The 57,671-nt window shown below is 39.7% G+C and carries 54 protein-coding genes and 2 pseudogenes (2 of these 56 cut by a window edge); 2 read left to right on the top strand and 54 right to left on the bottom strand.

Annotation, left to right across the window (positions count from 1 at the left end):
* On the top strand, positions 1-2,852 hold the 3' portion of the coding sequence (locus tag PG766_RS04660; protein ID WP_270590522.1) for a hypothetical protein. 484 nt of this gene lie to the left of the window's left edge; the window shows 2,852 of its 3,336 coding nt (coding positions 485-3,336); the start codon falls outside the window, past its left edge; the stop codon is at positions 2,850-2,852.
* A 245-nt stretch (positions 2,853-3,097) separates the two neighbouring features.
* Here the strand turns inward: PG766_RS04660 and PG766_RS04655 are convergent, their stop codons facing one another.
* The 7 genes from PG766_RS04655 to PG766_RS04625 form a co-directional block, all read right to left on the bottom strand.
* The gene (locus PG766_RS04655; RefSeq protein WP_270590521.1) at positions 3,098-4,729 is read right to left on the bottom strand and encodes a glycoside hydrolase family 13 protein; all 1,632 of its coding nucleotides are present in this window, start codon (positions 4,727-4,729) and stop codon (positions 3,098-3,100) included.
* Positions 4,730-4,801: 72 nt separating this feature from the next.
* Complete coding sequence (locus PG766_RS04650) at positions 4,802-6,556, bottom strand: glycoside hydrolase family 13 protein (RefSeq protein ID WP_270590519.1); 1,755 nt, start codon at positions 6,554-6,556, stop codon at positions 4,802-4,804.
* 1 nt (position 6,557) lies between these two features.
* Entirely contained in the window at positions 6,558-8,513 is a 1,956-nt protein-coding gene (locus PG766_RS04645) for an amylo-alpha-1,6-glucosidase (RefSeq protein WP_270590517.1), read from the bottom strand.
* A gap of 20 nt (positions 8,514-8,533) precedes the next feature.
* Entirely contained in the window at positions 8,534-10,468 is a 1,935-nt protein-coding gene (pulA, locus tag PG766_RS04640; protein WP_270590553.1) for a type I pullulanase, read from the bottom strand.
* A gap of 8 nt (positions 10,469-10,476) precedes the next feature.
* A complete protein-coding gene (locus tag PG766_RS04635; RefSeq protein ID WP_117557902.1) occupies positions 10,477-11,349 on the bottom strand; it encodes a sugar ABC transporter permease in 873 nt (290 codons plus the stop codon).
* A gap of 2 nt (positions 11,350-11,351) precedes the next feature.
* Entirely contained in the window at positions 11,352-12,731 is a 1,380-nt protein-coding gene (locus tag PG766_RS04630) for a carbohydrate ABC transporter permease (RefSeq protein ID WP_117824206.1), read from the bottom strand.
* Positions 12,732-12,743: 12 nt separating this feature from the next.
* Positions 12,744-13,985 (bottom strand): extracellular solute-binding protein, encoded by a 1,242-nt coding sequence (locus PG766_RS04625; RefSeq protein WP_117824207.1) that lies wholly within the window; start codon positions 13,983-13,985, stop codon positions 12,744-12,746.
* Between the two features lie 272 nt (positions 13,986-14,257).
* Here PG766_RS04625 and PG766_RS04620 point away from each other — a divergent pair, with 272 nt between their 5' ends.
* Positions 14,258-15,262 carry a LacI family DNA-binding transcriptional regulator gene (locus tag PG766_RS04620; RefSeq protein ID WP_117835188.1) on the top strand — a complete coding sequence of 335 codons (1,005 nt, stop codon included), beginning with the start codon at positions 14,258-14,260 and terminating at the stop codon, positions 15,260-15,262.
* A gap of 117 nt (positions 15,263-15,379) precedes the next feature.
* Here PG766_RS04620 and PG766_RS04615 read toward each other — a convergent pair whose 3' ends face one another.
* The 47 genes and pseudogenes from PG766_RS04615 to PG766_RS04385 form a co-directional block, all read right to left on the bottom strand.
* Complete coding sequence (locus tag PG766_RS04615; RefSeq protein ID WP_270590515.1) at positions 15,380-16,231, bottom strand: AraC family transcriptional regulator; 852 nt, start codon at positions 16,229-16,231, stop codon at positions 15,380-15,382.
* Positions 16,232-16,239: 8 nt separating this feature from the next.
* Positions 16,240-17,562: an MATE family efflux transporter gene (locus PG766_RS04610; protein WP_117557912.1), complete on the bottom strand. Its 1,323-nt coding sequence runs from the start codon at positions 17,560-17,562 to the stop codon at positions 16,240-16,242.
* A gap of 189 nt (positions 17,563-17,751) precedes the next feature.
* Positions 17,752-17,865: pseudogene (locus tag PG766_RS17075) on the bottom strand (helix-turn-helix transcriptional regulator); the annotation flags it as partial.
* Positions 17,866-17,984: 119 nt separating this feature from the next.
* Positions 17,985-18,104 (bottom strand): annotated as a pseudogene (locus tag PG766_RS17070) (recombinase family protein); the annotation flags it as partial.
* Positions 18,105-18,121: 17 nt separating this feature from the next.
* Positions 18,122-18,967, bottom strand: coding sequence for a DNA damage-inducible protein D (gene dinD / locus PG766_RS04595; RefSeq protein WP_055247963.1), 846 nt, complete (start codon positions 18,965-18,967; stop codon positions 18,122-18,124).
* A gap of 53 nt (positions 18,968-19,020) precedes the next feature.
* Complete coding sequence (locus PG766_RS04590) at positions 19,021-19,299, bottom strand: helix-turn-helix domain-containing protein (protein WP_008368854.1); 279 nt, start codon at positions 19,297-19,299, stop codon at positions 19,021-19,023.
* Positions 19,300-19,720: 421 nt separating this feature from the next.
* The gene (locus PG766_RS04585; protein ID WP_044998564.1) at positions 19,721-19,957 is read right to left on the bottom strand and encodes a hypothetical protein; all 237 of its coding nucleotides are present in this window, start codon (positions 19,955-19,957) and stop codon (positions 19,721-19,723) included.
* A gap of 237 nt (positions 19,958-20,194) precedes the next feature.
* A complete protein-coding gene (locus tag PG766_RS04580; protein ID WP_270590513.1) occupies positions 20,195-22,624 on the bottom strand; it encodes an ABC transporter permease in 2,430 nt (809 codons plus the stop codon).
* A complete protein-coding gene (locus PG766_RS04575) occupies positions 22,621-23,295 on the bottom strand; it encodes an ABC transporter ATP-binding protein (RefSeq protein ID WP_117557928.1) in 675 nt (224 codons plus the stop codon). Before PG766_RS04575 ends, PG766_RS04580 begins: the two co-directional genes overlap by 4 nt.
* Before the next feature lie 177 nt (positions 23,296-23,472).
* Positions 23,473-24,738, bottom strand: a complete 1,266-nt coding sequence (locus tag PG766_RS04570) for a sensor histidine kinase (protein WP_270590510.1) — start codon at positions 24,736-24,738, stop codon at positions 23,473-23,475.
* Positions 24,714-25,403, bottom strand: a complete 690-nt coding sequence (locus tag PG766_RS04565) for a response regulator transcription factor (RefSeq protein WP_270590508.1) — start codon at positions 25,401-25,403, stop codon at positions 24,714-24,716. The genes PG766_RS04570 and PG766_RS04565 overlap by 25 nt, the downstream gene beginning before the upstream one ends.
* Positions 25,404-25,738: 335 nt before the next feature.
* A complete protein-coding gene (locus tag PG766_RS04560; RefSeq protein ID WP_270590507.1) occupies positions 25,739-27,160 on the bottom strand; it encodes a glucosaminidase domain-containing protein in 1,422 nt (473 codons plus the stop codon).
* Positions 27,161-27,173: 13 nt separating this feature from the next.
* Complete coding sequence (locus tag PG766_RS04555; RefSeq protein WP_118427144.1) at positions 27,174-27,434, bottom strand: phage holin; 261 nt, start codon at positions 27,432-27,434, stop codon at positions 27,174-27,176.
* Positions 27,435-27,437: 3 nt separating this feature from the next.
* Positions 27,438-27,752, bottom strand: a complete 315-nt coding sequence (locus PG766_RS04550) for a hypothetical protein (protein ID WP_270590506.1) — start codon at positions 27,750-27,752, stop codon at positions 27,438-27,440.
* A 93-nt stretch (positions 27,753-27,845) separates the two neighbouring features.
* The gene (locus PG766_RS04545) at positions 27,846-28,004 is read right to left on the bottom strand and encodes a hypothetical protein (RefSeq protein WP_173689508.1); all 159 of its coding nucleotides are present in this window, start codon (positions 28,002-28,004) and stop codon (positions 27,846-27,848) included.
* 20 nt (positions 28,005-28,024) lie between these two features.
* Complete coding sequence (locus PG766_RS04540) at positions 28,025-28,288, bottom strand: hypothetical protein (RefSeq protein WP_270590503.1); 264 nt, start codon at positions 28,286-28,288, stop codon at positions 28,025-28,027.
* A complete protein-coding gene (locus PG766_RS04535; protein ID WP_270590501.1) occupies positions 28,285-29,415 on the bottom strand; it encodes an RNA-directed DNA polymerase in 1,131 nt (376 codons plus the stop codon). Before PG766_RS04535 ends, PG766_RS04540 begins: the two co-directional genes overlap by 4 nt.
* Positions 29,416-29,820: 405 nt before the next feature.
* Positions 29,821-31,962 carry a hypothetical protein gene (locus PG766_RS04530; protein WP_270590500.1) on the bottom strand — a complete coding sequence of 714 codons (2,142 nt, stop codon included), beginning with the start codon at positions 31,960-31,962 and terminating at the stop codon, positions 29,821-29,823.
* Entirely contained in the window at positions 31,962-32,201 is a 240-nt protein-coding gene (locus PG766_RS04525; RefSeq protein WP_118177832.1) for a hypothetical protein, read from the bottom strand. The genes PG766_RS04530 and PG766_RS04525 overlap by 1 nt, the downstream gene beginning before the upstream one ends.
* A gap of 5 nt (positions 32,202-32,206) precedes the next feature.
* Entirely contained in the window at positions 32,207-34,867 is a 2,661-nt protein-coding gene (locus PG766_RS04520) for a tail fiber domain-containing protein (RefSeq protein ID WP_270590499.1), read from the bottom strand.
* Entirely contained in the window at positions 34,867-35,562 is a 696-nt protein-coding gene (locus PG766_RS04515; RefSeq protein ID WP_270590498.1) for a mtfA protein, read from the bottom strand. The genes PG766_RS04520 and PG766_RS04515 overlap by 1 nt, the downstream gene beginning before the upstream one ends.
* 3 nt (positions 35,563-35,565) lie before the next feature.
* The gene (locus tag PG766_RS04510; protein ID WP_270590497.1) at positions 35,566-38,433 is read right to left on the bottom strand and encodes a phage tail protein; all 2,868 of its coding nucleotides are present in this window, start codon (positions 38,431-38,433) and stop codon (positions 35,566-35,568) included.
* A gap of 290 nt (positions 38,434-38,723) precedes the next feature.
* On the bottom strand, positions 38,724-39,170 hold the full coding sequence (locus tag PG766_RS04505; protein WP_158431862.1) for a hypothetical protein: 447 nt from the start codon (positions 39,168-39,170) through the stop codon (positions 38,724-38,726).
* A 2-nt stretch (positions 39,171-39,172) separates the two neighbouring features.
* Positions 39,173-39,490 carry a hypothetical protein gene (locus PG766_RS04500; protein WP_270590496.1) on the bottom strand — a complete coding sequence of 106 codons (318 nt, stop codon included), beginning with the start codon at positions 39,488-39,490 and terminating at the stop codon, positions 39,173-39,175.
* 14 nt (positions 39,491-39,504) lie between these two features.
* Positions 39,505-40,089, bottom strand: a complete 585-nt coding sequence (locus PG766_RS04495) for a hypothetical protein (RefSeq protein WP_270590495.1) — start codon at positions 40,087-40,089, stop codon at positions 39,505-39,507.
* A gap of 4 nt (positions 40,090-40,093) precedes the next feature.
* Positions 40,094-40,459 (bottom strand): hypothetical protein, encoded by a 366-nt coding sequence (locus PG766_RS04490; protein ID WP_270590493.1) that lies wholly within the window; start codon positions 40,457-40,459, stop codon positions 40,094-40,096.
* A gap of 2 nt (positions 40,460-40,461) precedes the next feature.
* Positions 40,462-40,884, bottom strand: coding sequence for an HK97 gp10 family phage protein (locus PG766_RS04485; RefSeq protein ID WP_118177840.1), 423 nt, complete (start codon positions 40,882-40,884; stop codon positions 40,462-40,464).
* A gap of 1 nt (position 40,885) precedes the next feature.
* Positions 40,886-41,275, bottom strand: coding sequence for a hypothetical protein (locus tag PG766_RS04480; protein ID WP_270590491.1), 390 nt, complete (start codon positions 41,273-41,275; stop codon positions 40,886-40,888).
* Positions 41,276-41,306: 31 nt separating this feature from the next.
* A complete protein-coding gene (locus PG766_RS04475; protein WP_270590489.1) occupies positions 41,307-41,831 on the bottom strand; it encodes a hypothetical protein in 525 nt (174 codons plus the stop codon).
* A 14-nt stretch (positions 41,832-41,845) separates the two neighbouring features.
* The gene (locus tag PG766_RS04470; RefSeq protein WP_158431868.1) at positions 41,846-42,868 is read right to left on the bottom strand and encodes a hypothetical protein; all 1,023 of its coding nucleotides are present in this window, start codon (positions 42,866-42,868) and stop codon (positions 41,846-41,848) included.
* A 23-nt stretch (positions 42,869-42,891) separates the two neighbouring features.
* On the bottom strand, positions 42,892-43,563 hold the full coding sequence (locus PG766_RS04465) for a phage scaffolding protein (RefSeq protein ID WP_195366596.1): 672 nt from the start codon (positions 43,561-43,563) through the stop codon (positions 42,892-42,894).
* Between the two features lie 324 nt (positions 43,564-43,887).
* A complete protein-coding gene (locus PG766_RS04460) occupies positions 43,888-44,103 on the bottom strand; it encodes a DUF7675 family protein (RefSeq protein WP_270590486.1) in 216 nt (71 codons plus the stop codon).
* Complete coding sequence (locus PG766_RS04455; RefSeq protein ID WP_270590484.1) at positions 44,087-45,724, bottom strand: phage minor head protein; 1,638 nt, start codon at positions 45,722-45,724, stop codon at positions 44,087-44,089. The genes PG766_RS04460 and PG766_RS04455 overlap by 17 nt, the downstream gene beginning before the upstream one ends.
* Positions 45,684-47,186: a phage portal protein gene (locus PG766_RS04450; protein WP_270590483.1), complete on the bottom strand. Its 1,503-nt coding sequence runs from the start codon at positions 47,184-47,186 to the stop codon at positions 45,684-45,686. Before PG766_RS04450 ends, PG766_RS04455 begins: the two co-directional genes overlap by 41 nt.
* Positions 47,165-47,494, bottom strand: coding sequence for a hypothetical protein (locus tag PG766_RS04445; RefSeq protein WP_270590482.1), 330 nt, complete (start codon positions 47,492-47,494; stop codon positions 47,165-47,167). Before PG766_RS04445 ends, PG766_RS04450 begins: the two co-directional genes overlap by 22 nt.
* A gap of 16 nt (positions 47,495-47,510) precedes the next feature.
* Positions 47,511-48,851: a PBSX family phage terminase large subunit gene (locus tag PG766_RS04440; protein ID WP_330674465.1), complete on the bottom strand. Its 1,341-nt coding sequence runs from the start codon at positions 48,849-48,851 to the stop codon at positions 47,511-47,513.
* A complete protein-coding gene (locus PG766_RS04435; protein WP_270590481.1) occupies positions 48,841-49,347 on the bottom strand; it encodes a terminase small subunit in 507 nt (168 codons plus the stop codon). The genes PG766_RS04440 and PG766_RS04435 overlap by 11 nt, the downstream gene beginning before the upstream one ends.
* Positions 49,348-49,549: 202 nt before the next feature.
* Positions 49,550-49,999 (bottom strand): hypothetical protein, encoded by a 450-nt coding sequence (locus PG766_RS04430; RefSeq protein ID WP_118177848.1) that lies wholly within the window; start codon positions 49,997-49,999, stop codon positions 49,550-49,552.
* A 309-nt stretch (positions 50,000-50,308) separates the two neighbouring features.
* Positions 50,309-50,509 (bottom strand): hypothetical protein, encoded by a 201-nt coding sequence (locus tag PG766_RS04425; RefSeq protein WP_118427108.1) that lies wholly within the window; start codon positions 50,507-50,509, stop codon positions 50,309-50,311.
* Entirely contained in the window at positions 50,496-51,500 is a 1,005-nt protein-coding gene (locus PG766_RS04420; RefSeq protein ID WP_270590480.1) for a DNA cytosine methyltransferase, read from the bottom strand. The genes PG766_RS04425 and PG766_RS04420 overlap by 14 nt, the downstream gene beginning before the upstream one ends.
* The gene (locus PG766_RS04415) at positions 51,478-51,702 is read right to left on the bottom strand and encodes a hypothetical protein (protein WP_270590479.1); all 225 of its coding nucleotides are present in this window, start codon (positions 51,700-51,702) and stop codon (positions 51,478-51,480) included. Before PG766_RS04415 ends, PG766_RS04420 begins: the two co-directional genes overlap by 23 nt.
* A gap of 4 nt (positions 51,703-51,706) precedes the next feature.
* Complete coding sequence (locus PG766_RS04410; RefSeq protein WP_118427102.1) at positions 51,707-53,605, bottom strand: phage/plasmid primase, P4 family; 1,899 nt, start codon at positions 53,603-53,605, stop codon at positions 51,707-51,709.
* A 6-nt stretch (positions 53,606-53,611) separates the two neighbouring features.
* Positions 53,612-54,070 (bottom strand): hypothetical protein, encoded by a 459-nt coding sequence (locus PG766_RS04405; RefSeq protein WP_270590478.1) that lies wholly within the window; start codon positions 54,068-54,070, stop codon positions 53,612-53,614.
* An 18-nt stretch (positions 54,071-54,088) separates the two neighbouring features.
* On the bottom strand, positions 54,089-55,996 hold the full coding sequence (locus PG766_RS04400) for a hypothetical protein (protein WP_270590477.1): 1,908 nt from the start codon (positions 55,994-55,996) through the stop codon (positions 54,089-54,091).
* A gap of 107 nt (positions 55,997-56,103) precedes the next feature.
* On the bottom strand, positions 56,104-56,568 hold the full coding sequence (locus PG766_RS04395) for a DUF669 domain-containing protein (RefSeq protein WP_158431879.1): 465 nt from the start codon (positions 56,566-56,568) through the stop codon (positions 56,104-56,106).
* Positions 56,569-56,591: 23 nt separating this feature from the next.
* Positions 56,592-56,738: a hypothetical protein gene (locus tag PG766_RS04390; protein WP_181984595.1), complete on the bottom strand. Its 147-nt coding sequence runs from the start codon at positions 56,736-56,738 to the stop codon at positions 56,592-56,594.
* Positions 56,735-57,671: the 3' portion of a hypothetical protein gene (locus PG766_RS04385; RefSeq protein ID WP_270590476.1), read on the bottom strand. 353 nt of this gene lie beyond the right edge of the window; the window shows 937 of its 1,290 coding nt (coding positions 354-1,290); its start codon lies beyond the right edge, outside the window; its stop codon occupies positions 56,735-56,737. The genes PG766_RS04390 and PG766_RS04385 overlap by 4 nt, the downstream gene beginning before the upstream one ends.

The raw sequence follows: 57,671 nt of genomic DNA, 5'->3' as shown, positions 1-57,671 counted from the left end.
TGAACGGCTATACTTTGACATGCGGTGATACGGAGTGCGATGATATATTCAGCGTGAATGAACACGGAAATCTGACGGTAAAGGACAGCGGTACCGGCGGTAAAATTGACGGTCAAAATAACAACTGCGGCTTCAGTATCAACGGCGGTATCCTGACCTTAAAAAGCGGCACCATCATAAACTGCATGACTGACGGTGACGGCGGTGCTGTGGATATCTCAGACGGCGGCAAATTTGAGATGAGCGGCGGCGCTATTACGAATTGCAAAGCCAGTGATGACAGTGGTGCGGTGGATATCGGTGATGGCTGCACTTTTATTATGAACAGTGGCACCATCAGCGGCTGCAGAGCGGATGACGATGCCGGTGCGATCTTTATCAAGGGAAATGCTTCCTTTTTAATGAACGGCGGAACGATTGAAAATTGTTCTGCCGGCAACTACGGCGGTGCGGTGAAGATACGCAACACCAGCAGATTCACCATGAATGGCGGCACCATCTCCAGCTGCACTGCCCAGCAAGGCGGCGGTGTATATGTAGACGGTAGCAGCACCTTCACCATGAATGACGGCAGCATCGCGAGCTGCACGGCGGTGAATGGCGGCAACAGTGTGTTTGTCGTCAAACCCAATGCCAGTTTTACCATGACCGGCGGCACGGTGGATGGCAGCATTGCGCTGCCCTACAAGGTCGGCAATAACACCGTTTACATGGACGGCCTTGGCACCGCAGCTTATCCCTATCAAATCAGCACCGCCGACCAGCTGAAGCTGTTCCGGGATATTGTCAACGGTGCGGGCGGCCAGACGCAGAACCGTGGCGCGTATGCTGTGCTGACTGCGGACATTGATTTGAATAACGAACCGTGGACGCCCATCGGTCCGGACAGAGACAGTGCCTATACCGGTACCTTTGACGGGCAGGGACACACCGTCAAGAATCTGAGTGTAACCGTCAATGTCCAGCCCGGTCGCGCCGGTCTGTTCGGTTGCGTAAAAGACGGCACCATCCGGAAACTGACGGTGGCAGGCTCGGTGTCATGTACTGCTAACCAGGGGTGGTGTGGCGGCATTGCGGGCTACGCTATGGACGAAACCATCGAAAACTGCGCCAGCCTCTGCACGGTCTCCTGCACAGGCTTAGATGCCAGAGTCGGTGGAATTGTCGGATTGGTCGACTATAATAGTCGTACGCTAATAATCCGCGATTGCTATAACATCGGAAAAATCACCGGCAGAAGCGACAACGGCAGTGGCGACGCCGGAGGTATCTGCGGATTTTATATGAACGGAAAGATTTCCAACTGCTATAATGTCGGCGAAATCACTGGTAGCGGATATGTTAGTAAAATCGCAGTCTCCGCCTATAATGATAGCAGACCCACCAACTGCTACTATCTGAGCGACACGGACACAGATCTCAATGGAACCGCCAAAACCGCCGCGGAATTTGCCAACGGTGACGTGCTGGATGAGCTTAAGGCTGGCCGCAACGATTCTCCATGGGACAGCTGCCAGTATGTGGCTGCGGCAAAAATAACCCTGCCCGTGTTCAAGGGACAGGGCGATGCTCATGAGCACAACGGTAACTGGACATCGAACGGCGACGGCACCCACAGCCGCCACTGCACCTGCAATGTCGTGGAAACACAAAACTGCTCCGGCGGCACGGCCACCTGCACCGAAAAAGCAAAATGCGCAGTTTGCGGTGCGAAATATGGCGATGTTCTGGGACATGATTTTACTACCAGTTGGACACATGATGATAACGAGCACTGGAAGCAGTGTTCCCGTTGCGATGAAAAGGATGACGTAGGCCCTCATACTTGGAACAGCGGTACGGTAACAACAGCGCCTACCTGCACAAAAGCGGGTGAAAAGACATATAGCTGCAACAAGTGCGACGCAACAAAAATAGAGCCGATTCCAGCCACGGGCCATAGCTGGAAGTCCGATTGGACGTCCGATGCAACGCATCACTGGCATGAATGCACCAATAAAAACTGCGATGTGACGGATAACGCGGGAAAGAAAGGCTACGCGGAGCACTCCGGCGGCAAAGCGACCTGCACCCAAAATGCCGTCTGTGAGTTTTGCAAGGCTGAGTATGGCGAAAAGCTGCCCCACGACTTCACGGCGGAGACCGTGGATGCAAAGTACCTGAAATCCGCCGACACCTGCACGGAAAAGGCAGTCTACTACAAGTCCTGCGCAGTCTGCGGTCTGAGCTCCGAGGGCACGGCGGATGAGGCGACCTTCTTCTCCGGCAATGCGCTGGACCACAACTGGGGCGCTTGGACGCAGAACAGCGATGAAAAGACCCACACCCGAATCTGTAAGCGTGACACCAGCCATACGGAAACCGAGAATTGCATCGATGCAAACAAAGACCACAAATGTGATATCTGCGATTATATAATCAGCGAGTGTGCAGACGATAACAAAGACCACAAGTGTGATTATTGCGGCAAGAAGCTGACTGAGCACACCGGCGGGAAAGCGACCTGCAAGGACAAGGCAAAGTGCGAAGTCTGCGGTGCGGAATACGGTGAGCTTGATGCGAAGAACCACACCGACTTAAAGCACTTCCCGGCAACTGCGGCGGCCAAGACCACCGAGGGCAATATCGAGTACTGGTACTGCGAAGGCTGCGGTAAATATTACAGCGACAAGGACGGTACAAAGGAAATCAAAAAAGCCGACACCGTAACGGCGAAGCTGAAGGATGATTCCAAATCTCCGCAGACCGGCGATACAAGCAACCTTGCTTTGTGGATTGCCTTGCTGTTTGTCAGCGGCGGTGCAGCTATTGGTACAACGGTTGTCAGCAGAAAGAAAAAGTACAACAGATAATTGAATAGCGTTCCATTGCTCATATCGAAAGAAAACGCCCAAAATCGCCCCGAAACCATACAACGGGAAACGGTTTTGGGTGTTTCTGCGTTTCGGGAGCAAATCGGCAATTAGGCAGCACAAAGGAGGTGTCCTCTATGCCCCGTATGCCGAAATACCTCAAGGAAGAATGGGCGTTCTGTCTTGAGGAGCGTGGCAGGAAGAAATATAGTAAGTGAATTTTGATGCCAAAAAAGAAACTCAATCTATTTGCCAGTAAATGCAATTATCACCGCCTCATAAGGGCGCAATATATTTCCTTCTCTGTCGTCCTCATAATTCCGGATCCAGACTTCCCCGGCTTTCCACTCATCAAGCAATGGGCAGCTAACTTCCTCATCCGTAAAGTTTGTACATACCAGCATCTTTGTATGCTCATCTGTTCTCGTATAGGCGAAAATTCTCTCATCTTCCGGCAGAAGAAGTTCAAATTTTCCATTCACGAATACTGGATTTTCTTTTCTTAACTGAATCAGCTTCTGATAATAGTAAAATACCGAATTTTCATCTTCCAGTGCCTCTTTCGCATTAATCCTGATATAATTTGGATTCACCGCAAACCATGGTTCTCCTGTTGTGAAGCCTCCGTTCTTCTCACTGCTCCACTGCATCGGAGTACGGGCATTATCACGACTTCTTGCGTAAATAGAATGCAGGATTTCTTCTGGCTGATATCCTTTTTTCAGTCGCTCTTTGTACATGTTCAATGTCTCAATATCTTCATATTCTTCAATGCTGTCAAACTGCACATTCGTCATTCCCAGCTCTTCTCCCTGATAAATGTAAGGAGTTCCCTGCATTCCATGAAGCATTGTCGCCAGCATTTTTGCCGACTCTTTTCTGTATTTTCCATCATTTCCCCAGCGTGACACGATTCTAGGAAGATCATGGTTGTTCATGAACAGACTGTTCCATCCTACCTGATATAAAGTATTCTGCCACTTTGCAAGGCATTTTTTCAGCTTTACCAGATTCAATGGAATCGTATCCCATTTTTCCTTTCCTTCTTCCTGATCAAGCATAATGTGCTCAAACTGGAAAACCATGGAAAATTCACTTCCATCCGGATTACTATATTTCTTTGCAATTTCCGGTGTTGCTCCCCAGGCTTCTCCTACAGTGATCATGTCGCCCTTCTGAAATGTTTCCCTGCTTAATTCACGCAGAAATTCATGCAACTTTGGTCCATTATTTGTGATCTTAAGATCTGGCTCTTTTGCAATCTGATCAATTACATCCAAACGAAATCCGCCTGCCCCTTTTTCCATCCACCAGAGAATCATATCATAGAGCTCTCTTCTCACTTTCGGATTCTCCCAGTTCAGATCCGGCTGTTTCACTGAAAATTGATGAAAATAATACTGTCCCAGTTCTGGAACCCACTCCCATGCCGGTCCACCGAACACAGAATTCATATCGTTTGGATAAACGTCTTCTTCTCCGTCACGCCACACATAATAATCATGATACGGATTGTCTTTACTTTTCTTTGCTTCCAAAAACCATCTGTGTTCATCTGAAGTATGATTCAATACAAGATCCATCATAATTCGGATTCCGCGTTTCTTTGCCTCCACAAATAACTGTTCCATATCTTCCATTGTTCCGAACATTGGCTCAATATCCTGATAATCTGAAATATCATATCCATTGTCATCCTGTGGAGAACGATATACCGGTGAGAGCCAGATTGCATCTATTCCAAGTTTTTTCAAATAATCCAGTCTGCTGATAATTCCTGGAATATCACCTATTCCATCTCCGTCCGAATCTTGAAAGCTTTTCGGATAAATCTGATATACGACTGCATTTTTCCACCATTTATTCTTATTTTCCATACCCAATTTCGATATCTCTCCGGCAGATTATCTGGTTCTACCGGGATATCCTCTCCTTTCTTTACATGCTCTCTAAATTCTACGAATGAGTGTTCCGTTCACACCAAGTATCTCTCCATCAAATTCTCGGGCAAAAAGAATTTTTCCATTTCCTTTTACTTTTATTTCTTCCTCCGATGCATTTAATAGAACCTCAATTTTATTACCTTCTTCATCTAATTTTATGTATTCTACACATCGATCATTTTTGTAAGTATCCGGAAAATGGAAATGCGGGCTTCTGCACATTTTCTCGTTTCTTCTAAGCATGATCAGTTTCCGCATCATTGCAATTTTTTCCTGATTCTCTTGGCTTTCGATCTCACTCCATGGCATACATCTTCTGCAATCCGGGTCATGTGCACCTTCCATCGCAATCTCTGTTCCGTAGTAAATGCAAGGACTTCCCGGAAGTGTAAAGAGAATTGCAAGCTGCTGATAGAATTTATCCAGATTATGAAAACGGTTCATAAGCCTCTCTGTATCGTGGGAATCCAGCAGATTGAAAAGTACATCGTTATTCTGCTGCATATACATAGTATAACAACGATTTACCATATATTCAAATTCCTCTTTTTTCATCGTTTTATCTAGAAAAAAGTCATGGATTCCACTGAGCAGCGGGTAATTCATAACGGAATCATATTCATCTCCTTGCAGCCACTGGCTTGCATCGTGCCAGATTTCTCCCAACAGATAAATGTCCGGTTTTATCGTTTTTAAATGTTCTCGCATCCGCTTTAAGAACCGATGTGATACTTCATTTCCCACATCAAAACGGATTCCGTCTATATCAAATTTTTGAATCCATTCCTCGCAGACCTTACAAAAATACTCAATTACTTCTTCATTATTCGTATTTAATTTTGGCATCGTATCTGCAAATGCAAAAGAGTAAAAGCGCCTGTCTCTTGTGTCTGCTCGTTTTCCGATCTCTTCCCAGTCTTCTATCATAAACCAGTCCGCATAACGGGAATCTTTCCCATGCTCCAGTACATCCATCCACGGCGCGAATTTTCTTCCGCAGTGATTAAATACTGCGTCAACCATAATACGGATTCCTTTTTCGTGCGCTTCCCTGCAAAGTGCTTTCATCATTTCTTCATTGCCGAAAGCCGGATCAATCTTTGTATAATCTGTAGTATCATATTTGTGGTTAGATTCTGCTTCCATGATCGGATTCAGATAAATTCCGGTAATTCCCAGCTCCTGAAGATACTGTAGTCTCTGACGGATTCCCTCCAGATTTCCTCCGAATTTTTCCTGATTTGTCACTGTTCCGTGATTTCTCCACGGTGTGATATCATTTCCATTCTTTTCCGGTGTCCCATTGCAGAACCTGTCCGGGAAAATCTGATACCAGATCGTATCATTCACCCATGCAGGTGTGCGGTTTATATCTGCTGGATTCATCCATGGTACAATAAAACACTGCTGCATACGGCCATCCATCTGAAGCTGTTCTTCTGTCAGGAAACCGTCTTCAAAATAATACCAGACTTCCTCTTCTGTTCTCAGCTCAAAATAATATTTGCATCTTTTATATGCAGGAAGAAGCGTTGTTGTCCACCAGATTTGATAAGGCAGACGTTTTTTATAAATAATTTCCTCTCTTTTTCCTGTCCATTTTTCATTTCCACCCAGAATCCCGGCCTCATAAGGATCTCCGTAATGGATAAACACCTGTTTTACATCATACCCGGTCTTAATATTTACAATCAGTCTGTCCTCATCCAGAGGATAACTCATCTGCTCTGATGTTTTATGATATACACCGGTAAATTCCATCTTATTCTTCCTCCAATTTTTCATAAACACGCAGGATTTCCCCTACACTCCACGCCTGTGCAAAACATCCTTTTGAAGAAACCGGAATCTCTCCATCATAAATTTCAGGGAGCTGGCCAATACATCCTTCACGCATTGCACTTTCCAACACTTCCAACTGCTTTGCCACAATCTCTTTTGCTTCTCTTGAATCTTTATTTACTTTTAGATAGGCGAGATAATATCCACCCATCGGAAAAGTCCAGACAGTTCCCTGATGATAAGCAAGATCTCTTTTTATCATCTCTCCACCATAACTTGCATGAAACTCCTCGTCTTTTGGATCTAATGTCCGAAGTCCATAAGGCGTATACAACCTTTCAAACACTGTATCTACAATCTGTCTTTCTTTCTCTTCGTCCAGCATAGTAAACGGCATAGACACCGCCCATATCTGATTACAGCGAATTTGTGTATCTGCCTTTGTTTCTGAGATTACATCCTTCAGGCAGTGTTTTTCCTCCATCCAGAATTCTCGTGCAAAAGATTCTTTCACTTTCTGTGCGAGTTCTCCATATTTCTGCTCTTCATTTTTCTTCAAAACTTCTGAAAACTTTTGCATGATACAAAGCGCATTATACCAGTAAGCATTGATCTCCACCGGTTTCCCATGTCTTGGTGTCGGAAGGATTTCTCCCACACGTACATCCATCCATGTCACCTGATCCAGCCCCGCTCCGGCACTGATAAGACCATCTTCTTCCATATGGATATTGAAATTTGTTCCTCTCTCATAACCGGAAATAATCCTTTGCATTACCGGATACATTTCCTCTACAAATTTGATGTCCTGAGTTTTTTCATAATATAACCACACGCAGTTGATAAATAATAGTGCCGCATCTACAGTATTATAAAGTGGCTCATTCTCCCCCTCCGGAAACAGATTTGGCATCAATCCATCCTTTTCATAAAATGCAAATGTCCGCAAGATTGATTTTGCACTTTCAACTCTTCCTGTGGAGATGCAGATTCCCGGAAGTGCAATCATTGTATCTCTTCCCCAGTCTTCGAAAAATGGAAAGCCGGCAAGGATGGTCAATCCATCCGTAGACTCTCTTTTTGAAAGGAACTTGTCTGCACTACAAACCAGTGTCTGTGCCAGTTTATTTTTCAAACCTGAAGTCTTTATAAGCTTCTCTTGATGATGGTTCTGTTCTTCTTTCATTTTATCAAATATTTTTTTTGCGTCTATACCTTTCAGACTTTCCATCGAATAAATCACTGTTAAATCTGTCTCTTCCCCTGGATTTACTCGTTTTTTAATCTGATAAACTGCGCCTGCTGTTCCATTTTCCCGTCTTCCATCACATTCATCGTAGCTATAAAAATACGTCTCTTTCTTTTCTGTGAATCCTTCTACTTCTCCATTTGTTTCAAAGAAAAGAGCATACTTTCCATCGGTAATCTTTTGCGCTTGTCTTGAAAAGATCTTATCTTCTTTCAAATCTTCCCCTTTGGGTTCAAATTGAAAAAACGGAGTTACACAGAGAGCGGCCTCTTTCTGACCACGGTTTTTCAGATGATAATTCACTGCAATCTGATTGCTGCCCTGTGCCATCACAATCTCTTTTTCTATCTCTATTCCGTTTATCAGATAACGCCACGAAGGAAGAATTTCAAAAGAAAATTCTGTAAGATAACGGTATCCTTCTTCTTTTGTTCCATCCGCAAATTCCTGAGTTGAAAGAACATACTTTGATTCTCCAATACCCAGTTCTTCTTTTATACGATGAACCATATTTACTCTGTGATTTGGAGCTTTCGTACATGACATGAATACCGAATGGTCATTTCTTGCCACAGCTCCGGTCATCGTAAGCGAAGAAAAACCTCCCAGTCCATTGGTTAAAAGATAGCAATTTTCAAGTCCTCTCTCTAATGTTTTCCAATCCTGTCTGCCATAAATCCACTTCATTTACTACTCCCCCTTAATCATTATTTACGTCCAAGTATCAACACGCTCTGCGGTGCAGCTTCTATCTGTCTGTCTGCACAGATTCCTTTTTTCCAACACCAGCTATCATCTGCATCGCTTAAGATTTCCCAGCCGTCATCCAAATATTTCACTTTATAACTACTTTTTTTTGCATTGTAAATTATCTTCACCTGACTCCATCTTGATGCTTCATCATTGAGCACAGTAAAACCTACTACGTCTTTTTCTTTCCACATATCCGTGATTTGTTTATAACTGTCTTTTGATTTGTCACAAAGTCCGGAGAGCTGTTTTCGAAGTGCAATCAATCCCTGATAATAATGAACCAGTTCCCTATTTTCCCATGCCTTTTCCCAGTTGATACGATTCAGGGAAATCGGTGATTTAAAGGTATTATCCTGTCCATCTTTTGTACGGGCAAATTCTTCTCCTGATAGGAAAAACAGTGTTCCCTGACAAGTCATATAGACTGCTGCCGCCATTTTATTCAGCCTCATACATTCTTCCTCCGGGACTGTCTCTTTTAATTTATCCCACAGGGTATGATTGTCATGTGCTGATACATAGGTAACAATCTGTGAAGGTGCTTTGACATTCTCAAATCCTTCCGCCTGATAAGGATTTACACACCATGCTGCCACACTTGCAAGCATTTCATCTTCTTTTCCTTCTGCACCGTTTATAAACCCGGCTTCCTTTGCACGTAGTGCAGAGCCTTTGATTCCATCTCGAGTACTGTCACAGAACGCTCCGATATTTTCATCCAGAAGCCCAATATTTTCTTTTGCTACCAGTTTTCTGCCGCCTTCTACTGCCGACTGATCTGCTGCCCAAGGTTCTCCGTAAATAATCTTCTTTCCTTTTCCGTATCGCTGATCCAGTTCACTTCGAATCCGGTTCATCAGGTCTACATCCAGAAGTCCCATCAGGTCAAAACGGAATCCGTCAATATGATATTCCTCTGTCCAGTAAAGCACTGATTCCAGAATATATTTCGCACACATCTCTCTTTCGCTTGCAACATCATTTCCACATGCAGAACCATCGGAGATCTTCCCATCCGGAAATACCCGGTAAAAATACCAAGGTACAGTTCTCTGAAACCAGGAATCCAATGAATAAGTATGATTGTAAACCACATCCATAATCACACCAAAACCAGCTTCATGAATTGCCTGAATCATCTCTTTCATTTCTCTGATTCTCACCTCTCCATGTCTGGCATCTGTCGCATAGGAGCCCTCCGGCACATTGTAATTGACTGGATCGTACCCCCAATTGAATTCAGTATCTTCCCCTGCTTCATTTACAGAACCATAGTCATACATCGGCATGATCTGAATGTGTGTCACCCCGAGTTCTTTTAAATAATCCAGACCGGTCGGATGAATCCCATCCTTATTCAAAGTCGTATGTCTGCACGTAAATGCTTTGTATTTCCCACGATATTCTTCCGGAAAACCACCCGCCTTATCCCATGAAAATTCTTTTACGTGAAGTTCATATACGATTCTCTCCGGTCCTTCTTCTGGTGTCTGATCTTTTTCCCATCCTTTTGGATTGGTCTTTTTCAGATTCACTGCCATGCTGCGCAATCCGTTAACTCCGCATGCCTTTGCATATGGGTCTGCTGATCGGACTTCTTCGCCATTGCGTGTAATCAGATAATCATAATAAACACCGTGAAGTTCTTCTTTGCTCTCCCAACTCCACACACCCTTTTCTTCTTTTTTCATCGGAATCTGCTTGTATGCATTTCCTCCATCTCCTGTCTGATACAGGTTTAAACTAATGCATTCCGCCTGTGGTGACCACAGGCGGAATGTCGTTCCTTCTTCTGTACATTCTACGCCAAGATTATTTTCCTCATAAATATAATTTTCAAAAAACTCTTTTGTAGAATAATATTTTTTTAATTCTATTTTATCTTTCATCATCTTTCTTATCCTTTCACTGCACCTGATACTCCATCTACATAGTATCTCTGCATGAACAAGAACAGAATCGCAATCGGAATTGAAATCAGAACTGCCCCAGCTGCAAAACTGGTGTACCAACTGTCAATATATTCTTTTTCCAACATTTTCCAAAGTCCAATTGCAATCGTATACTGGTCTGAGTTTGCTCTGCAGATTACCTTTGCAAAAATGAAATCGAGCCACGGAGCCATGAAAGATGTCAGCACTGTATATACAATGATCGGCTTACTAAGTGGCAGTGTGATCTTGCTGAAAATCTGCCATCTGGTACATCCATCCAAAAGTGCAGCTTCATCAATTGCAACCGGAATTGTATCAAAGAATCCTTTTGCAATCTGGAAACCCAGCCCTGCACCACCGGAATAACATAAGATCAGAGCCAGTTTAATCAGGTTTCCTTCTGTAAGTCCCATCGCCTTTAAGATAAAATACACAGCGATCATGGACATAAATCCCGGGAACAATCCCAAAATCATTGCCATGTTCATATATGGTTTTCTCATTTTAAATTTCAGTCTGGACAAACAGTAGGAAACTGCCAGCACATAAAATGCTGATAAAATGCAGGAACAAATTGCAATAAACAATGTGTTCATAAACATCTGCGGGAAATTCAAAATGGATGTATCAGTAAACAGTTTTATATAGTTGTCAAGCGTAAATGCTTTCGGGAAGAAGGTTGATACGTAAGAGCCTTTTTCCGCACGGAAGCTCGTCAGAATTACCCATGCAATTGGGAAAAGCCAGATAATTGCCAACACCGCAAGAACAATATGTACGATCGTATTGTTGATCATTTTCTTCTTTTTTGCAGATTGTAATTTCTTTCCTGCCATGATTAAAATCCTCCTTCTTCTTTATAGGATTTACTGTTACGGTATGTAAGAAGGCAACCGATTGCCAGAATGATAAAGGTCATAATTCCGATTACCGCACCAATGTTATAGTACTGTTTATCAATTGTCAGTTTGTAAAGCCATGTAACCAGAAGGTCTGTCTTACCTGCAGTTGAAGAAAGGTTTGTTACCGGATCTCCTCCTGAAAGAAGATAAATGACATTGAAGTTATTGACATTTCCCGTAAAGGTTACGATCAGATACGGTGTTGTCACATACAACATATATGGCAGCGTGATCTTTGTAAATGTCTGGAATGCATTTGCTCCATCCACTTTTGCGGCTTCATAAAGTTCTCCCGGGATGTTCTGAAGTACACCTGTCAGCTGAAGCAGTGTATACGGTACTCCTACCCAGACATTGATGATGATAACAGTCACTCTCGCCCATGTCGCATCTGTAAAAAACGGAAGGCTTGCATCACTTGCAATCAATCCAATATTTCTGAGAAGTACGTTGACCGCTCCTTCCGGCTGCAACATGGTACGCATGATCAAAAGAGATACAAACATCGGCACTGCACAGGAAAGAACAAAACAAAATCTCCAGAATCCTTTTGCTTTTGTTCCCTTTCTGTTAATCAGAAGGGAAAGGATCATTCCAAAAATATAATTGCTGAAAGTTGCAAAAAACGCCCAGATGATCGTCCATCCCAAAACAGACCAGAAGGTACTTCCAAGAATACTTTCGGAATCAAACAATGTCTTGAAATTATCAAGTCCCACCCAGTCAAACAGCATCAGATGGTTGCCGATACGGCTGTAATTGGTAAATGCCATACAGATCATGAACACCAACGGAAGTACAGTAAACACAAAGATGAATGCCGTTGGTGGCGTCATAAACAAGCGATACAGATTCTCATGCAGAAAAGATTTCAGATCTTCTGCAAATGTATTTACATGCATTCCCGCTTTCTGAATACATTCTGCTTTATATGCACTTCTTAAGGTTCCTCTCCATACAAGGATCATAAGAATTGTCAACAAGATTGTCGCCACACCATAAAGTAAAATCAGAACGGACTGATCTCCTTTTGTGTAAATATAGATTTGCTTCGCTTCATCCCATACTTCTTGCTGCTGCACAGTTCCAAGTGTCCGTAAACCACCGATAAACCCAATTCCATTTACTGCCATAAAGACGATGTAGGCAATTTCAACTGCCAGATACAAAAGTCCTTTGATAATCTGACCATGTACAATGTTTCCAAATCCCATCAGAATCATGGAAAGCTTAGTCTCTACTCCACCTTTTTTCACTGCATTTTTGCAGGTATATGGCGTTGGAAATTCATTGATTTTTTTCTTAAACATACTCATTCCGCTCACCTCTTAATTAATTCCATTGCTGTTCATTGCTTCATTCATTGCTTCCGTCTGTTCTTCGGCATTTTCGTGTGTCACACTCTTGTTACGAATTCCTTTTCCCATATTCTCGACCGGTGTCCAGCAATTACTCATGGACGCCACGAACGGCTGGAGTATTGATGTATTATTAAAGGTATCATTCTGTGCCTGAACAAGTGGATCGGATGCAATATCCTTTTCTTTCAGAAGTTCTGTATTACATGGAATCACGGTTCTCATCTCGTAGTGTGCTCTCTGTGCATCACTTCCTCCCAGATAAACAGCAAGTGCAACTGCCTGTTCCATACATTCACTATGTGCATTAACTCCGATTGCCTTTGAACCGGCATATGCAAGCATCTGCTTCTCTTGTCCGTTAATTGTATAGGTCGGAAGCGATGAAACTCCCATATTATCTCCAAGTGCTTCTTTTATTGCATTTGCATCCCACGATCCGGTAAACATTGCCTTTACACTGCCATCACGAAGTCCTGCAAGTCCTGATCCATCTGCGTCAATTTTAAAATTTGGATTTGCTGCCAGATCAATTGCATAATTGGTTGCATCCACTGCCTTTTCTCCTGCAAAATCAACTCCTTTTGACTCATCTGTTCCATCTCCAAACAAGGTGCATCCATTTCCCAGATAGAATGCCGGAAGATACCACGAATTAGTGAATGGGAAGGATACTGTTCCTTTTTCCAGCATCGTATCCAGATTTTTCACATCTTCTTCTGAAAATACAGACTTGTCATAAAACATATACCAGGTATTAGTTGTAAACGGAACCCCGTAAAGTTCTCCGTCAACCGTCAACGAATCTAGAAGTTCTTCCGAGTTGGTTGATTCAATCTCTTCTTTATACTTTCCACCAAATTTTGCTACTGCATCCGCATCTGTAAGCGATGTGATCCTATCATTTGCATACAAAAATACATCTGCGCTTGCTTCCGGATCCTGTGCCACCTGATCTGCGGCAGTCGCTTCGTCAGCTACTCCATAGACAAATGTAATATCCCATTCCGGGTGCTCTTTTGCAAAATTGTTACACATTGTCTGAAGCCATTCACCACTGTCTTTTGACTGATCTTCGGATGGAGACCATACCATCAGTCTGACTTTTTCTGACCTTTTATCCGCCGTACTGCTCCCGCATCCGGTTAGTGCTGCTGCCACCAGCGTTACAGTCATGATTCCTGTTAGAAATGTTGCTAGCCCTCTTTTCATCGTCTTTCTTCCTTTCATTTTATGTTTCGTATTGTTTCGTTAAACTTAATATACGTCTTTTTCAATTTTTCGTCAATCTCTTTTCAATCCGCTGCTTTTTTTTGTTATTTTTTCACATTTCCCACCTTGTTTTTTTGTGCATTATTTTTTATTTTCTTGTTTTCGAAACTCGTCTAAACTTTTATTCTTCCTATAGTTCATTGCTTTTTACTATATCATTGTATATAATAAAATAAGATTTATTTTCCTACTTCATGAAAGGATCACATATTATGACTACAATCCAAGATATTGCTGATAAGATGAATGTTTCCAAGAGTACTGTATCCAAAGCACTCAATGATGCACCTGATATCAGCGAAACTTTACGGAAACAGGTTTTAGAAACTGCTGTAGCCCTGGGTTATACTAAACTACGTCGTTATAAGAAACCCGTAAAAAAAATCTGTATTATAACAGAAAAAGAGAATATACAATACGAAGAGCCACATCATTTTGCCTATGACATTCTGCTTGGTTTTCGCCAAATGGCTGAACCAGCCGGTTTTGATATTGAAATCGTACCTGTGGACGTTCAAATGCAACGGAACCAACGTTATGATGTTTTTATGTTGGAGCATGATTACGTAGGAGCTTTTGCAATCGGCTTTTCCCTGAACGACCCTTGGATTCAGGATTTTAAAACCAGCCACACTCCTGCCGTGCTTTTCGATAACTATATTATTGGGAATCCTTCTACTGCTTATGTAGGTATTGATAATGATGAGGGAATGGAACTTGCTGTCTCTTATCTTGCCGGACTTGGTCATCGTAAGATTGCCTATCTCAGCGGTTCTCTTGGCTCTCAGATTCTTCAGATACGACATGCAGCCTTTCTCCGTGCCATGCACCAGCATGGACTGAAGACTTCTTCTGATTCTACCGGCTGCTCTTATTATTTGTCTGAATGTATGGAAAAGCACCTGCCTCGGTTTCTGGAAAAAGGAATGACTGCTATCATCTGTAGTCAGGACACTCTTGCCAATTCAGCCCTTATCCAGTGTCAACAACTAGGATACAAGGTGCCTGAGGATATCAGTATTATTGGATTTGATGATATTCCGATTGCAGCATATACGTCTCCTCCATTGACTACAGTCAGACAAGACCGGCTTGAACTTGGGAAAAGCGGGTTCTTTGCACTATCAAGCCTGCTTAATAGCATTTCAATCAGTACATTTTTGTTACATGCGCAGCTAATTGAACGAAAATCTACGGGAGAAGTTCCTGTGACATAATATTTATCTAATTATTTTTATACAAAAAGGTTAGGAAACTCCCTTTCGGTTGTTTCCTAACCTTTTTTGATGGCATCTTTTATATTTTCCCAGTCCTATCCTAACCATATACCCAGCTTATTTTTTTCTATATTTTAACGGAGAAACTCCATATGTTTTTTTGAAGCTTCTGATAAAATAGCTTACATTCTGATATCCACTCTGCATTGCGATCTCTGTAACAGGAGTATCCGTATCTTGTAACAGCTGTTTTGCATGCTCTAACCGTAAATGTGTTATATATTGCGAAAGTGTAATATGAAAATGTTCCTTAAAATATCGCGATATATATTTTTCCGAAAGATGAAACTGTTCACCGAACTCTTTTAATGATATCTTTTCCATAAAATTCTGCTGTATATATGAAATCATTTCTTTTTCTATCGTATTTCTCCCGCTTTTATCATTTTCGATTACAAAGCCCCTCTCCCACATTTCAAGAATAAATTGTAAAAGAATTATTTTTATCTTTATCTGAGCAGTTATTATGGACTCAGTTTTCTTATTTTTTGCCACATATATTTCAACCAACTGCTCACATAGTTCTTTTGCTGTATCTTTTACTCTTGGACTTATCATCAGATGACCATTTTTTAACGGCTCCAGTAATTTATCATCTAACATGTCATTTATGCAAAAAGATATGTATTTTAATGGAAAAAGGAAAGTAAAATAATCCACTGTACCAGTCTGTGAACCCATGAAATGCAGATTACCCGGCGACACTACAAAAGCATCCCCGGGGGTTCCAATATAATTTTCTCCTGATATACTAACAGTCAAAAAACCACTTTTTACATATATAATTTCCAGTTCATCATGCCAATGAACCGGTATCTGAAATGATCGTCCTTCATTTTTTATATGATATGTACTAAACGGATCATCCTTTGTACCATGTGGTTTATTTTCCTTTAATTCAAAGTACATAATCTCTCCTATACTTCTATAAGACCTTTACTTTTCCATTTTCCACTCTTCCATCTAAGTACCATTCCCACTGCTCTCGCACATTCGTCACCTGCCATAGCAATATATGCTCCTACAGCCAGAAGTCCCATGTGTATTCCGAGAAAATAGGTTCCGCCAACTGCAAACAAATACATAAATATCGCACCTAATATAACCGGAAAAAATGCGTCTCCGCTCGTTTTTAACGCCTGCCCATATACAAGGTTTGTTACCCTTCCAAGTTCAAGAAATATATCTACTATTAACAACTTTACCACAAGATTTATCATCTGTATATCATCCGTAAATATATGCACGATAAAATGTCCGGCAAATGCAAAGGTCACGGAAAAGCATGTCGCTGTGATGATACCATATATCGCAGCTTTTCTCGTCCCCTTGTTACATTCCTCAAACTCTTTTGCTCCAATTCTCCAGCCGGTCATAATTGCATTTGCCTGAGCAAGGGCAGCTCCCACGCAATACGAGAAATTTGCAATCTGTATCGCATATGAACGCGCTGTAACATTCATTCCATCCACATCCATCTGATTCATAAAACGCACTATAAATGTCATTGCGATGTTGTAAAGTGCTGTTTCAAGCGCAGAAGGAAAACCAATCTTAACAATCTGTGCAAATATCTTTCTTGATGTAATTCGCTCAGGACTCTGCTTTGCTTTTATAAGTACAGCCCCCATGCCGGCTACAATAATAAGATTTACAACTCTCGAAATAACCGTGGCAACAGCAACTCCCATCACACCCCAGTTGAATGCAAATAAAAATACTGAATTAAGTATTATATTGAGAACATTTCCAACAACCGTTCCTATCAAAGAATGTTTTGTATATCCAAACACTCTCAAATAACTGGAGAAAATAGGAATCAGTGCATTTAAAAAACATGTGCCGCCAACAATTCTAAGATATATTTCAGCCGGCTCAAGCAAAGCCGGAGCAATACTTACGATTCTAAGTATCCCACCAGAAAAAGTAGCAAGAACGACAGACATTACGATACCTATCAATGCGTTGAATATAAGTCCAAGTTGTCTTGCCTGATACGCTATCCCCGGTCTTCCAGCTCCGATATTTTGTGACATAACGGCTATCATACCCGATGATATTACTCCAAACATAATAATAAAAACACCTATATATGTATTTGCTGTTCCCACTGCTCCTACAGCCTGATCACTTACAGATGATAGCATAAGCGTATCAACCATACCTGAAAGCATATAAAATAAAGTTTCTAAGCATATTGGCACAGATAGCTGTGTTAATGTTTTTCTTTCCGCTGCCATAGTTTTTCTCCTCACATACAATTCAAGAATACCATATCAATAATACGATATATTTCTATGTAATTCTTGTATAATATCATGTGAAAATTGCACTATTTCTACTTTATCTTAAAGAACACTGGGTGCGAGCTATATGGAATAAAAGAAAAAGACTACAGTTTATATTCTGTTCAATACATTTAGTCGGCGTTATAACAATTGATTACTCATGCTTACAAGGATTTGCAAATCAGGATAACTTTTTCCGTTTTCCCAATTTGAAACAGTTTGCCTGGTAACATGAAATAATTTACCAAACTCCTCTTGTGTTAATTGATTGTCTTTATTCTTTTAACACCAGTTCTTTTTCTTATTTTCTATACAGTTTTCCAGTCTTCTACACTAAGGATTGCTTCATGTTCGCGTCCACCTGCATGGTAGTAGATATCCTGAAATTCTGCATATTTTTTTAGTTTGTCCTTCTGTGCATCCAAGCTGTAACCATCAACCTGAATTGCTGTTGATACACGAGTATATATGTAGCATTTTGTTTTCTTTTTCAATAACCTAACCTCCCAGTTTATTCATTTGTCAATTTTCCCGACTGCTCAGCTAACTTCTTTTCTTCTCTCTTTACCCTACGTTCTAATTTTTTAATATCTTCTGATGCGGGCAAATTTTCTGGCTTAATCCCCCTCTGCCCCAGCATATCCCTAACTGACGTATTATTTTCAACATGCTCAACAGTAATAGCCGTCTCACCCTGTAAGTCTTTTTCTTCAACATTATAATTTGTCATTTCAGTTGCAAGGTTCTTTGCAGCAATAGTAAGTGTTGGTAAAAAATCTGCAAGCGGCCTTTTATCTTGCACTCCTAAACGTTCTTTCATTTGTTTTGTAGTGAATCCTCCAAATAAAGCCTGATCCCCCTTAGATCGGATACGTCCAAATCCAGCATCATCAACTCCACGTTCATATATATTTTGAGACAGTCGTTTTTCAGATTCTCGAAGCTTTCCTCTTGCCTCAGTTCTTTCAATATAAGAAATCCTTTCTTCTATCAATTCCTGTTTTCTTGTTTGAACTGCAAAATAGCTTTGTGCAAAAGCGATCTGTTCTTTACGAGGATCTCCGTTCTCTGCAATAAGATAACATGCATAACGTGTAAGCATATAATCTTCTACTTCTCTATTTGCGCCACTTCCCAGAATAACCATTTTACTGGCATCAGCAAAATGATCCTCTACTACAATGCCATTATTTGCACAAGCAACTTTTGCCTTTAATAAAACATTTTCAAAATTTTGCCATTTTGAATAATCTAGCAAATGCATTAATTCACGTGCATACCAAAATTCAACTCCGTTTTCTTCATGCCTAATTTCATCAAATCTTTTCTTATAATTCATTATCATTTTCTTTTCCATATTAGACTTTCTCCTCCCACATTAAACCATTTTACTGACGTCAGTAAAATGGTCTATTCCTCTTTTTCCCTCAGTTTGTCATAATACGCTTTATACCTATAAATCGTCCGCTCACTGACATTGTTCCTCTTCGCAATTTCTACCATTGTCATGCCGCTCTCATACCCAACAACAAAATCATTATAAATTGCCATCCACTTGGCGTTATGTTTCTGACGACCGCTTAACTTACGATTTCTGTAATACTCCAATTCCTCCCGGAGTTCTGCATTCTCTTTTTCCAACTCCTCAATTCTTTTTAATGCCTCTTCAAGTGTTACAGTTTTCTCCATTACTCTGTCCTCCGTTCATGTCATTTTCGTTTTGTCTATATTATAAATATCTATGTCACTTTAGTCAATCCGATTATGTCATGTCGCATCATTTTTTACAATAGCTTTCATACAATCGAAATACCGCTGATATCTTTTACAGGCTAAACTTCTCCAAAAGCAGTCAGCCTGTATGTTTTTTATCCAATCACGTAAAATCCATTTTCTTTTTATTGCCGGTCCATATTTTAAGATCAGTGCTGTCACAACATCCACACATCTCTCAAATCAGTCTTAATACATCAGTATTATTACCTTGTCCCTTGAACACTTCCATATCTGCAAAAAGGACATCCCCTGACCTGTAAAATCTACAGTTCCGGAATGTCCTTTTTTCCATACTTCACTATATTTTTAACACATGATACTGCTTATCCACAATCTATATGATTCCAAAATGTCTAAATGCCTGCATAATCGCATCTTCCTTCTCCGGTGTACACTGTGGCTGTCTCGCATTCTCTGATTTAGCCGGATTGAAGTTCTCACCGACATCTAATCCACACTTCTTCTTAATCTGTGCGATATACAGTGATGAAACCTTCAGTCCTGTCTTTTCAAGTACATATGCCTTTATCTGCTCATAAGTTGCTTTTCCCTTAAATTCAGATAAATCCATATCCTCCAGAAAGAAGTCCACCTTCACTTTTCTACTGTCGACCATTCCCTTGGAAAGTAAAACAACCGTCTCACAGAACATATTTTATCGCAAGGCTTTTAAAAATGGAATAGATTTTACCAAACGACAGTTTTCAAAAAACTTATATCGGTTGCATTTTGTCAAAAGTACAAAACTTTTTGAAGCCAAGTGCTTTTAATTCCTGTTATGATACTGAGGATATCCCAACAATACTTGCTATCCCTGATACCTTATTCTTTCTACCAGCGTTTCCTTTTTCAGATTACTGCTTAAAACACAGGAAAGCACAATTTGTAGAATACCAACCAGAAGAATCATAACAAGAATCGGGATAAGAGGAACGTGATAAACGTTCATTCCAAAAATCCCATTATGCTTCGCATAGGAAAACAGTGCATAGCCAAGGGGCAGACCGGCAGCAAGTGCGACGCAGATGGTGCCAACCGTAAAAATCAAGCCCTGTATTTGTAAGCTCAGATTCAACTGCCTATTGGTCATGCCTACCGCTTGCAGCACACCGTATTCCTGCTTCTTCGTGGTGATATTGATGATCATGGTGTTTGCCAGATTCATAAACCCAATGAGACCGACAATTGCCATAAACAGATAGCAGCCAAGCTTCATCATACGGCTTGCGTATTCTGCAGATTGTAACTGTGCATGATAGGTATCCATTTTTATATGCGAAGTATTAGAAATCAAAGTATTCAGACTCTGTTCCACAGATGCAACATCTTTTTTATCACAGTCCACCCACAGATAGCCATAGGCTGTCCCCCTCGGATTCATGGAACGGTATACACCTTCCGGAATGACAAGATAAGTGTCCGCACTTACAAAAGATCCTGCAATCTTTCCCTGATAGGTATAAGTTCCACTTCCATTCTCAAAGTCAAATGCAATGGATTCACCCGGAGCATATCCATCTTGTTCCATCCACGTTGACCAGCCAAAGAAAATATCACCATTCTTTACCGCCTGATCATAGTCCATAGAGCCAATATCCCCGTCTTGGCGCATAAAATCAAAATCATTTTTACTCACAATATCAGCCGGAAATCTTGTTCCGTTCAGATTTACAGAGACAATCTCTCTCGTCATGACATCTGTTACTCCCGGAATGCTTTTGATTTCTTCAATCATTGAATCATTCAGTGGGTTGTTCTGTAGGATTGTGTCCAGATTATTCTCCGAATAGGCTTCATCATAATTCTGGGAATAATCCAGCTGCAACTCAAATTGTCCATGGTTGATTGCAATCCGCGCCTCGTGCTCCGTGTCAATATTCCCAACATAATTAGAGATAATTACGAACAATACACAGGAAAGCCCCATGGTAAGAATCGTAGCAATGGTTCTTTTCGGATTGCCTGTCACATTTGCCATTGCCATGGAGAAAACGGTGACATCTTTTCTGCCTTTTCGTCTGCCCTGTTTTTGCGTTTTGGAGCCGTCAAGATACCGTGTCGCTTCGATGGGTGAAATCCGGGAAACAATTTTCATGGGTTTGCGCAGAGCCAAAACGACCGTAAGAAACGATACAAAAATGCAGATGAGCATAATTGTCAGTGAAAACAGAGGCACCTGATGGTTCTTGATTCCGGACGATACCAGATTTCCCTGCTCCACCAGCCAGTTGAAGCTGACTTTTGCAATCAGGAAACCAAACAGCAGACCCAGCGGTATCGAAGGAACCGCCAGAAGAATGCCCTCACGAAAGATCAACTGCTTCATCTGCTTTCTGGTTGCACCCAGCGCCTTGATTTTTCCGTACTCCTGAACCTTCTGGGCGATCCCGACCTGGAAGATATTATAAATGACCACAACGGAAAACAGCACGATTCCGAGGATCAGGGTTCCACAAACCACAATCATTTCATAGCTCGGCTGCAATACCCACTGCAGGTAGAGGTCATTGATGATCACGTTTTTCTGGTCAATGCCGCAGGAATCCGCGATTTCTTTTATAACAGGCGCAACATTATTCATAGATACATTTGCAGAATCGCTCAAGGTAAAATAGATATTATATCGCCTGTCACCCTCCGCAACACGCTCATTATAAAAATCCCGCGAACCGAATACAACATAGGAAGCCTCGATGGTATATTCATCCCGGTCATATAAAATCCCGCTGACAACAAATTCTTCCGGCTTATATTCTGACCGCATCCCTGCACGGTAATCCAGTGTAACCGTATCTCCGACCTTTACATCATCATATCCCATTGCACGAAAAAACGCTCTTCCGGCGGCAATTTCCTGCATTTTTTCCGGATACTTTCCTTCCTTTAATTCATATTCTTTATTATAAGGAAGCATTTTTCTTGCAGTCTCATCCATGCAGACAAACCCGCCTTTTTCATTGCCTTTTATGATACCTTCGGTGCACATAGTGCCTGTAGCATCTATTTCCGCACGGCGGTTTACTTCTTTTAACTGCGATTCGTCTGCGGAAACAAACAGACCATAATTGCTTCCATATGAGCCTGTCGCCTGACTTTTCTGTAAACGGATCATTCCATTTCCCACAGTACTGATAATCACAAGCAGCATCGTAGTCAGACATATGGACATCATAATTAGTATACTTCTTGTCTTGTTCTTTTTGTCATTGCTATATGCAATTCTGCTTATTGTCTTCATCTGAAATCCACCACCTGTCCGTCCTCAATCACCAGAATACGGTCAGCGACCTGTGCAATTTCGTCATCATGGGTAATCATTACAATTGTCTGTCCATATTTTTTTGCTGTCATCTTAAGCAGAGCGATTACCTCATCACTGGTCTTAGAATCAAGATTTCCTGTCGGCTCATCTGCAAATATAATTTCCGGACGATTCACCAGTGCTCTTGCAATTGCTACTCTCTGCTGCTGTCCTCCGGATAACTGATTTGGCAGATTATAAATCCGGTTTTCAATCCCCAGAGTTGCAATAATATCATTTACATACGCTTCATCCACTTTTCTTCCATCCAGCCCCAGTGGCAGTACAATATTTTCCCAGACATTAACAGATGAAACCAGATTAAATGCCTGAAAAACAAATCCGATTTTTCTTCTGCGGAAAACAGCAAGGGCATCTTCCTTCATCCTGTATAAATCTTTCCCCGCTAAAGTAACTCTGCCTTTTGTCGGGGTATCAAGCCCTCCAAGCATATGAAGTAATGTACTTTTACCGGAACCTGACTTTCCAACAATTGCGACAAATTCTCCCTGCTCAATCTGAATGTCCACCTGATTTACCGCTTTGACCTGATTCTCACCTGCACCATAAAACTTACAAAGCTGCCTGGTTTCTAATATCACACTCATGTGTTGCCTCCTTTTCAATTCTGTAAAGCGTACCTTTTCAGCACGCTTTCTTTGCCTGTTTATATATTTGGTCATTTTTCAACCTACATCCAAATTGTATCAGGGCAATCTTTCATTTCACTTTCAAAAAACGAGCAGAAGTCTTACAGAATTGTAAGATTTCTGCTCACTTAAAATTTAACCAACATATGGTAATTGAATCACAAACGTGCTTCCTTTTTTCTTTTTGCCGGAGGTTACCGTAATCGTACCTGCGTGTTTTTCGATAATTTCTCTCGATAGAAAAAGTCCGATTCCTGTACCACTCTTTTCCATGACCTCCTTGGAACTTCCTCTGTAAAATCGTTGAAAAATTTTGTGATACTCATTCTGCGGAATACCAATTCCCTGATCCTCAATTTCCATTCTTACAAGATCGTTTCTTTTTTGTAACCGGATAAATATTTTTGAACCACACGGACTGTACTTGATTGCATTATCCAAAACGTTAATCACTGCTTCACCAAACCACCTTTTATCCTGCATAATCGTGCATGTTTCCAGCTCTTTTTCATAGTCAAAAACGAATTCAATTTCTTTCTCATCCGCTTTAGGATAAGTGCGGTTCACAGCAGATATGACAGTATCCATAAGCGGAAGTTTTTTCTTATTAATCTGAATCAGTCCAGTTTCCATCTTGGATATTTCAAGAAGCGACTGCAATAATGTCTCCAGTCCATCCAGAGCACTCCGACAACGGATACGAAACTCCTCCTGTTCTGTGGCACTTAAGTCATTCTGCATCAGCACACTAAAACATGTATCCAAAGCTGCAACCGGTGTCTTTAACTGGTGAGAAATATCAGAAACCATTTCTTTCGTGTTCTCCTTTTCTGCCCGTGCCTCTTCCTTTAGCAACTGAATATGATGTCCGATTGCTTCAAGCTGGTCATTCAATTTTTCCAGTTCTGCATGATTTTCCGTTTTCAGTAAATCATCAAATTTGTTTTCACGGAATCTGATCAGAATTTCTTCCAACTGGTCTAAAATTTTCTGATGACACGCACCTTCTTTTTTCTTCCAATAAAGTAAAAAGGTCAAAAGAAGCACGCATATCAAAGTGCTTACAACACCGGTCACCATAACCTGATGCCGGAATTGTGAATAAAATGTATTCCCATTATTTCCCCAGTATCCATATTGCTCCAATAATTGCCTTCCCTGTTCGTTCGTTTCAATATCCTTATCCTTAAGCAATTCCGAAACAACATCCAGCCCGGAAAATTCTTCCTTTGCAGCAATCTCTGTCATAAGATTCATTTTATATTTATAATCTTCATAAAACACATACGTGGTAAAGCAATTTAATATTGCAAACAATAATATGACAGGTAATACCAAGGAGAGCACTACTGTAATCTTCTTGCGATATCTCTTTGTCACTGCCTTATCTCCTGATTCCATATATACCCAAGACCTCTGATATTCTTTATATAGACCGGTGCAGCCGGATTGTCTTCGATTTTCTCACGGAGTCTTCTGATATTGACAGCGATTGTATTTTCATCCACAAAATCCCCTTCCAGATCAAACACATTTTCCAATATTTGTGTTTTTGAAAGAATCTGTTTCGGATTCTGAAGAAAAAAAGTCAGCATTTTCAACTCCGTTTTTGTCAGACTGATTTCACGACTCTTTATCAGGACTTTCATTTCTCCTGCGATAAATACGATATCTCCCGAAATCATCTTTCCGGCTTCCGTTTTCTCCTGTCTGCGGCGGAAATGTGCTTCTATTTTCAAAAGAAGTACCGAAAGACTAAACGGCTTTGTAATATAATCATCTGCCCCTGCTTCATATCCCATGACCTGATCCATCTCCTGATCTAGTGCTGTAAGACAAATAATGTATGTATTATAATTGCATCTCATCCACCTTACAAATTCCAGTCCATTCCCATCCGGAAGATTCACATCACAAATGGTAACATCCACATTATTATCACTTGCAATTCTTTTCGCTTTTTTCATTGATTCTGCTGAAAAAACCTCATATCCGGATTTTTTCAGTGAGAATGTAATTCCACGATTTAAATTTTCATCATCTTCAACCACGAGTATACCTGGCATAGCATATGCACCTCTCTTTATTAACTATTCATCTTAAAATGCTTCAATGCCTCCACAATTGCACTCTCTTTATCTTCTGGACACTGCGGTTGCCTGCTATCTTCATTTTTAGGTAAATTATTTTTGTTTCAGTTGGGACAAAAGAACAACCGTCTCAACATGCACACTTTGTTAAGTGTTCTGTTTTTAAATCCTTGTACAGCTTTGTACATTCTCGAATAGCCTATAAAATCAAGTATTTTTTTAATAGTTCAGACTTTACCGCCTTGTGCATCCTTGTGTTGTATATCTGCAATGGTGGCAAGTCGGTGGCAATGCCACCACTGAACCATCTGTTATACTAATTCGTTGACCCTTTTCTGTACAGCTGTAGGACTGTAACCTGCTGCTTTCAGGCGGTCAATTCGTTCTTGACCATTACCCCACTTACCAAGAATAACTTCTTTTGCGATAGCGGTCAAGTCTGTTGCAGCATTTCCTTTTAAGATCGCATTAACTGCATTCTGTACTTCCTGATAGTTGTAACCTGCTGCTTCAAGTTTTTTCTGACGATCAGGGTTATTTCCCCACTGACCATTGATAACTTCTTTTGCAACGTCCTGTACAGATTTTGAAGGTGTCGGTGTACTTCCATTTACCAGTTCATTTACAGCGTCCTGAACTTCCTGATAATCATACCCGGCTTTTTCCAGTGCTTCCTTTCTTTCCGGGTTGTTACCCCATTCACCTGCATATACTTCTTTGGCTACTTCCTGAACTGATTTCTTACCGGAAGGCTGCGGTGTAGTAGAACCACCTGCTGCATAATGCGGTGTGATGAATCCTCTGATGTGTTTACCGTTCACAGCAATGTCACGATAACCAACCGTATTACTCTTATTACCTTCAATAACTCTGATCGTAGAACCGTCACAAGATACTACAATACCAACATGATCACTCCAACCTGTACAATCTCCAACACCGTTATCATCCCAGTCATACAGGATGACGTCACCAACGTCAGGTACATAAGCATCATTTTCAACCCAAATGCCTGCACTGATTGCAAGGTTGATCATGTTTTCACAAGAGCATTCAACACAAGGGAAAATGTTGGAAAGACCAACTGCAATGAATGCTGCTGATACAGATGTCGCACACCAAGCATCATTGACTGTCATTTTATATCTTGTACAAAGTCCTGAATCATTGAATACTTTCAGAATTGCTTTGTGCTGTTCACTACCTTCTGCAATACCTTTATACTGTACAAGCCAGTTTCCCGGCTTCTGTCTGTCACCCATATTATCACCCTTTTCATAGTCATACTTTGTAAGTTCGTACTGTTTAACCAAGTTCATGTTATTCTGAACATATGTTGAACTTGTCGCATAACCGTCTGCCTTGATTGTTTCAAGATACGTCTTAGGGTCTGTGATTCCCTTAAGATTCTGATACCGGGACAACTGTATAAATTCAAAGTAACCTTTAACCCCTTCTTCCATTGAATCAAAGACCCTGAAATTATCGGCAATCGTTGTCAATACTCCCGGCTCATATTCTTCCTGTGTGTTCATGTTCACACTCTTACCAGTCCATTTTGTACCGCACTTAAGACCAAAATAGTTGTGATAGGTGGCAGCAAGTTTTGACTTGCCCCACCCACTTTCTAAGATTGCCTGTGCAATGATTGGACTGTGTACGCATATACCAAAAATTGCAGCGTACTTTTTAATGTACACTGCAATCTGATCAATAAATTCCTGATTTGTCATAGTTGATCACCTCTTATTTCTTCGGTTCTGTATAAGTAAGTGCCTGATCACTGTCAGTAATACCCTTGGTTGTTGGGTCTGTCACAACACCAAGAATCACAAGAACCGCAAATACTGCATTGACTACATCAAGCAGTTTGTTACCAAGGTTACCAAGATCAAGGGTATAACCAAACACTGCTGCAACAACCTGAATCAACAGGAGTACAGCCGGAATCAGTGCAACCCAAAACGCTTTGTTTTTAATTCTTACAATCCAGTTAATATTTTTCATGTCTTATACCTCTTTCTTTTTCAAATGTAATTCTTCAATTTCATGCATCATTTTTGTGATCATCCCATTACCACCTAAAGCATGATAGGCATCATACATTTCCATAAAATTTTCATAAGCGTATGATGGAATGTCACCCAACATCATGTACTTATCGTGATATTCGATAAGTTGAACTCTAAGTAAAAGCATTGTACCTTTACTGTTTGCATCCCTGTCTTTCTTCTGATTTTTCAGCAACCAAACCACATACCCCATAATGGTAGTGACAATGATCGGTAACACAATCGTGTATGTTGAATAAATAAACTGTTCCAATGGTCTGTTGTCCTTTCTGTACACAAAAACAACCGCTTCTGACGTTATATAATCGTCATATGACGGTTGTTTTTTGTGTATGTGATAATTTCCTTATTCCTGTGCAAGTGTGACTGTTCCGTCATCATTTACAACATACCCATCAGCAAGAAGAATCAGGTCAATATCTTCTTTAAACTGTGGGAACTTCTGAACTACTGTATTGTAATTCAGTTTGCGGTTTTCTAACCGTAATGCAAAATAAGCTGCCATAATATCACCCCTTTCCACCACTATGAATTAAATAGAATATAATCAAGTGCTTCCTGTGTAACTTCCACTTGATTCTGTAGTGATTCATTCTTTTCTGCCTGAATTTTAATGTATTCGTCTTTGTCATACTCAATCAGGTCAAATTCATACCCGGTAAATCCCGGCTGTCCGTCAGTTTCATCTTCATTCACTTCTGTGATATTGGAACTGACAAATACTTTTGTTTCCGTCAGTTCCAGTTCTTCCGGTCTGACGGTGCTTTTCTGTTTTCCATAATCAATCATGATGCTTTCAATCCTTTCTTTGTGTTTGGTTTTATGTTGCGTATATAATAATCATCCGCATAAGGTAACAGCGGTACAACATACTTTTGACATAGCCGGAAGGTATCAGCATATTTCAACCAACCTTTGTAAGAATTGATTGAACACCACTCTGAATAGTTCATCATGTTCCCGGCTTCCACTTTGTTCCTGATAGCGGTCATTTTCTTTTCCATTTCCAAACAGGTGCTTTTTCTAAGTAATGTATACTTGTAAAATGTTCTGTAACCTAAGAAGTCAATACCTCTTACATACGATGGGAACACCTGCCAGTTTTCTTTTATGTTCAATTTCAGTTCATTCCTGAAATAAATATCAATCTCTTTCTTCAAGGCAAACAGTTCTTCTTTTGTCTTGCCAAAGATAACCATATCATCCATATAACGGAAATAGTATTTAACGTGCTTCTGTTCTTTTATCCAGTGATCAAAACTTGAAAAATAATAGTTACCTGAATACTGTGATAAGTAGTTGCCTATCGGTATACCAGTTTCAGGGTCAATATCTTCTTCCAACAGATAGATTGCTGTTAAGTCCTCAATCTCTGCTGTTTCAATACTGTCAATGATTTCATTTAACAACCACAATAGTTCATTATCATTGAACATTCTTGAATACTTCTCTTTCAGAAGATCGTGGTTGATTGACTGATAATAGTGTCTTGCGTCCAATTTTAAGCAATATCTGCATTCTTTCGGGTCATTCCACATTGCAGATTGTAATTTTGTCAGACCCTTGTGTATACCTCTGTTTGGTATTGCTGAATAGGTGTCAGCAGTTAAGTTATTGATGATACAAGGTTCAATAACCTGTAAGATAGCCCACTGACAAATTCTGTCAGGGAAATAAGGCAGTTTGTAAATTTTCCTTAACTTCTTACCGTCCTGTTTATAAAACACCTCATAGTCAGATGTTTTGTAAGTGTGGTTGATAAGCATTTCCTGAATCTGTTTCAGGTACTTGTCAGGGTCTTTATCAATCTCCTGAACTTCTCTGTACCAACCTTTTCCTTTCTTTGCGTGTTGGTGTGCTTTTCTTAAATTTTCAAGGTCATAAATCTTTTCATATAAGTGATCATAGCGTTTCATTCCTTGGTATTTGCATTATCCGAATTTCAGTCGGCATTACTGCCCGGTAAATACGGTTGACCTTTCCTTATTGTTCGTAAGTAAGACAGTATTCCCTGTGGGGTTGTCTGCACCGTCTATTTTTCTGTTTTGCCTAGTGGCATGGTTGAAAGAACCGCACAGTATTATAGAAATAGCCGGATGTTTCCACCCGGCTATATTTTGCAATTATTAAGTGACCCCTGATATTCCGATTACGATTACCAACACTGTTATTCAGATTCCAATAGAAACTGCCTGCATTACTGCCATTATTCCAATTACTGCCTAATTGAGTGATTGTTTTTTAATGGTTTCCGCTACAGGTAAATAACGAAAATATCAGAAATTCTTTCAACCTAATGAATTAAATTTACAAGTTACGTTTTAAGCAGCCATTTTCTGCTTCCATGCTTCGATTGCAGCGGTATAAGTAGCAGAATCACGTGTTGGAATATATACCAAGCGACCCCCGACATACCGATGACGATTACCAACACCGCTATCCAGATACCAATAGAAACCGCCCGCATTACCGCCATAACTCCAACCACCGCCCAATCGAGCGATACGGTAACCGTTCAAGTTGATAGTGATATATGTGTAATCACCAACAGGTAATGAACTGTTACCAAGGCATTCTGACGCAATAAATAACCAGTCACAAGCTGTTGAATATCCCATTGCTGAAATATAACCATTTGCGTTTGTTACTGTGAATCCGGCAGGCTCATAGTTTCCACTGTTCTTTGATTCTGCAAAACTGAAATCAGAACAAATATAAGGCTGACCACCGCCCATTTTTCTATTGCCCCAAATATTGATACCATAGACAAATTTCCAAATGTTGCCCCAAAAGTTTTCTTTACCTCTCCAACATACAGAAGTCTTACCGTCAACAGTGTACTCTTTAGCAACACCACCCTCATAAGTGGTTGTTTTCTCTGCCCTACCTGTACCATTTCCAAGGCTTGCTGTACTTCCGGTTGCAGCTGCATATGAACTTGTTGTGTCACTTCCTGTAGTCCAAGGTAAGGAAACAATACCCTGTGCAGTAGCGGTCTGTAAGTTCATCATACCCATTTCAATGATCATAAGCATCTGTTCAGCAGATACCTGTTTAATCAGATCACCATGCCAGTTTGTTCCACGATTCTGTGCCATTGCTTCAATATTCGGTCTTGTAAGGTTCTGTGAAGAACCGGATGCAGGTCTTGCACCTGCGATTGATGAAAACTTATCTTCACCAGTGTTCATTACCTGTTCATCATTCAACAGATACGCACTTGCTGATGCATCGTAAATACTACCTTCATAAGCACTTGTCAGGAAGTAATCAATTTCATTTCCTGATGCATCGTAGAATGCCGGGTGAAGTCTGAAACCTGCACGTGGCTTTTCTGACACATAATAGTTTGCCTTTCTTAAGTGGTAACCAATGCCTGTATCAATAGGGTCATACTCTACAGGACACACCAAATAATAGAACTTTGGCTGATATACCATTACCTGACCCATTGAACCATCTTCTTTGTAATCTGCATCACCGTACCATGCTACGATAGAACCATCATCAGCAACATTACAGCGTTTACGACCACCAAACATTGTGAACTTATCAAAATCAGAACCTTTTGTAAGGTTGGCTGCTCCGGCAAGTCTTTTGAATGTTTTATTTTTGTAATCGACCTGAATACCAACAATATCATCAGCAGTGATACCCAAATAGGCACGAATATCTGCCACACCTGAAAGAATTTCTTGACTGTTGAAGTTTTCACTTTTCAGTTCATCAATATTACTTGCAGCACTTGCGTTTTCCGCACTTAGTGACTGTAATACATTATTAGCTGTTGCAACAGATGCATCAAGGTTTGACTTTGCGGTATTGGCTGTACTTATGACATTAGACAATGAAGTTTTAACTGAACTTGCACTGTTAATTACTTCCTGAAGCTGACTTTTTGCTACACTTGCATCAGAAATTGCAGAATCAAGATTTTTCTTTGATGTTACCGCTGTAGCGTTGGAACTATCCAACTGACCCTTGATCTGATTTGCATTATCAATTACACCCTGTAAATTACTCTGTGTGGTTGTTGCACTTGTAATTACTTTTTCAAGATTTGCCTTTGCTGTATTGGCATTGCTGATTGCTGTTTTTGCAGCATTAGTTGCTGCTTCAACATTACTTTTTGCGGTATTCGCTGTACTTGTTGCACTGGTCAGATTTTCCTTTGCTGTATTGGCTGTATTTGTAGCGTCCTGCAAATTGGTTTTCGCTGTATTAGCTGCACTTGTAGCATTTTGCAAATTAGTTAATGCAGTACTTGCAGCATTAAGTTTCTGCTGTACTGCATCAACATCTTTATCAACCGCATCCTTTGCAGCAATTACTTCTTTTTTCAGATCAGCGTAAGAGTTATTATCATCATTTACTTTTTCAAGTGCATTGACAATAGACGATCTTACCTCTTCACCGTATACTGCATTTAAAATCTGATCAATATAAGGCTGTATATTTGCCATTATTCAGCACCTTCTTTCTTTTCTTCCTGTTCACTGTGTTCAGTCTGTTTCATCATATTCATATCAGAAACCAATTCAAGGTTTTTCTGTTTTCGGATTTCAGACAGCAGATCAGCAACTATACCTTCCAACAAATAAGCCGGAAGGTTTGACTGTTCAACGATCTGATTAAATGCATTCGTCATTGCACCTTTTGCGTTCTCCATCATAAGTGATAAAGGCATATTATTTTCATTCATGGTAATTACTCCCTTCTTTTCGGTAAAATAATAGGTTCACGCTCATAAGGTTCAGATTCCAAATATTTTTGACTTGGCATCTTTGCAATGAACGTCTTTTTTTCTAAATAAGTGTAAGGGTCTTTATAAATAGGTTTGCTGTACCGCATTCCCTCTTTTTCACATAATTCCTGTATAGCTTTAATACAGTAGTATACAAGTTTATCTGTGTTAAGTTTCAAGTGTCCGTCAGATGCATCTTCTGAAATAAGTTCAGGTGCAAAACTTTGAATCTGCTGTGCAATGATTCCTATAGCCTGATGTTCACCGGACTGAATCCAGTCAAATTCCTTAAGGTCAATAGCGTTCACCACTTCCAAACCTCTGATTGCTGTGTCCTTGATATTAGTTTTCAATCGAACATCTGAATTATTGGTGTAGCCCCAACCGTGTAAGTTTAGTGGACTGTAGAAATCAATACTTCTGTTGTTGTAAATCTGAAAAGATGTACCTGTGAATGTACAACAAGTTGATGATGAACTACCAATGCTTACATCTTTATCAGACCATAGTTTAATACTTTTATCAGAATAATTATAAAATCCTGCACTTTCATTAAATCTCAAATATCCCCACACATAAGTGTTTGCACCTACGTGTAAGCCTTGTTTTTCTTTTCGGTTATTTGCGTAATATATGAGTTTTACATAATAGTTACTTCCGGGTGAATCCTGATAACCCCACCCCATATAGTCAGCACCGTTCTGTAAGTCGAACATCAGACCTCTAAAAGTTGAATCACCTGACCAACCGTTAGTACCGATTTTACCGATGGTTGCACCTTTATAGTAGTACCATGCACCTGTTGAGGTCATTGACATTAACAGTGTGTTACTGTTTTGTGTCGTACTCTCATAAATACGCATTTCACCATATTCAAATTGAATATATTTACTGATACTATTCCATGCAATTTTAACTGCATAAGAATTTTGCTGAATCTTGGTTGATAACTCTGAACTGTTCAGCTTCTTCTTAACTTCTGATTCAATCGAATCGGTCTTGACTTTAATCTGTGCTGACGTTGAATAATTTTTTAGTTTACCATCAACATACTGTTCAGCTGTTTCTTTGGCAGACAACAGTATAGAATTTTTAGTGTTTTTGATACTTGTTTCAACTTCACTTTTTGTATAGTAAGATTTCAACTGACCGTCTGTATAATCTTCTGCATCTGATCTTGCTGATTCTTCTGCATCTGCTATTTCTTTTATAACCTGATTTCTGTAAGTAATATCAAGTTTTTCAGCAGATACAGAGCCACCAACCAATCTTTCACCAACAATCTGACCATCCATTGTGATAGCAGTCTTATACGTTCCGTTGTACCCGGTTGATGAATAACCAAGACCGTTCAGATTCCACCGCCACACCTTCCGGGCTGTGTTTACATCGTTAGTGTCCATGATTAACTGTTCGTTGGCTGTTGTGACCACATGACCATGTGTTGCTGCTGTAATCAGTGCTGTTGCCTGATCAACCGCCTGTTTTACAATGGCAGACGGTACAGGTATCGTATCAACTGCTTTTGATGCTGTATTTGAAATAGTATGTGACCTTGAAGTAAGTCTTGCATTAACTACAGTACCAAGTGTGAACTTACTACTGGATAGATTATTAAGCTGTATTGACATTTTTGACAATGGGAAATACCGATCAAGTCCATGCAGTGAAGAATGTGCCTTGATCTTATCACCAAGTTTGAACTGTTCTACGTCTGCATCAGTCCAATGCATATCAACAGCACTTACTTCTAGTGTCATGCTGTCCCACTGATAATCAGCAATGTACTTGTTTGCCTTATATAACAGCATTTTTGGTGTTGTAACTTCATCCCAAGTAATAGTTTTGGTTATATAACCAAATTTCTTTACAGCGTCCAAATTCACGAGTGAATCAGACCCATTATTTACACTTTCAATAGTCAACCGCTGTTCAAGTGCAGCTATTGGACTTTCTTCCAGTTTTGCACCAAGTGGAATAAATACCGTTGCAATATCTGACACATCTGTATTTCTGCTGAAATCAAGCAGATTTTCACCAAACTCAATACTTTGTGTACTTACATTGTCATAATCACTTATATAGTCCAAATAAGCTGTTCCATTGACATTCCTTACACGTAAATAACCACCAAGATCGTCAACCAAATCTTCCTTGATTTCTTTCATGGTACTGTTGTAATTCGTGTACCTGTACAATGAATCATTATTATCTGTTACCGTAACAATACCAACCTTGAACTGTCTATCTTTTTTTACCTGCTTATTATGTGATGCAATCAGTGATTCTAAATAACCCCTGACTGTCATATCATGATATTCAGCAGGTCTTTGTATACTGTCATTCAGATATGCAAGCTGACCCTCACAAGTAAAATGTTTACGGTTGTAAAAATCAATTTTGCATTCTGTAATTCTGCCATTAAACACTTCTTCATCATCCTGAAATACCTGAATGCATGACAGCATTTTTTGCGGTAATTCATATTGTGGGTGCTGTGGTGGCATCTTAAAACTAAAAGACCCTGCTTTGTTGACCTCTAAATCAAGTTTAGGGTCAATCAAAACAAGGTTTTCATCACGTAAATCATAAATAGGCAGTCCATCACATAATACTCTATACATTACAATGAACCCCCTCTATAACTGATCTTGACTGTACCGTTTCCGGTAAATGTCACATAGTTATCACCTTCCTGTAAACGAATGTCATAAACTGTTGTTTCCCCAACAGGTAAACTATAAGTGTTACCTTCGTGTGTCACCTTCATAGCTGTTGAACAGGTAAATGTTGGTGATACAATCTTGACACGATTGATCAGATTTACTTTTTTACTTCCGCTTACTTTCACTTCATTCACATGGATGATACCATTTACAAAACTGAAAACATCCCACAACCACGGTTCACTTGCTGAATTTGTTTCAATCTTATACGGTTCAACATTACAATCAACTGTGATAATGGCAAGTGTACGATCTGTTTTGAATTTATTGATTGTACACCGTCCCCAGTAATAAAAAGTTTTATCAGCGTCCATAACTATACGCATCTTCTTACCATGCAGATAGTTGGAAAGATTGGAAAGTGTTGCAGTCCAATCTCTTGCACCATTTAACAGGGAAAAAGTAAATGATAACTTCCTGTTTTCAAACTTCACATCATCACCCAACGCATCAGTCAGATCAAGGTCACCATTGCGACCAATTACACTGACTGATTCTGTTTTAGGTGTAGGCAATCCGATTTCTTTTGAAGAAAGGATAAGCCCAAAATCTTCATAACTGTGTTTAATTCCAAATGTAACACCCTGAATCAAGGCTTATCTTCTCCCTTCCTTATCAAAAATCTTACCAAGTTCTTCATCCATTGCCGGGGCAAGTTCACCTGCAAGCACTCCTGTATCTGTTACCAGTTTCAGGTTCGCAAGCTGTGGAATGAAAGGCATATAACTTTCAAGGATTGTAAGAATCCGGTCAAGTTTTTCCAGTAATGAAGCGTTTTCCTCATTAACCGCTACCCTGATCATATCCATAAGGCTTTGTGTTCCGACAACCGTTTCACTTCCGGCTTCACCACCTGCCAAGAACTGATTTGACTTAGCGTTGTAACCGAAAATAGTCGGCTGATTCATGATCATACCATCATCCATTGCTTTCTTATACCAGTCAATACCAAAGTGCGGTACACTTGGCGGTGTCAAGCTGAAAGAACCACTGATTGAAATATGTGGTAATTTTAAATGTGGCAATGACCACGAAAAATTGAAGAAACTTTTAATTCTGTTTATAGCGTTACTTACAATGTTCTTTGCACCTTCAAAGATGCTGCTGAACTTTTCCTTAATTGCACCAAGTACATTTGATACTGTGGATTTTGCAGCATTCAGACCACTTGAAATAGTGGACTTCACACCGTTGATCACATTAGATACCGTTGACTTGATACTGTTCCAAACACTTGTAAAGGTTGATTTAATGCTGTTCAGTATACTTGAAATAGTAGACTTAATTGCATTGAACACACTGCTGATTACTGACTTAACCGAATTGATTACATTGGTTACAGTCGTTTTGATTGCATTCCAAATATTTGTAATCGTAGACTGAATTACGTTCAGCACTGTAGAAATTGTTGATTTTATCGCATTCCATACAGTTGTGAATGTATTCTTGATACCTTCCAGTATTGGCTTAAGGAATGAAACAATGGCATTCCATACGGTTGTAATAACCGTCTGAATGTTGTTGATTGCGGTTGATACCGCTGTTTTTATAGCTTCCCAAATCGTTGTAAAGGTGTTTTTAATACCTTCCAAAATTGGGGTCAGGAATCCAACAATAGCATTCCAAATATTGCTTATGGTGGTTGAGATTGCATCAAGGGCTGTTGATACAGCGTTCTTGATAAACTCCCAAGCTGCAATGATATATTCCTTGCAGTTTTCCCATATAAACATCCAAGGCATTGTGATGATCTGAAATGCAGCACTGATGATTTCACCAATAAACATTATGGCAACTTGCACCGCATTCTTGATTGTTTCCCACACTGCACTTACAGTATCAGCTATTGCAGTAAACACATTGGTTACTGTTTCTTTTATGGCATCTATCTTTTCAGATATTGCTGTTTTGATGTTCTCCCAAGCCTGTTTGATTGAATCAACTAAACCTGTGAAGAATCCCTTAATTGCTTCAATGGCGGTACTTACTGCTTCTTTTACAGATTCCCATGCAGTCTGTACTTTCTCCACCAATCCACTAAAAAAGCCTTTGATAGCGTCAATAACCGTACCAAAGACTTCTTTTATTTTTTCCCAAGCATTTGTGACTGCTTCTCTGAATCCATCATTGGTATTCCATAATGTGATCAGTGCAACCACAAGCCCTGCCACAAGCGTGACTATAAGAACTATAGGGTTAGCATTTAATGCAGCATTGAAAAGCCACTGTGCAATAGTAGCACCTTCGTTTGCTGTTTTGTATGCTGTCCATGCTGTTGTTATGGCACTAATCAATGATGATATTGCCATTGCGACCTTTAATGTTACGAATCCGGCAGCAACTCCGGCTATCAGTGGTGACCAATCCTTGAACGTTTGAATAATCTTAGGCACATCTTCAATAAGACCACCTAGTTTTTCAAGGAAGTTTTCAACACCGTCCATTCCTTTTTCAAAGAATGTTGTAAAATCAATTTTTTGAATCCAGTCAAATACCCTTTGTAGGGCATCACCGACAGACGTTGCAAACGCATCCCAATCAACGGTTTCCATCCAGTCTGACAACTGCTGTAAAAACCCCATAACAGTAGGTGCAAGTTTTGAACCTACTTTTGTCAGGATATTTTCAAACAATGCCTGTACTGAACTCCATGAACCTGATATTGTAGTACCTGCTTCAAGTGCTGTTGTTCCGGTTATACCTAAGTTATCCTGAATCTTGTGAATAGCTTCAATCATTTGGTCAAACGTTACGTTATCCAAACTTTCAATCTTTTCACCAAGTACACCTGAATCATTTATCAATCTGATCATTTCAGACTGTGTACCACCATAACCAAGTTTCAGGTTATCCAACATCGTGTAATTTTGCTTTGCAAAACCCTGATAAGCGTCCTGTATAGAACCTATGTCAGTACCCATCTTGTTAGCGTTATCTGACATATCTGTTATAGCAAGGTTGGTCAGTTCAACCGCTTTTGCAGTATCACCGCCAAGACCCTGAATCAGTGAAGCAGCAAATGACGTTGCTGTATTCATGTACTGATTTGAACTCATTCCGGCTGTCTTATATGCCTTTTCAGCATAGTCAATCAGTTTACCGGAACTGTCTTTGAATAGTGTTTCAACACCACCAACCAACTGTTCATATTCAGCATAGTGACCAACCGCTGATTTTGTCACATCTGCCATTTTTTCAGCTAACTGTGTACATCCTGAAATTACTTTTGTGATTGCTGTAGATGCTAAATTCGCAAGCGTAGCTTTCCATGTCGTAAATCCACTGTCTGCATTCTTGGCAGCTTGTCCGGCATCTTCTACTGAATCACCTGCACCATCTGCCTTTTTATCAACATCTTCCAGTGTTTCAGCTGTGTCCTTTGCAGACTTTGAAACCTTTTCAATGTTGTTCACCGCATCAGCGTAATTGATCGTTATTTTTCCGACCAACGAAAAAATATCCAACGATTAGCCACCCCCCTTCAATGGTGGCACGAATCCATTCAGAATTTTATTTGCTTTTTCCACCTGTAACTTAATCTGTGCATTGTTCATTGTCGGTTCAGTTTGTTCAGTCTTTTCAACTTTCGGTACGGTACTCATAAACCGCTGTTTAAATTCTTCAAAATTTCCAACATCATCAGCAAGTGGGTTTGCTGTGATTGCACAGTATAAGTCCCACTGTTTATCTTCATTGTCCTGTTTCAGGACTGTTCTAACAGTATCGTCTAATTTCCCCCGGCTGATTGCTTTATCTAAATAGCTGTAGGGGTTACCATATCTACGGTTGCAGCATTCATCGAATCGTTCTGTTCCGTACCCACTAATTCGGCAACACCCTCGAAAAAATCCATAAGGTCATCTTTCTTAGCAAAATCTTTCACCATGACAACAAATTGTTTCAGCTTGAATTTCTTCACATCATCAGCAGTAACCGCTGTACCGTTGTCCCACTCCATACAGTTAGCAAAAAACTTACAGATTTCATTTCTTGCCTTTGAAATGTTCTTGATCAGAATGCCACACACCTTCATAGCAATGACAATACCAACTTCTTTCATATCTGTACCGGATTCCTGCAACTGCTGAATCTCGTCTTTGTCAAATGCACCAATAACCTGTTCTACTCCGATAACTGCAAGAACCTCACAAAAGTCAAATGCGTTATCAACTGTTAAATCCTTAAATCTGAAATCTGCCATGATTATTTATCCTCACTTTCTTTTTTCGATCTGTTTCTTCTACCACCATTTGCAGGTTTATCCTGTTTTGGTGCAGATGTTTCTTCATGTTCAACAGGTTCAGTCTGTTCACTTGCTGTTTCCTGTTCCTGATCTTCTACCTGTTCAGCAGATACAGCAGGTGTTTCCTGCTGCACTACTTCATCAGAAATATCAACCACAAACATTCCTTTGTCCTGAATTTCTGCAAATCTTTCTTCTGTCATATCCAGTTTTTCACCGATCACATGACCTTCACCTGTGTACTTGTCTGTATATTCTCTTACTACTACAACTCGCATAATTCACACCCCCCCTACACAACAGAAGTCGGATAATAAATTGCAATATCCAACTTATTTAAGCTGTCATTTTCAAGGTCTGCCGTACACTCAAACTTGACAGCAAACGTTGTCTGTTCAGCGTTCTTTGTTTCCAGTTCAAATGCTTCTGTACAGAGTGCATTCGGTAAAATAATGATTACATTTTTACCGCTTGAAAGTGTTCCAACATATGCAACATTTTCAAGATAATCTGCTTCTGTGATGTTCTCCTTAGATACATATTTCACATAGGTTGTATCTTCGGAAGTGGATTTTACAAGGTGTAATGCATTTACAAGAATATCTTCTGTAAGTTCTGTCATCTGACCTTCAAGTGTGGCAGATTCACCAACCTTCTGTTTGCTGACACCTTTGATCAGTACAGTTGCACCGTCCACCTCAACATCTAACCACTGTGCTTCATAGTTGAACTTAAGACCACCGGAAGTTGCACCAAGTGGTGTACCAGTCCACCCACTGCTTGCTTTTTCATACTTAAGATTTTTGTAAATGACACCTGCACCCAAGATCATGTTCTTGATAGTTTCAGATGTAATACCATGCTTTTTTAAGCCCATTCTTTTATGCTCCTTTCCACTCATTTGTGTTAAGTGTTATCGTAATTCTAAAAAGATCTTCTTCACCTGTTTGAATCATTAAACCGTTCCAATAGGTAATAAAAAAAGCAGTTCCTTCCTGAACTGCCCTTAAATCTTCAAATGCTTTTTTTAATTTGTCATTTATTTCTGCAAGCGGTAATTTTGACCCCCTTGACCAACCGTCAAGTGTAAAAACACCGCCTGTATATCCGTCCTCTAATCTGTGTTCAGTTTCATTGAACGAACCGACAAAGTAAGGATAGCTAATTTCACCCGTCCATTCACCAAATTCATAGGGAATACCAAGTTGATCAAGCTGATCAGAAATAAAACCAAGCATATCAACCATAATTAACCCCCTAAATTCTGTTTAATGACATTTACAAGCTGTTTCTTTATCTTTGGGGCTACACTCTGAAATGCTTTCGTGAGTGGTTGTCGTGGTGTTTTTCCGTAAGTATGGTAAAATTTACCGTCTTTCTTACTCTTATAAACCCAACCGCCTTTTCTTCCATCACCATGCAGTGCATATTCACCAGTACCAAATTCTTCCCAAATCGCATTTTCAAGGTCTGAACCTACAGCAACAGTTGATTCATCTTTTCCTTCATCAACCATATATTTGTAAGACCCCTTTGTTTGTCCGGTATCAACCCTGCTGTTTCTTTGGGTCTGTGCCTGTATTTCACCACCTGCTTCGTGAAGGAATCCAATAACCCCTTCCGATAATGCAGCTTTAATTTTTGCTGTGTTATCTGTAAATTCAACTGACATACTACTGACCCCCTATAAATCTTAAATAGATTTCTAAATGATCATGCATATTCATAGGGTCATCAATCAGAAGGATTTCATACACTTCACCGTTTACAACCATTCTTGCATTGTCACTTGTCACATCAACGGTTTCCTGTTCATCCGTCTTACTGATCACACCTGTCAGAAAACTGAACGGATTCCAAACCCAATCAGTTGACAGATTCTTAAGGTTGGTAAAGTCACACAAGAAAATGTGTGTACTTTCCTGAACCTTGGCATAAAAAGTTGTATGCTTCGAATCACCTGTTGATAAGTCCAACCAACCTAAGATTGATGTACAATCAACCCATGTGTTTACACGCTCACCTATGGCATTTTTAGCACCGTTCTTTTTTACCTGTAACAATGCTTGAATGTTACCGCCAACGCTCATATAATCAGAATCTAGCCTTTATATAAGGCTTTAAGAATCCAAGTAGGGCAACAGGATAGCCCATAACCTGATTGTTAGCGTCCTGATCAAAGTAAGTTGCACTGTATCTTGACAGCGTTTCAGACTTGACCCCGGTTTTCGGTCTGTTCTTAATATCCCACTTAAGCAGTTCAAGCACACCTGCACGAATATCAGCCGGATATTCCACCTTAGTGATCAGGTTTGTACTTTTATACAACTCCTGATTAACTCTGATGAAATCATCACCAATTTCCGTAATGGTATACAGTCCATCATTCACCATTGACTGTGAAATCTGAACTGTATCACCCACTTTTAAGAAATCTGATGTTCTAAGCAAACGATTACCCAAACTATCAGCACTAAAACGAACAAACCGATTCTGAAAATTGTTATTAGTGTATGCTCTGATCATAAGTTCAGCAGCGTTCAATTTTTCTTCAATCACCTTTTCATTTTGCACAGCAAATTCAGGTAATTTCATTACATCATCAACTGCTAATATCATCAGATCACCCTTTCTTAGACAACTGCTGTACCAACCTTGGACTTAATAAGACCCATCTTAACGTTCTTTGTATTGAACTTAAGGCTGTAGTTTGCAGACTTACCAAGTTCTGCATAAGTCGGTGATTCTTTTGCAATCTGATCAACCGCTAAAGAAAGACCATTCGGATGCAGCACCTTACCCTGCTTTGTATAGAACTTGTCAATACCTGCGGATGCTTCCGGGTCATAGTTGGTTGTATACTGATTCTCATAGTTGTTCTTATCGCAAGATAAAAATGCACCTTCGCCAAACAGATATGTGCTGTAAACCGCATCTGTACCTACCCCTGTAGCTGTAAATCTATCAGTCACAAGTACGTGTTTACCTGCGATAGTTGGCAATGTAATTTCTTTCTGAATTACACCGTTGACAACATACTTATCATAGTCAACCATTTCCATTTTCTTGTACTCTTTGAAGATCATGGAATGCATAACCATCAAACCAAGACCACCTGCCATATCACCAAGTGCTGCCTGTTCTGCATCGTAAATTGTACCTGCTTCAATGTTTGTCTTAGTACCTTTAGTAAGATCAAGTACATGATCACTAAGTGCTGCAACTGCTAATACTGCCTGTGCAATGTTCATCAGTTCTTTTTCCCAAACCTGACCATAATAACCTGCAATCTTATTTCTGATCAGTGTCATAGGGTCAGCACCAGTTAATTCCTTTGTGAAGTCTTTAGCCTTAAATGCTTTCATTCTCTGAATAAGCATACAAGTCTGTTTGTCACCGCTGATTTCAACAGGTGTGTTGTTTGTTTCACCATCGTTGTTCAGTGCTTCCATACCGCTTTCATTTGCGTCAATCGGTTTATAAATTGGAATTGTTGCCACGTTTCCATGCTCACCGATTAAGTCCATAATAGAACTGTCCTGCTGCACGATACCGGAAGCAATGATTGGTGTAGTCCAATAGTCGGCTTCCTGCATCATCCCGGTAAATACTTCTTCATCAAAAGCAAAACCGCCAAAATTTCCTGTTCTTGCCATTTAATTCACCATTTTAACCTTTCTTAGTGTACATTTAACTGTTTGAATAACTCCGGGTTTTCCTCTTTGAGTTTCATTCTTTCGTTGTAACCCATCTTAAGGAACTGTTCTTTGGTAACTGTCTTGTCTTTATCCCCACCCGGCAGGTTGTTTTCAAGAATCTTTCTGCTACCACTCTGCTGCTGATTACCATTGGATGCTTCAAACATGGTAGGATGCTGTGTTTTAAGACCTGAAATCAGATCATCTTCACCCTTGATTTTTCCATCATCACCAAGTTTGATTTCACCTTTTTCCTTTGCCTTGAATACAAGATAATCAACATCAACCGCACCTGCTGCAACCAACGCAAATTTCAATGCATTTTCTGTTTTCAGTTCTGCATTCTCTTTCTTAAGGTCTGCAATCTCTGTTTCATATGCAGTAATTTTCTGCTGTGTTTCTTCGTCTTTCCCGGCTGACTTTTTCAGTTCTTCAATCAGGTTGTTTGCCTTGGTCAGTTCTGTAGTCTTACCGGAAAGGTCAGTTTCAAGGTTGGTGTATTTGTCCTTAGACACATAACCACCATCAGTAAGGTTGACCATCTTGATCAGCTTCTCTTTGTTCTTTTCATCACCGTTATAGGCATTGATTGCCTGTACCAGTTCATCATAGGTGATAGCCTTATCACCAAAAAATGCTTTTAAAAATTCCATGTTCTTCTTCCTTTCTCCGTCATGTTTTTATATCCGGTGTCACCGGGGAACGGTCAACAGTTTATATCCCATGTTGCAGGGGTCATTTCAGCAGCAGTTTAAACGTCATAAGCCTTTTTCGGACAAAAGAAAAGACACCCTTGCGGATGCCTTAAAAATACTATTTAACCCATAGTTGGGAGATAATCAGGATCACCATACCTTTCTACAGTACCAAGTGAATGTGCAACGCTTTCATGTTCCTTTTATCCCCCTTTCTGACCTTATATAACGGTCATATAGGTAATAAAAAAGCAAAGGTGTATAATTGTGTACCTTTGCTTTTTAATATCTATCTTTGAAGAAATCAGCCCAGTATGGATTTTCTTCATCGAATATTTTTTTCTGTTCGTCAGTCAGTTCATGTGGGTAATCTCTGAACATATTGAAAATATGTTTTTTGTCAAAACTAAATAACCACTCACCAACTTTTTCATGATCTTCCACCCACCATATTTTATCATCAGGGTTATTTTTAAAAAATTTACTTGGTTGTGCCATATTGTCCTTTCTTCTGCTCTGAATCAGCAGTATTTATATACCCTAACAACCGTTTGAAGTCATCAGTATTGAAATCTGAATCAGCAATATCTATCATTCCATGAATCTCTTGTGACCACTTGTTTGATTTACTTGAACAACCAAAACGGTTTACCAATGTATAACGAACATTACCGTTAAAATCATGCCACCCACTCTGTGTAGGTGATTGAAGTTCTAAATATTGCAACACTTCATCAGTTGTTTTCCTAACTATTGCTGCATGCCTTCCAACATAAAGATAATATTCTTTTCCAACTTCACATTGCTTCAACAGATTTTTCCCAACAGTTGCGGTACACGCACCTTTGGCAGTTATTTTTTTAATACCCTTAGTTTCAAATAATGATTTCAGGTTATAGGTGTTTGAAAAGAAGCTCTGACTTTCCCCACCACGAAAATCTAAAACATTCCATCCCTGTTTCTGTCCTATATACGCAAGTCCTAAAGATGCACATGAACCGCCAGTAAGGTCACCACCTGATAAAGTCTTTATGATTTCATCAGATGTCATTTTTATTTTTTGATTTTCAACAGCATTGTATGGTACTTTCAATCTGTCATTCAATGTTTTGAAAAATGCATCATATGTTGAATCATCTGAACCTTTCGGTTTAGATAGTGTTTCCACCTTCATTGTATCAGCATTGTCAGGAAGTTTCAAATACTTCTGTTTGAAGTCCTCAAAATCTTTTGTTTTATCCAGTCCAAAAAATGCCGCACGTTCCTGTAAGGTCTTTAGTTCATCATCGTCTAAAGCCCATTTTGCACGTTGCAGCAGACAGCACCGACAGTTACAAACGTTCCTTGCAGAACCGCCAACACCCGGTGCTTGCATTTTCTCACCGCCAACATCAAACGGTTCATCAATTTCCCTGATCTGTCCGTCACATTCCCGGTGTTCATCCCTTGTACGTCCGTCAAGCGTGGAATCCCACTGTTTGACTATATCAGCACCTTTTTTCTTTGCCCCATGCTGACCGTCAAGGGTTGCTTCATTCTGTATTCTATGTCCTTCTGTCCGGGCAATCCGTATTGCATTGTTATATGCTTTACGAAAAGGGCTGTTCATACCCTTGACAATTCTTAATGCCATTTCATTCCATGTTGAACCGCTTGCAATCCCTCTTGAAAGTTCAGCACGAATTGACCGCTTAAGGTAACCAACATCTTCACCAAGTTTGGTGTACAGACCGCTTGACAGTTTACTGTTGGTTTTCAATGCTTTGACAACCTGATCTTGCTGAATTGGTATTACAAGCGGTATACCTGTACTTTGCAAATCATAGAACATACCAACGTAACCGTTGATATATGACTGTTCCAAGTAATCAGCAATGGTTGTAAATTGACCTTCATGTAGGTCATAAAGCATTGCTTCAAGCTGATCAACCATCATTTGCTGATATTCCTTTTGGTATACTATACTTTGCAGATTTTCAAGGTCTGTCCTTGCAGACAGTTCCATGATTTTCTGTTCACAGTCCTTTTTTGCCCTCTCATATACAACTTCTAACAGTCTGATAACTTTCTTTTCTTCATCAAGCTGTGCTTGCTGCACTTCCTTCTGTGCTTTGTTCACCTATTCCACCACCTTCATCATCCGGTATAATAGAATCAAGATCATCTTGCACCTGCTGCACCTTATCAGCTTCATTATCCGGCAACTTGTCCTTCACATCCTCATAATCAATATCAAGAACATCACAAATATACTGAATCGTCAGATCATCACCAAAAATCTGTGCCAGTGATAACAGGGTGTTGATTTGTACCTGTTGTTTCTGTGCTTCTGTAAGTTCATTCTGTTCATTTTCCTGTTCATTACTCATTACTTCGTGGGTGAACTCAAAATAAACATCTGTGATCTGATAATCTGTACCGTTCTGCTGATTGATTTCATCAATGCACACCGCCACGATCTTACGCAAGAACCGCTTGATATTCCTTTCAAGGTGTTTACATCTAAGATCAAGTAGTGAATAGGCTGCCTTGATTGCAATATTGGTTGTTGCTGATGTATCTTTCAGACCTGACAAGTTCAGACCCATACCAAAACGGTATATGTTCTTTTCATCCAGTTCCAACTTAACCTTCCGGGCTTCATACGGTACATCTACTGTATGTACTTCAATACCACCATCTGAACCGACACCGACAATCTTTTTTGTCTTAAGATTCTGCTGCAATTCATCAAGGTTATCACCTTCAAACCCTTTGACCGCATATAATGGATGATCAAAGTCAATCAGGTTGTTGGAAAGACTGGATGCCATAAGGTCATAATCATCAATCAGGTCTTTTACTGATTTCAGATTGCTGATCTGTTTCTTGTTATTATCCAACCGGAAGAATGGCAAGAAACCAAGTGAATCAATATAAGTATTATCATCACCATCAACCTGATACAGTATATGTGGTCTTGGATTCACCTTGGCTTTATCGTCAAGCTGTATTTCCCCTTCATCTGTCTGAACATAATAAACAACCTGTTCATCATCCCAATCCATGATTTTCTTGATTCTGTGACCTTCCTTGTCAACCCGGTCAACGTACCAATAAATTACATGGTCTTTTCCGTCCTCTGCAAATCGTGCTTCTACTTCTACAACACCAATACTGTCAGCACACGTGAATTTCAGCTTGTCAGTGCTGTCTTTCATAGCGTACATATAAGCAAAACCTTTTGTCTGACAGTCTGTAAGTGTTTCTGACAGTTCATCAATAAAATCATCGTTATTATTGAATCTTGCATCAAGTTCACTCTGTAGTTCAGGCACATCACTGAATACAAAACCATCTGAACCTGAAAGGGTATACTGTGTACCCTGTTCTGTCAGTTCCTTGAAAAATGGGTGCGGTATTCTCACATTTGCCCGGCTTGTATCTTCCACAAGCTGACCATCAGAATTGAAGTAAAACATTCTGTAATTTTTAATGTCGTGATCACCGTCAAAATAGCGTTCACCTATTATTGCAAAATGCTTTTTCACTGATGCAGCATCTTCATCAATGAACATTTTTATTTCTTCGACTGTAAGCACCTGTCACCCCACCTTTCTATAATCTGATCTGTAAGGTCAATGATTTCATCCCCATGAACACCGAAAAAATCACACATTGCTTCTTCACCCTCAACCGTATGACCGTATGAAAATAGAAAAGCATGAACCAATTCATGAATCAGTGTTGAACGTGTTACTGATTCAGAACGTCCGTCCATAATGCTAATCAGAAGTTCCTTATATTCGGTCAGCCCAAAATTATAGCTGTTTGGGTCAGGGTTCATTTTTTTTGCATTTGCATCCACCAGTTTGACCTTCCATACATCATTGTGAATCTTTATTTTCATGATTTTAACCATACAGCTATTTGTATAACCAACCGCTGCCTTTCTTGATATATTTTTCTAATGCATACCGCATTGCGTCCATAAGATGATTGAAGTCATCAATAGGGCGGTTCAGTTTATTACCGAACTTGTCCTTGTCCCAAGTATAGTTGCTGATCTCCGTCAAGAAATTCACACATCTTGGGTGTATGATGATTTCAAAGTCCTGAATAAACTGAATACCGCTGTTGATACTGTCCTTACCTTTTTCAGCACCTTTGACCCTAAGACCATAACCCTTTAACTGATCAATAGACTTTGGTTCTGCTGAATCCGCTGTGATTCTTTCCTTTGCATAGCCCATATCAGTGATGTTCTGATATATTCGCTCATTGGAAAGACCTGCACTATACATTTCATCCCACACGAATATCTTTTTGTTCTTCGTGTCAATGAATCCACAAAACAATGCAGATGGGTCATTTGTATAACCAAAGTCTAAACCAAAGGCTGAATCAATCTTGTATTGCTGTCTGATCTGTTCCAGTGTAAAGGCTTCTTCATGCCAATTCTCATACACAAGACCGTCAACGATACCCCAATTACCAAGTCCGGCAACTGCATATCTGCGTGGGTTCTGTTTCTTCATGGTTTCAAAAACCTTAAGATCGGCTTTATCTAACCATTCATTGCAGGTGTAATTGGTGGTAAGTGCAAGTGTTTCATCGTCAGGGTTATCAAAAAACCGTTTCTTCAACCAATGGTGTTCATTCCAAGGGTTGAATGTTACGGTGATCTGCTTGAACAGGTCTGAACCTTCCGGGATTGCACCACGAATAGATTCATCAAGCATATTGAAATCATCTTCACTGCTGATCTCATAGGCTTCTTCAATCCACATCCAACACAATACACCCTGATCAACAGTGATTGATGTTACTTTCAGTGGGTCATCCAGTCCTCTGAAATAAATCTTTTGACCTGTTGGCTTATACGTCATTTCAAGCGGTGATTCTTTTATGTCCCAAAAAGCATCAACACCAAGTCGATGTATAGCCCATTTCAGTTCAGTAAAACAGGAATCCTTTAGTGTTCTGTAAGTTTTTCTGACAACTAAGGTATTCGCATCAGGGTACTTCATCATATTGGTGATGTACCATAATGCTGTAGTCTTTGACTTCTTAGATGCACGTGAACCTTTGACTGCCCGGTATCTACCTTTCCACCGCCAAAATGTACCGTAACCCTTACCGACTACTTCCGGTAATTTCACATTAACCTTACCGGACTTTGTAGCCTTGTAATCTTCCGGCATCAGAATGAACTTCTGATAACCAAATACATATTGACTTGATGGCTGCCTGTATTTAGTCCTCAAGTGCGTCTGCTCCTGAAATAACAATAGGGGCTGTCACATTCACATCTAACTTATCATTCCACATACCTAAATGTTTACCAAGCAGTTCAAGGGCTTTCATCTTGGAAGCAATCTTGACTTCTCTTTCAACACTTCCACCAAACTCATTATCAGATTCCTTATATTTGATTGATTCAATACAGGACAGATCATCATCAGATGCATCCTGTTTGATTCTTCCGTTACTGTCAACAACGTCCGTCATTCTGACAAATGCAATCTTGGCAAGCTCTAATACAACCCTATCCTGATTCACTCCGGTTCTTCGTGACCGTTCTGCCATGTGTTCAGCAATAGCCTGTTGAATATTAGGTTTTGTCAAGTTTTCACATCCGATTGCATCCGCTGTTTTTACTGAATAACCTGCCCTAATAGCTGCCTGTGTTGCATTCAGGTCAATCAGGTATTCATCAACAAAACGTTGCTGCTTTTCAGTTAATTTGCCTTTTTTTGCCATAACAACACCGCCTTTCTATCATTTTTATAACAAAAAGTGCTGCAAGGTAGGAGGTTTTAGCACCCTTGCAGCACATAAGACAATAATCAATATAATTTTGCATAAAAAATTTGCAGGTAATTTATTATTACCTGCAAAAATTTTTGTACAGCATACACTATAAAAGGTCAGCTTGTATTTGTCAAATATGAAATAGTTGGTTTTATGTCAGATATGTAAGGTTTTTATAGGTATCTTCAAACGCTGAAAGTGCCTTATTATGCAGTTCTACGGTATATGAATAAGATTTTTTCATTTCCTGTGAAGCAACCTTTACTGTTTTAAACTGCACATACACTTTTGTAAGAATCTGAATCATATTCTTGTCACGCAATCCCCTGATTTCCTTAATGATCTGCTTCTTTGCATCAACAAACTGATCTATTTCTTCATTGATGTGTTGGTCAAACATGGTATACCTTACTACATCCTTACATAACTTATCACCTACAGGTGAAGTCTGCACTTTATCCCGGCTGTAATCAATACCGCCTGCACTGCATACATTCATTTTCATATCTGACAGCGTGGCAATATCATCATTTATCTGCATATCTAACACTTCAAGCTGTTTCAGATATTCCCTTGCACTTAATTTCTTCTGATCACTCATTTTTACCTCACTTTCTACGGTTGGTTACACTTCGGTTACGGTTAAAAATAGCCTAAAAAGTGCTTCAAACCCTTATAAATCAAGGAAGTTACGGTTTCTACGGTTACGGTTAAAACTCTATTCTTTATATATTCTTATTTTTACTAAGTTCTATACTATCATAAAATACTAATTATTGAAGAATGTACTTTTAACCGTAGACAACCGTAACCGCCAGTATTTACAAGGGTTTCAACCGTAACCCTTAACCGTAACCAACTGTAACTTTAGTGTAACCACTACCACAACAGCACTGATTGGTGTATCGAACTAATGAAACACCTTACCTGATTTTTTATGTTTCAATGTCACCCTTCCAACAATTTCAAATCCGGCAATGTCAACAATGTTCCTGATCACCTGAATCAGTCTGTGGTTACGGTCATTCAGTTCTGCATTTTCTTCCCTTTTAACTGTTGCCATTGCTGCACCTGCTGTTGGGTCAACATATCCTTCACTATTTTTGTACATTTACATCTTTCCTTTCCAAAATATCACTTATGATCACTCTAAACATTTCTTCAAAAATAGGCACTACTATTGAATTTCCTGATTGGTGGTACAGTGTTCTGTTCATTTTTCCCGGTTCAACTTTGCAGGTTGACTCTGCTGCATAATAATCTTCGTCAGAATACCCCATCAACCGCCAACATTCCAATTCTGTTAAATACCTATATTTTCCATCCCCTAAATCAATGACCTGTGCCGGGGTTCTGTCCTGTCTTGTAGTTATTGTATTTGCATAATCTTCAATAACCTTTGCCCTTCTGATTCCTTTTTTGCCTATCGAATTGTATACACTTGGTTGTGTCACCATGTAACAATCAGATACATTTCCTGATTCAAGAAAATTTGAAATATCACGCATTGGTCTTTTCTGCATCAACTCAAAATCAAAAGGGTGATCACCTAAAACAGAAACAGTAAAACATCTTTGTCTTGCTTGCGGTATACCATAATCACGTGCATCTAAGACTTTGTAGTTATTGGAATATCCAAGCTTTTCCATATACGACAGGTATCGGTTGAAATTATGAATCATGTGTTTTGATAAAACATTCTTTACATTTTCCCACACAACAACAGTCGGTTTCCATTCTCCCATCTGTTCGATAATGTGTACTGTTTCCCACATCAATGATGATCTTGTTCCTGAACCTTCATCAGCACCTTTACCCTTGTTAATTCTTCCATCGGCTGCTGTTGCCTTCCCTTGATGTCCGGCAATACTAAAATCTTGACAGGGTGAACCATGAATTAAAATGTCAGGTTTTAAATTCCAATTAACAACTGACTGTGTTTCATATGACAGTTCATCAGCAAACATTGCATTGTACGATCTGACCGCTTTTTCATCTATTTCAACATAATCTATTGCCTTTACAGGTATACCCATATTTCTTAACGCAACCCTTGGTGAACCGATTCCACCGAATAATTCAATAATTTGTATCTTTTTCATCTTCATCACCATCCTTTACCGGGCAGTGATCACAATCACCATTTGCAGCACCAAAACACCCCCAACAATCATCAATTTCTTTTGTCGTTGGTTTATACTTCTTAGCTGTTGCAGCTAATGCCATCACTACAGCACCAAGGATTAACCCAACCGTAAGACCAACGCAAAAACAAACTGTACCTGTTAATACTAACTTTTCCATACTGTCACACCTTTCTAAATATCCTGATAGATTTACCACCTACCTTAGTTACTACTGTTTCAAACCCCAACCGCTTATTGATCTGCTTACTGAACACGATGTTTGACATTGGTTGCATACCACAATCAGCACAAAACACCTGATACCTGCTGTATACGTCACCTGTTGGTTCATCCTCAATCATTTCAACACCGCATTCATCAATAAATGCCTTGATTGGGTTATTTTCATTTTCATATTCATCAATCTGTTCAGCCACTTTTTCAGACTTGGTGAACTCATTGTTTTCAATGATTCTTTTCAGTCCTTCTACACCTACCCTGATCAGATATTCAACTGAACTTTGTTCAACCAACTGATACTTGATATAAGGGTTATAATCCGGGTCAATCTCACCACTTGGTAAATACTTTGTAAATCTTGCGTTGAATGGAATAATCACCAAACGTCTAAGAACTGCCCCTGTCTTATCTTTCATTCTTGGTATATCATTTGCTGAAAACAGCAGCTTCACATAAGGGTTAAACTCAAAAGGGTCTTGCCCTTTTCTTTCTGCTTTAATTCTGTTACCTGTAACTACTTTCTTGAATGTTGCTACCTGTGAACCTTGCAGGAAGTCATCACCAATATCATCACCGATATTTGCCAGTTTTCCGAACATCATTGATGTGCTGAACCTGTCCCCTAATTCCTTAAGGTCAAGTGCTGATATATTCCCATCACCAAGAATTGCTTTGACACAATCAAGGAATGTACTCTTACCATTGGACTTGTCACCTGTCAGGATGAATGCCTTACCAAGTTCATTCCTGCGGTAAAAGCAATAGCCAATGCATTCTTCCAGTAATGCCCTGATCGGTTGATCACCGCAAGCTAATTTGTTCAGTGTATCATCAGCAAGTTCACTGTAGGCTTCCGGGTTATAGTCCCAAGGTATTTGATTGGTAATAACCAAATCAGGGCTGAATGGTTGCATCTGTCCGGTCACAATATCCAACACACCGTTCCTGAATGCTATATAACGTGCATCTGCCTGTGCTTTTTCATCAGCTATAAGTTCCATATACTCTAATACTTCTCTTCGCTGTGTCTTTTTCAGGTTAGGTATCTGATTGATCATAGCTGTTTCAATAGCCTTGTACCCAACCTGATAAATCCCATCTTGATAGATATGTAACTGATTACTTATACTGACTACATTTTCATTGTTCTTAAGCCATGTTGCAAAACGGTCAAACAGGAATGTCTTATCACAAAAGAATACAGGTTTTTGAAATGCTTCATCCCTAAGAATCACTTCCAGTTCATCATCAGATAACGGCTCTTTCAGAACAAATCTGTTCAGAATCCTGATACATTCTCTTGTATCATCAACACTAAAATCATTTGATGTAAGTGTCAGGATATAATTGAATAATGCCTGATTGCGTCCGTCACCTGCATCCATATCAAGAAAGTCAACCGCTGTACGAACCGGGAACAACCATTTTGGAACTTCCTGATATGTTCCACCTTCTTCAATGTCCCACTCAATAAAGCGTTCTTCACCGTCAATCTTGATTACTTCATATGATGAACGTGTACCAAGTTTTATATCTGCTGTCAGACCAACCGCAAGCGGTACATGTGTCCTGTTCCTTGTAATACTATGATTCTTAAATAAAAAATGTCTGCCCCGGCTTGTACAATACACCCGGCAATCAAGCTGATATTCTTCCACAATGTTCATTAAAATTTCAGACTGTTCAGCATCGTCAATATCTATCAGGATGGTATCATCAGCAAGAACACCACCGAACCCTTCAAGATTCTTCACTTCGTCATAAGTGCGGTATTTTGTCCGGTCTTTGAATGCTTCGATTGCTTTCTTGCCTTTTGTCTTTATGTACCCTTTGTACAACATCCTGTTTCACCATCCTTTAACTAAATACTTCTGACAGCAATTTACTGAAAAATTCTTTGTCCCTGATGCTGTCCTTAATATTCCTTTTCGGCTGATCTCAAATCTGCCTTTTTTCTCTTTCAATGTGTCCCGGCTTTCTTTCACATTTGTCATGTAATGCTTGTAACCGTTACTACCTTTCTTATGCTGTGACCGCAAATATAACCAGTGCTGCACGTTCATTTCAGCATCTTTCACTTCTGCCTTATTCCGGTCAATCCTGTTTTCGGTAATCATTGTAATATTGTCCAACCCTTCCATTCTGTACTGAATGTGATCTTTGATCTGATTCACAATGTCAGGGTTATCACTTCGATTGATTAACTTAATCAGCTTACGAACCTTTGAGATACTTCTACATGAAAGAAATTCTTCAAGATGAATAAGCATCTGACCATGATCATATTTGATTGTAATGTCTGTCATGTTCCCACCTTTCCGGTATTATGCTGCAATACCAAATTGTTTCAATCTTTTTCTTGCTAAATCTATGTACCACTGCTTATCTAATTCCGGTGGTACTTTAACCCCAATTACAGAATCGTTATAAATGAAACTGTGATCAGGTGTGTTTCCAAATTTTTCACCCTTTGGTTTTACAACCTTACGTCTTAACAACCTACCGTCTGTAACACGATTGGAAGCAAACACACGATAAGATTTATAAGTATATTTTTGTGTGGTAGGATATGACCACACTTCTGTTCGTGTACCGTCCCGGTGTTTTGTTGTCTTAATGATCTGACCAGTTCCATGTTCATGCTCAACCCAGTTATAATTGTTTGACAGCTTCACTATTTTTTGGAACATAATCAAGTCATCACACTGATTGATTGTCTGTTCAACAGGTATCTTTTTCACCATGTAGTCAACCAACGCTTTATTCAGTATTGGTAAGTCATTATCAATAGCAGAAAGTTCTTTGACGTAAGCACCAATTCTTTCAACACCGCCGTCAGTACCAATCCAAAGGTAATTGTTTACGTCCTTCTGATAGATTTCTGATATATTGTCAAGTTCAAGTAATATTGAACATTGTTCAGTTGAACAACGCTGTTCCCACTCCCAACAAATATCATCAACCATTTCAAAGGCTTCATCAGTGTCAGGAATCCAAATGATCAGACCATCAGTGTTTGACTGAATCAGTTCAAGTCCCGGCACAGCTTCCAAATGCTCAATCAGATCAAGCAACATCAACTGACCGTTGATACACATACAGTTGTTATTACGTGGATCGTATGCAGCATTTGTTTCATCTTTCATTGCCCCTGAGAGTGCATTCAGCATCTTTTTATATGGCAACTGTGCTTTTTTCCATTGCTTTGCTTCTGCCTTTCTTCCGGCTTTAGCTGCTGCAACCTGTTTCTTTTTCATAGCTTTTCTTGTGTCATACACCAGTTTGAAGTTGTTATTGGTTGCTGCCCTTGTTACAAGTCCCCATGCAATCAGCATTGACGGATAGTAATTATTTACGTCTACATGAAGAATCTGACCTTTCCGATGTATCGGCTTATCAGATGCACCATGCAGACCGCCAAATCCAAATGTGTGCGGTATTCCTGCAACAATCGTCTCAAAGTTCTGTGACTTGTACCAAGTCTTTTTATCTTTTTTGTCAAAATCTTGCAACCCCATTTCGAGGGCTTCTTTTCTTTTCTCTGCAAACCATTCCTGAACGTATTTGTATTTTTTCAGTTTCAGGCATGGAAGAAAAAAGAAATCAAATTCATCACCAAAATGAGTTTTTGAACACCCAAGAACCTTTGCTGTTATCCGGGCTTCACTGTCACCAATGTCATACAGTGACGTTTCTTTTGGGAATGCCTGTATAATTCCATGAACTGCATTGAACTCACTGACTTTTTCAAGAAATACCTTGATAGTCTGTTCTACGTCATGCCTACAGTATTTAACCGTCTGTTCTATTTCTTCCGGTGTCAGTTTCCTTTTGATACGGAAATCAACATCAGTTTCCTTGATGTTTGAACCAAGAAAACCTTCCATTGTTTTCAATCCGACTGTTTTCATGGTTTCATCATTGCTTGGCATTACATCATAATTGATCATGGGTAATTTATTGAATGCTCTTGAATATTGCCAACCTTCTTTATTATCAACGATAATCCAATCATTGATTTTTTTAGGATTCATACCAAGCAGAATACCTTTCATGATGTACTGATCGTAGTGACGGTTATTAAATCCTACCCATATATCTTTTCTATTTGCTTCATATAAGGCTTTTAGTTTATCAGGGCTATTGATTATCACGTGTTCTTTTTTATTCGTCACATCAATGAATACAGCAAGCCAATCCTTTTCAAAAACCTCAAAATCGTAGAATATCATTTACTAAATCACCCACTTTTTGAAAAAGCGGTGTGCGTTTTACACACCGCCTTAAGTGTTATCTTACTGCAAAGTAGATATTTTATCTACTTTTAAATTAAAAATTTTTACATATCGAATGCTTCATTGATAGTAATTGGATTGAAGTCATCAGCCTTATAGGTAACTGCTGCACCAACTTTACCCTGTACTTCCTGAAAAATATCAAGTACGCAATCAGCAAAATCACTGTAGTTGATAAATTCCGGTACTGTATCTGTTTCAAGTTTATCAAGCCATGTGCAAACAGATTTGATTGCCATGCCATTAGTCCACTTCTGTGAAGTGTTGCCGGAAATAGTACGGTTGAAGAAAATCTTTCTACCCTTCTGATTACCTTCCAAGATGCTACACTGTACGGAAAACATCAGCTTGTCACCTTTCTTTGTTGGCTTGATCTCCATTTTATCAAAACTTACATCATAATCCCCATCCGGTACATCTTCAAACTGTGAATCGTCTGCTTCCTGAACCTCTTTCTGTAATGCGTTAAGATCAACCTGTTCATCGAATGCACTAAAATCTACTGCCATAATTTTTCACCATTTAACCTTTCTTAAAATAAATTTATGATTATAATTGCTATGATACAAGCAATACAAACCCTTGTATAATTATCCCTATTTTTCTGAATCCTGTCACCCACTGAACCGAATCCAAAGAATGCTGCCATGACTGCAAGAAAAATATTTAATGCAATCATGATCTTGTTCTTCTTCGTCTTTGACCTCTGATGTGCTGTTCAGGTGGGTTCATAGCACCGTCTAAAGGTTCAGCCGGGGTCTGTGCGTCAGCAGGTACATGGTTGTTTTCCTGTGCAAGTCTTTTGATTCCTGCATTAAATTCTTCTCTTGTGATTACCTTCATAACCTCAACACCATCAACGATCAGGTCAACCGTATCACCCTTATGCTTCATCACATAGTTATCATCAGCCGGAACATAGAAATATGCATCTGCTTTCAGTGTGACAGATTCAGAATCAGTGTTCGTTGTACCGTCCTGAACAGGTTCAGACTTTTCAGCATTTCTTTCCTTACGTGTTCTTCTTGGTGGTTTCTGTAAATCCGGTTTCGGTACTTTATCGGCAACATCCATTGCTTCATCAAATGGTACTTCTTCCTGTCCCGGAAAAGCCTGATCAATAGCCTTGTCAACTTTATCCATGTGATCAGCAATCTTCTGTTCATTTTCTGCCTGAACTTCTGCCCTACTCTTGCGTGTTCTTCCAGTCTTTTCTTCCGGTGCATCTGTTGGTGTTGCAGATTCAGCTTTTTTACCTCTTGTTCTTCTGCCTTTGCTGTCAGGTTTTTCAAGATCAGATGCAACCGCCTGATCAGCAGCATTCATTTCATCATCTGACTTGTAATCACCAAGTTCATAATAATTTCTGATCTTGTCAACAACATAATTCAGATCATTGTCAATAGCATATGCAGTGAACATTCCAAGCGGTGATTTTACGGTATCTTTTCCGCTGTTCTGTGTGTAAAAGTAATATTTGGCTTCATTCACACCAGTTCTAAGTACAACGGTAAACAGTCCTTCAATAGTGATCTTCTCACGCAACAGTTTACCAATCAGCTTAACAGTTGTAAGACCGTTATCTAAAGTTTCCAAATGGGTCATATAAACG

This window comes from Coprococcus sp. LG101-27 (assembly GCF_027695515.1).
Lineage (GTDB): Bacteria > Bacillota > Clostridia > Lachnospirales > Lachnospiraceae > Allocoprococcus > Allocoprococcus comes.
This window is presented reverse-complemented; position numbering and strand designations above follow the sequence as displayed.

Bases quoted from the DNA above. Each gene is read 5' to 3' on its own strand.
- PG766_RS04445 (WP_270590482.1), bottom strand. From the start codon at position 47,494: ATGAAAATAAAGATTCACAATGATGTATGGAAGGTCAAACTGGTGGAT.
- PG766_RS04470 (WP_158431868.1), bottom strand. From the start codon at position 42,868: ATGGCAAGAACAGGAAATTTTGGCGGTTTTGCTTTTGATGAAGAAGTA.
- PG766_RS04500 (WP_270590496.1), bottom strand. From the start codon at position 39,490: ATGCGAGTTGTAGTAGTAAGAGAATATACAGACAAGTACACAGGTGAA.
- PG766_RS04530 (WP_270590500.1), bottom strand. From the start codon at position 31,962: ATGGCAAATATACAGCCTTATATTGATCAGATTTTAAATGCAGTATAC.
- PG766_RS04390 (WP_181984595.1), bottom strand. From the start codon at position 56,738: ATGATTGCATTAAATATTTTTCTTGCAGTCATGGCAGCATTCTTTGGA.
- PG766_RS04475 (WP_270590489.1), bottom strand. From the start codon at position 41,831: ATGATATTAGCAGTTGATGATGTAATGAAATTACCTGAATTTGCTGTG.
- PG766_RS04405 (WP_270590478.1), bottom strand. From the start codon at position 54,070: ATGACAGACATTACAATCAAATATGATCATGGTCAGATGCTTATTCAT.
- PG766_RS04655 (WP_270590521.1), bottom strand. From the start codon at position 4,729: ATGGAAAATAAGAATAAATGGTGGAAAAATGCAGTCGTATATCAGATT.
- PG766_RS04420 (WP_270590480.1), bottom strand. From the start codon at position 51,500: ATGAAAAAGATACAAATTATTGAATTATTCGGTGGAATCGGTTCACCA.
- PG766_RS04650 (WP_270590519.1), bottom strand. From the start codon at position 6,556: ATGGAATTTACCGGTGTATATCATAAAACATCAGAGCAGATGAGTTAT.
- PG766_RS04415 (WP_270590479.1), bottom strand. From the start codon at position 51,702: ATGGAAAAGTTAGTATTAACAGGTACAGTTTGTTTTTGCGTTGGTCTT.
- PG766_RS04460 (WP_270590486.1), bottom strand. From the start codon at position 44,103: ATGGCACAACCAAGTAAATTTTTTAAAAATAACCCTGATGATAAAATA.
- PG766_RS04610 (WP_117557912.1), bottom strand. From the start codon at position 17,562: ATGGCAGCGGAAAGAAAAACATTAACACAGCTATCTGTGCCAATATGC.
- PG766_RS04425 (WP_118427108.1), bottom strand. From the start codon at position 50,509: ATGTACAAAAATAGTGAAGGATATGTTGACCCAACAGCAGGTGCAGCA.
- PG766_RS04585 (WP_044998564.1), bottom strand. From the start codon at position 19,957: ATGGATTTATCTGAATTTAAGGGAAAAGCAACTTATGAGCAGATAAAG.
- PG766_RS04490 (WP_270590493.1), bottom strand. From the start codon at position 40,459: ATGGTTGATATGCTTGGTTTTATTTCTGATCAGCTTGATCAACTTGGT.
- PG766_RS04590 (WP_008368854.1), bottom strand. From the start codon at position 19,299: ATGGAGAAAACTGTAACACTTGAAGAGGCATTAAAAAGAATTGAGGAG.
- PG766_RS04615 (WP_270590515.1), bottom strand. From the start codon at position 16,231: ATGTACTTTGAATTAAAGGAAAATAAACCACATGGTACAAAGGATGAT.
- PG766_RS04620 (WP_117835188.1), top strand. From the start codon at position 14,258: ATGACTACAATCCAAGATATTGCTGATAAGATGAATGTTTCCAAGAGT.
- PG766_RS04435 (WP_270590481.1), bottom strand. From the start codon at position 49,347: ATGGCAAAAAAAGGCAAATTAACTGAAAAGCAGCAACGTTTTGTTGAT.
- PG766_RS04520 (WP_270590499.1), bottom strand. From the start codon at position 34,867: ATGTATAGAGTATTATGTGATGGACTGCCTATTTATGATTTACGTGAT.
- PG766_RS04545 (WP_173689508.1), bottom strand. From the start codon at position 28,004: ATGGCAGCTTATTTTGCATTACGGTTAGAAAACCGCAAACTGAATTAC.
- PG766_RS04400 (WP_270590477.1), bottom strand. From the start codon at position 55,996: ATGATATTCTACGATTTTGAGGTTTTTGAAAAGGATTGGCTTGCTGTA.
- PG766_RS04410 (WP_118427102.1), bottom strand. From the start codon at position 53,605: ATGTTGTACAAAGGGTACATAAAGACAAAAGGCAAGAAAGCAATCGAA.
- pulA (WP_270590553.1), bottom strand. From the start codon at position 10,468: ATGAAAGATAAAATAGAATTAAAAAAATATTATTCTACAAAAGAGTTT.
- PG766_RS04635 (WP_117557902.1), bottom strand. From the start codon at position 11,349: ATGGCAGGAAAGAAATTACAATCTGCAAAAAAGAAGAAAATGATCAAC.
- PG766_RS04505 (WP_158431862.1), bottom strand. From the start codon at position 39,170: ATGGCAGATTTCAGATTTAAGGATTTAACAGTTGATAACGCATTTGAC.
- PG766_RS04525 (WP_118177832.1), bottom strand. From the start codon at position 32,201: ATGAATGAAAATAATATGCCTTTATCACTTATGATGGAGAACGCAAAA.
- dinD (WP_055247963.1), bottom strand. From the start codon at position 18,967: ATGGAAAAGAAAATGATAATGAATTATAAGAAAAGATTTGATGAAATT.
- PG766_RS04555 (WP_118427144.1), bottom strand. From the start codon at position 27,434: ATGAAAAATATTAACTGGATTGTAAGAATTAAAAACAAAGCGTTTTGG.
- PG766_RS04485 (WP_118177840.1), bottom strand. From the start codon at position 40,884: ATGTCAGTTGAATTTACAGATAACACAGCAAAAATTAAAGCTGCATTA.
- PG766_RS04560 (WP_270590507.1), bottom strand. From the start codon at position 27,160: ATGACAAATCAGGAATTTATTGATCAGATTGCAGTGTACATTAAAAAG.
- PG766_RS04495 (WP_270590495.1), bottom strand. From the start codon at position 40,089: ATGGGCTTAAAAAAGCATGGTATTACATCTGAAACTATCAAGAACATG.
- PG766_RS04395 (WP_158431879.1), bottom strand. From the start codon at position 56,568: ATGGCAGTAGATTTTAGTGCATTCGATGAACAGGTTGATCTTAACGCA.
- PG766_RS04625 (WP_117824207.1), bottom strand. From the start codon at position 13,985: ATGAAAAGAGGGCTAGCAACATTTCTAACAGGAATCATGACTGTAACG.
- PG766_RS04575 (WP_117557928.1), bottom strand. From the start codon at position 23,295: ATGAGTGTGATATTAGAAACCAGGCAGCTTTGTAAGTTTTATGGTGCA.
- PG766_RS04630 (WP_117824206.1), bottom strand. From the start codon at position 12,731: ATGAGTATGTTTAAGAAAAAAATCAATGAATTTCCAACGCCATATACC.
- PG766_RS04570 (WP_270590510.1), bottom strand. From the start codon at position 24,738: ATGGAATCAGGAGATAAGGCAGTGACAAAGAGATATCGCAAGAAGATT.
- PG766_RS04565 (WP_270590508.1), bottom strand. From the start codon at position 25,403: ATGCCAGGTATACTCGTGGTTGAAGATGATGAAAATTTAAATCGTGGA.
- PG766_RS04430 (WP_118177848.1), bottom strand. From the start codon at position 49,999: ATGAGTGATCAGAAGAAATTAAGTGCAAGGGAATATCTGAAACAGCTT.
- PG766_RS04580 (WP_270590513.1), bottom strand. From the start codon at position 22,624: ATGAAGACAATAAGCAGAATTGCATATAGCAATGACAAAAAGAACAAG.
- PG766_RS04645 (WP_270590517.1), bottom strand. From the start codon at position 8,513: ATGAAGTGGATTTATGGCAGACAGGATTGGAAAACATTAGAGAGAGGA.
- PG766_RS04540 (WP_270590503.1), bottom strand. From the start codon at position 28,288: ATGATTGATTATGGAAAACAGAAAAGCACCGTCAGACCGGAAGAACTG.
- PG766_RS04465 (WP_195366596.1), bottom strand. From the start codon at position 43,563: ATGGAATTTTTAAAAGCATTTTTTGGTGATAAGGCTATCACCTATGAT.
- PG766_RS04535 (WP_270590501.1), bottom strand. From the start codon at position 29,415: ATGAAACGCTATGATCACTTATATGAAAAGATTTATGACCTTGAAAAT.